The 57,671-nt window shown below is 67.9% G+C and carries 42 protein-coding genes and 1 riboswitch (1 of these 43 running past the window's edge); of the genes, 11 read left to right on the plus strand and 31 right to left on the minus strand.

Annotated features, from left to right (window positions below):
• Window positions 1-720 precede the first annotated feature (720 nt).
• Window positions 721-984 (plus strand): phosphoribosyl-ATP diphosphatase, encoded by a 264-nt coding sequence (locus tag BKH20_RS02430; RefSeq protein ID WP_010615230.1) that lies wholly within the window; start codon window positions 721-723, stop codon window positions 982-984.
• Between the two features lie 58 nt (window positions 985-1,042).
• Entirely contained in the window at window positions 1,043-1,888 is an 846-nt protein-coding gene (hisG, locus tag BKH20_RS02435; RefSeq protein WP_075389804.1) for an ATP phosphoribosyltransferase, read from the plus strand.
• Here the strand turns inward: hisG and BKH20_RS02440 are convergent.
• A complete protein-coding gene (locus tag BKH20_RS02440; protein ID WP_075389805.1) occupies window positions 1,865-3,232 on the minus strand; it encodes a DHA2 family efflux MFS transporter permease subunit in 1,368 nt (455 codons plus the stop codon). The genes hisG and BKH20_RS02440 overlap by 24 nt on opposite strands.
• A gap of 346 nt (window positions 3,233-3,578) precedes the next feature.
• Here BKH20_RS02440 and BKH20_RS02445 point away from each other — a divergent pair, with 346 nt between their 5' ends.
• Entirely contained in the window at window positions 3,579-4,232 is a 654-nt protein-coding gene (locus BKH20_RS02445; protein WP_075389806.1) for a MerR family transcriptional regulator, read from the plus strand.
• 34 nt (window positions 4,233-4,266) lie between these two features.
• Here the strand turns inward: BKH20_RS02445 and BKH20_RS02450 are convergent, their stop codons facing one another.
• From BKH20_RS02450 to BKH20_RS02505, 12 genes are all read right to left on the minus strand, one after another.
• The gene (locus tag BKH20_RS02450; protein ID WP_075389807.1) at window positions 4,267-5,313 is read right to left on the minus strand and encodes an ABC transporter substrate-binding protein; all 1,047 of its coding nucleotides are present in this window, start codon (window positions 5,311-5,313) and stop codon (window positions 4,267-4,269) included.
• 52 nt (window positions 5,314-5,365) lie between these two features.
• Window positions 5,366-5,953 carry an ABC transporter permease subunit gene (locus BKH20_RS15000; RefSeq protein WP_256692992.1) on the minus strand — a complete coding sequence of 196 codons (588 nt, stop codon included), beginning with the start codon at window positions 5,951-5,953 and terminating at the stop codon, window positions 5,366-5,368.
• Between the two features lie 543 nt (window positions 5,954-6,496).
• A riboswitch (FMN riboswitch) is annotated at window positions 6,497-6,647 on the minus strand.
• A gap of 77 nt (window positions 6,648-6,724) precedes the next feature.
• Complete coding sequence (locus tag BKH20_RS02460) at window positions 6,725-7,879, minus strand: glycerate kinase (RefSeq protein ID WP_075389808.1); 1,155 nt, start codon at window positions 7,877-7,879, stop codon at window positions 6,725-6,727.
• 31 nt (window positions 7,880-7,910) lie between these two features.
• The gene (putP, locus tag BKH20_RS02465; RefSeq protein ID WP_075389809.1) at window positions 7,911-9,404 is read right to left on the minus strand and encodes a sodium/proline symporter PutP; all 1,494 of its coding nucleotides are present in this window, start codon (window positions 9,402-9,404) and stop codon (window positions 7,911-7,913) included.
• Between the two features lie 233 nt (window positions 9,405-9,637).
• A complete protein-coding gene (acpS, locus tag BKH20_RS02470; RefSeq protein WP_075389810.1) occupies window positions 9,638-10,171 on the minus strand; it encodes a holo-ACP synthase AcpS in 534 nt (177 codons plus the stop codon).
• Window positions 10,172-10,308: 137 nt separating this feature from the next.
• Window positions 10,309-19,761 carry a type I polyketide synthase gene (locus BKH20_RS02475; RefSeq protein WP_081381565.1) on the minus strand — a complete coding sequence of 3,151 codons (9,453 nt, stop codon included), beginning with the start codon at window positions 19,759-19,761 and terminating at the stop codon, window positions 10,309-10,311.
• Window positions 19,762-19,894: 133 nt separating this feature from the next.
• Window positions 19,895-21,463 (minus strand): acyl-CoA carboxylase subunit beta, encoded by a 1,569-nt coding sequence (locus BKH20_RS02480; RefSeq protein WP_430793314.1) that lies wholly within the window; start codon window positions 21,461-21,463, stop codon window positions 19,895-19,897.
• Window positions 21,464-21,529: 66 nt separating this feature from the next.
• A complete protein-coding gene (locus BKH20_RS02485) occupies window positions 21,530-23,365 on the minus strand; it encodes an acetyl/propionyl/methylcrotonyl-CoA carboxylase subunit alpha (RefSeq protein ID WP_075389812.1) in 1,836 nt (611 codons plus the stop codon).
• A gap of 389 nt (window positions 23,366-23,754) precedes the next feature.
• Window positions 23,755-24,450, minus strand: a complete 696-nt coding sequence (rpe, locus tag BKH20_RS02490; protein ID WP_075372343.1) for a ribulose-phosphate 3-epimerase — start codon at window positions 24,448-24,450, stop codon at window positions 23,755-23,757.
• A gap of 38 nt (window positions 24,451-24,488) precedes the next feature.
• Window positions 24,489-25,880: an RsmB/NOP family class I SAM-dependent RNA methyltransferase gene (locus BKH20_RS02495; protein ID WP_081381566.1), complete on the minus strand. Its 1,392-nt coding sequence runs from the start codon at window positions 25,878-25,880 to the stop codon at window positions 24,489-24,491.
• Between the two features lie 239 nt (window positions 25,881-26,119).
• A complete protein-coding gene (fmt, locus tag BKH20_RS02500) occupies window positions 26,120-27,094 on the minus strand; it encodes a methionyl-tRNA formyltransferase (RefSeq protein ID WP_075389814.1) in 975 nt (324 codons plus the stop codon).
• Window positions 27,095-27,133: 39 nt separating this feature from the next.
• The gene (locus BKH20_RS02505; protein ID WP_075389815.1) at window positions 27,134-27,814 is read right to left on the minus strand and encodes an HAD-IA family hydrolase; all 681 of its coding nucleotides are present in this window, start codon (window positions 27,812-27,814) and stop codon (window positions 27,134-27,136) included.
• 326 nt (window positions 27,815-28,140) lie between these two features.
• Here BKH20_RS02505 and BKH20_RS02510 point away from each other — a divergent pair, with 326 nt between their 5' ends.
• The 7 genes from BKH20_RS02510 (at window position 28,141) to BKH20_RS02540 (ending at window position 36,315) form a co-directional block, all read left to right on the plus strand.
• Complete coding sequence (locus BKH20_RS02510; protein ID WP_075389816.1) at window positions 28,141-29,364, plus strand: arginine deiminase; 1,224 nt, start codon at window positions 28,141-28,143, stop codon at window positions 29,362-29,364.
• Between the two features lie 65 nt (window positions 29,365-29,429).
• Window positions 29,430-30,437 (plus strand): ornithine carbamoyltransferase, encoded by a 1,008-nt coding sequence (gene argF, locus BKH20_RS02515; protein WP_075389817.1) that lies wholly within the window; start codon window positions 29,430-29,432, stop codon window positions 30,435-30,437.
• A gap of 3 nt (window positions 30,438-30,440) precedes the next feature.
• Window positions 30,441-31,421: a carbamate kinase gene (arcC, locus tag BKH20_RS02520; protein WP_070662999.1), complete on the plus strand. Its 981-nt coding sequence runs from the start codon at window positions 30,441-30,443 to the stop codon at window positions 31,419-31,421.
• 209 nt (window positions 31,422-31,630) lie between these two features.
• Window positions 31,631-32,758: a serine/threonine protein kinase gene (locus BKH20_RS02525; RefSeq protein ID WP_075372336.1), complete on the plus strand. Its 1,128-nt coding sequence runs from the start codon at window positions 31,631-31,633 to the stop codon at window positions 32,756-32,758.
• Window positions 32,759-32,945: 187 nt separating this feature from the next.
• Window positions 32,946-33,962 carry a DMT family transporter gene (locus tag BKH20_RS02530; RefSeq protein WP_075389818.1) on the plus strand — a complete coding sequence of 339 codons (1,017 nt, stop codon included), beginning with the start codon at window positions 32,946-32,948 and terminating at the stop codon, window positions 33,960-33,962.
• A 129-nt stretch (window positions 33,963-34,091) separates the two neighbouring features.
• Window positions 34,092-35,450 carry an MFS transporter gene (locus tag BKH20_RS02535; RefSeq protein ID WP_075389819.1) on the plus strand — a complete coding sequence of 453 codons (1,359 nt, stop codon included), beginning with the start codon at window positions 34,092-34,094 and terminating at the stop codon, window positions 35,448-35,450.
• 118 nt (window positions 35,451-35,568) lie between these two features.
• Window positions 35,569-36,315: a TetR/AcrR family transcriptional regulator gene (locus BKH20_RS02540; protein WP_256692993.1), complete on the plus strand. Its 747-nt coding sequence runs from the start codon at window positions 35,569-35,571 to the stop codon at window positions 36,313-36,315.
• A 46-nt stretch (window positions 36,316-36,361) separates the two neighbouring features.
• On the opposite strand, the gene BKH20_RS02545 is transcribed toward BKH20_RS02540, so the two are convergent.
• The 12 genes from BKH20_RS02545 to pyrR all read right to left on the minus strand — a co-directional run bounded on the left by BKH20_RS02545 (window position 36,362) and on the right by pyrR (window position 51,164).
• Window positions 36,362-38,509 carry a primosomal protein gene (locus tag BKH20_RS02545; RefSeq protein WP_081381567.1) on the minus strand — a complete coding sequence of 716 codons (2,148 nt, stop codon included), beginning with the start codon at window positions 38,507-38,509 and terminating at the stop codon, window positions 36,362-36,364.
• Window positions 38,510-38,548: 39 nt separating this feature from the next.
• Window positions 38,549-39,754: a methionine adenosyltransferase gene (gene metK, locus BKH20_RS02550; protein WP_075389821.1), complete on the minus strand. Its 1,206-nt coding sequence runs from the start codon at window positions 39,752-39,754 to the stop codon at window positions 38,549-38,551.
• Window positions 39,755-39,823: 69 nt separating this feature from the next.
• Complete coding sequence (gene coaBC, locus BKH20_RS02555; protein ID WP_075389822.1) at window positions 39,824-41,161, minus strand: bifunctional phosphopantothenoylcysteine decarboxylase/phosphopantothenate--cysteine ligase CoaBC; 1,338 nt, start codon at window positions 41,159-41,161, stop codon at window positions 39,824-39,826.
• A 12-nt stretch (window positions 41,162-41,173) separates the two neighbouring features.
• Window positions 41,174-41,572 carry a DNA-directed RNA polymerase subunit omega gene (rpoZ, locus tag BKH20_RS02560; RefSeq protein WP_075372359.1) on the minus strand — a complete coding sequence of 133 codons (399 nt, stop codon included), beginning with the start codon at window positions 41,570-41,572 and terminating at the stop codon, window positions 41,174-41,176.
• A gap of 45 nt (window positions 41,573-41,617) precedes the next feature.
• Window positions 41,618-42,211, minus strand: coding sequence for a guanylate kinase (gmk, locus tag BKH20_RS02565; protein ID WP_075374361.1), 594 nt, complete (start codon window positions 42,209-42,211; stop codon window positions 41,618-41,620).
• A gap of 57 nt (window positions 42,212-42,268) precedes the next feature.
• Complete coding sequence (gene mihF / locus BKH20_RS02570) at window positions 42,269-42,580, minus strand: integration host factor, actinobacterial type (RefSeq protein WP_070663007.1); 312 nt, start codon at window positions 42,578-42,580, stop codon at window positions 42,269-42,271.
• A 152-nt stretch (window positions 42,581-42,732) separates the two neighbouring features.
• Entirely contained in the window at window positions 42,733-43,617 is an 885-nt protein-coding gene (gene pyrF / locus BKH20_RS02575) for an orotidine-5'-phosphate decarboxylase (RefSeq protein WP_075389823.1), read from the minus strand.
• The gene (gene carB / locus BKH20_RS02580) at window positions 43,614-46,973 is read right to left on the minus strand and encodes a carbamoyl-phosphate synthase large subunit (RefSeq protein ID WP_075389824.1); all 3,360 of its coding nucleotides are present in this window, start codon (window positions 46,971-46,973) and stop codon (window positions 43,614-43,616) included. The genes pyrF and carB overlap by 4 nt, the downstream gene beginning before the upstream one ends.
• A gap of 1 nt (window position 46,974) precedes the next feature.
• Complete coding sequence (carA, locus tag BKH20_RS02585; RefSeq protein WP_075389825.1) at window positions 46,975-48,198, minus strand: glutamine-hydrolyzing carbamoyl-phosphate synthase small subunit; 1,224 nt, start codon at window positions 48,196-48,198, stop codon at window positions 46,975-46,977.
• Entirely contained in the window at window positions 48,191-49,513 is a 1,323-nt protein-coding gene (locus tag BKH20_RS02590) for a dihydroorotase (protein ID WP_075389826.1), read from the minus strand. The genes carA and BKH20_RS02590 overlap by 8 nt, the downstream gene beginning before the upstream one ends.
• Window positions 49,510-50,499: an aspartate carbamoyltransferase catalytic subunit gene (locus tag BKH20_RS02595; RefSeq protein WP_075389827.1), complete on the minus strand. Its 990-nt coding sequence runs from the start codon at window positions 50,497-50,499 to the stop codon at window positions 49,510-49,512. Before BKH20_RS02595 ends, BKH20_RS02590 begins: the two co-directional genes overlap by 4 nt.
• Window positions 50,496-51,164, minus strand: coding sequence for a bifunctional pyr operon transcriptional regulator/uracil phosphoribosyltransferase PyrR (gene pyrR / locus BKH20_RS02600; RefSeq protein WP_075389828.1), 669 nt, complete (start codon window positions 51,162-51,164; stop codon window positions 50,496-50,498). The genes BKH20_RS02595 and pyrR overlap by 4 nt, the downstream gene beginning before the upstream one ends.
• Window positions 51,165-51,555: 391 nt before the next feature.
• Between pyrR and BKH20_RS02605 the strand changes: the two genes are divergently transcribed.
• The gene (locus BKH20_RS02605) at window positions 51,556-52,416 is read left to right on the plus strand and encodes a glycoside hydrolase family 16 protein (protein WP_075389829.1); all 861 of its coding nucleotides are present in this window, start codon (window positions 51,556-51,558) and stop codon (window positions 52,414-52,416) included.
• Window positions 52,417-52,528: 112 nt separating this feature from the next.
• Here BKH20_RS02605 and BKH20_RS02610 read toward each other — a convergent pair whose 3' ends face one another.
• From BKH20_RS02610 to aroB, 6 genes are all read right to left on the minus strand, one after another.
• Window positions 52,529-53,116, minus strand: a complete 588-nt coding sequence (locus BKH20_RS02610) for a hypothetical protein (RefSeq protein ID WP_075389830.1) — start codon at window positions 53,114-53,116, stop codon at window positions 52,529-52,531.
• 312 nt (window positions 53,117-53,428) lie between these two features.
• Window positions 53,429-54,283: a hypothetical protein gene (locus tag BKH20_RS02615; RefSeq protein WP_256692994.1), complete on the minus strand. Its 855-nt coding sequence runs from the start codon at window positions 54,281-54,283 to the stop codon at window positions 53,429-53,431.
• Between the two features lie 115 nt (window positions 54,284-54,398).
• Complete coding sequence (nusB, locus tag BKH20_RS02620) at window positions 54,399-54,890, minus strand: transcription antitermination factor NusB (protein WP_075389832.1); 492 nt, start codon at window positions 54,888-54,890, stop codon at window positions 54,399-54,401.
• Window positions 54,890-55,453 (minus strand): elongation factor P, encoded by a 564-nt coding sequence (gene efp / locus BKH20_RS02625; protein WP_075372319.1) that lies wholly within the window; start codon window positions 55,451-55,453, stop codon window positions 54,890-54,892. The genes nusB and efp overlap by 1 nt, the downstream gene beginning before the upstream one ends.
• Before the next feature lie 90 nt (window positions 55,454-55,543).
• Complete coding sequence (locus tag BKH20_RS02630; RefSeq protein WP_075389833.1) at window positions 55,544-56,110, minus strand: shikimate kinase; 567 nt, start codon at window positions 56,108-56,110, stop codon at window positions 55,544-55,546.
• Window positions 56,107-57,671, minus strand: partial view of a 3-dehydroquinate synthase gene (gene aroB, locus BKH20_RS02635; protein ID WP_075389834.1) — the 3' portion only. Its footprint extends 304 nt past the window's final position; 1,565 of the gene's 1,869 nt are visible here — the last part of the coding sequence; its start codon lies beyond the right edge, outside the window; it ends in the stop codon at window positions 56,107-56,109. Before aroB ends, BKH20_RS02630 begins: the two co-directional genes overlap by 4 nt.

Consider the following 57,671-nt stretch of genomic DNA (forward strand, 5'->3'; position numbering starts at 1 on the left):
CGAAACAACTCCATACCCCGCCCGGCCGGGCAGCACTGCCCGTCCAAGCGGTGTATTGACACTACCCGCACCAACGCCCCCACACCAGCCCCTCAAGACACCCTGTGGAAAACCTCTGACACAGGACTCCCCCACGCTCCTCACGAACCGGCAGAATCCCCGTAGCCTGCCGAACGCTGCTTCCCTCACCACGTGCCAAGGAGGCGCGCCTGAACCGCAGAGTTCTGACGATGAACGCCAGGCGCGCATACGGCGAAGGAGCCAGTGCCTGTCGTGCTAGCCCCGAGCCGCTGGCGTGATCGACACTGGAGTAGTACTTATGGCGGATCCGGGCGCCTTCGCTTCAGCTGCCCTTGTCCGTTCTCTACGAGCTTCTGTACAGGCTCCCTGCGGTCCGGTCCAACGCTCCCCCGAGCCGATCCCCTTGGATCGGTCTACTCCACGAAGGTGGGGATGTAGATGTATGGCCAGAGCGTGCGCACTGCACGCACCCCGACTCTCTTGGAGGTGCCTCTGAACCTTGCCCTGTAGGCTCTTGACTCTCGTGCAGTACATCCCGAACGCCATCAGAACGACTGAGGGCGTCCAGCCGCCTTCCCGCAGCACAATGGGTAACAAGCCATCACATGTCCAGGTGGCCCACCCCTACCGGAGCCTCAGACGTCACGAGATGGCACGGAGTCGGTCATCGGACCACCGGCTTTCCGATAACCTAGGCCCATGAAGACCTTTGAAGACCTTTTCGACGAGCTGCAGCACAAGGCAGCCACCCGCCCTGAGGGCTCCGGAACGGTGGAGGAGCTGGACCGCGGGGTCCACTTCATCGGCAAGAAGCTCGTGGAGGAGGCCGCCGAGGCCTGGATGGCCTGCGAGCACGAGTCCGATGAGGCCGCCTGCGAGGAGATCAGCCAGCTGCTCTACCACGCCCAGGTCATGATGGTTGCCAAGGGCTACAGCCTCCAGGACGTCTACCGCTACCTGTAGGTCCCCAGGCCTCTCAAGCCTCCTCATTCGACTCCCCCACCACAGATCAGGAACCGCCGTGCTGCGTATCGCCGTCCCGAACAAGGGCTCCCTGTCCGATCCCGCCATCACCATGCTCTCCGAGGCGGGCTACCGCACCCGCCGTGCGGGCCGTGAGCTCGTGCTCGTCGATGAGGCCAACGATGTCGAGCTGTTCTTCCTGCGTCCGCGCGACATCGCCGTCTACGTCGGACAGGGCACCGTGCACGCCGGTATCACCGGCCGGGACCTGCTGCTGGACTCGGGGGTCGACGCCGTCGAGCACCTGCCCCTGGGGTTTGCCCGTTCCACCTTCCGCTTCGCCGCCCCCAAGGGCACGATGAGCTCACTGGCCGACGTCGCCGGGCGCCGCGTGGCCACCTCCTACGACGTCCTGGTGCGCAGCTACCTGGCCTCCCGGGGCGTGGAGGCCCAGACCGTTCACCTCGACGGCGCCGTGGAGTCCTCCGTCCAGCTGGGTGTGGCCGACCTCATCGCCGACGTCGTCGAGACCGGTACGACGTTGCGGGCGGCCGGCCTGGAGACCTTCGGGGATGCGATCCTCGTCAGCGAGGCCGTGCTCATCACCACCGAGCAGTTCCGCGCAGAGCCCGGCCTGGCCACGCTCGTGCGGCGGCTGGAGGGGGTGCTGCGCGCCCGCGCCTACGTGCTCGTGGACTACGACATCCCCATGAACAAGCTGCACCTGGCGACGGCCCTCACCCCGGGCATCGAGTCCCCCACCGTCTCCCCGCTGCAGAACCCTGACTGGGTGGCGGTGCGCGCCATGGTCCCGCGAGCGGACATGAACCGGGTCATGGACGAGCTCTACGAGGTCGGGGCGCGCGCCATCCTTGTCTCCTCACTCCTGGCCTGCCGGCTGTAACCGGCCGCGAGGCATGGCAATGACAAGTGCTGTGGCCGCTACCAGCAAAACCGTGCAGGCGCCCAGCGCTGGGACGAGTCCGGCGGTGAATCTCTCGCCAGGGGCGTAAGCGCCGAAGGTGGTGAAAAGGGCAGTGCACAGCGCGATGCCTGTGGCCGTCCCCAGCTGACGAGCCGTTTGATTGACCCCCGAGACGATGGCACGGTCCTGAGACGCGATCCCCTCCAGGACTGCGGTTGCCAACGGGGAGAAGGTCAGCCCCATGCCAGTACCTGCGATGAGCATGGGCAGGACGTAGGGGCCGTAACCGCTGCTCGTGTGTGCCAGGAGCACGAAGCACCCTACTGCCGCCGTCTGCAGCACCATACCGATCAGTAGCACCGCCCGTGGCCCGTAGCGCTTGACGAGCACTCCTGCCACCGGGGCCACCACCATGGGAACCATGGTCCATGGTGCTGCGCGCAGTCCCGACTCCAGTGGGCCAAAGCCCATCCCGATCTGAAGGTACTGACTGACGAGGAACACTGATCCGAAGATCCCTGCGGAGAAGAGCATCGCTACGGTGTTGACTAGGTCGAAGCTCCGGTCGCGGAACAGGCGCGCTGGCACAAAAGCACTACGAGCGGTGCGCTCCCGCCAGATGAAGCCGGCCAGTGAGGCCAGTGTCAGAGCCAAGCATCCAAGAACCAGGGGGCTGGTCCAGCCGCGGCTGCTGCCCTCCACCAGTGCCCAGGTCAACGGGAAGACGAAGGTCGCCGCCATCGCCAGTCCCGTGAGGTCGGTTGACCGAGCCTCAGACCTGTCTACGGTGACGACGTTGCGAAGACTCCACCATCCCAGTGACAGGGACAGGGCGCCCACTGGGAGATTGATCCAGAAGATGAAGCTCCAGTGCAGATCCTCAACGACGGCGCCTCCGACGATGGGGCCGGCGGCAACACCCAAGCCATTGACGCTGCCCCACACACCGATGGCGAGTTCTCGCAGGTGCGGGGGTACGGCGTCGGCCAGGAGCGCCAGGGACAGTGAGCCGATGGCCGCCCCGCTGGCACCTTGGACCACCCGGGCGCCGATGAGTGCCAAGGGTGTGGAGGCCAGTGCTGCCAGAGCTGAGGCTGAGGTGAACAGGAACACCGCCCACAGGAAGAGCTTGCGGCGCCCGATCCGGTCCCCCAGTGCTGCGGTTGGCAGGATCAAGGTGGCATAAGTGAGCGTGTAGGCATTGACGAACCATTGCAGCTCGGTGACCGAGGCCCCCAGGTCCCGGTGAATCTGCGGAAGCGCGATCGTGACCACCAATGAGTCCAGTGACGTCATCAGGGTGGGAAGGGCGATTGCAAGCATGACCCACGCAGGAGGGATTCGATGATGGTCCCCGGTTCCGGTGGTTGGCGAGGTGGGGGAAGGCTCGCCGAGCGAACGATGTGTGGTCTGGGTGGACAAGACGACTCCTAACTGGATAGTGAAAGTATCGATCTAAGTAGATACCGTCGCTATCTACATGTCAACCCAACGCTCTCTGTCAACTAGGTCACGCGAGACATTGCCGCCGTTCTGCCGTCTCAGGTGGTGGAGCTGTTTCCCTTCGAACCTTGGTATCGGCGCGCGTGAGCCTCGGGGGCCGTGTGCGCTCGTATGCTCGGACCAGCATCGCACGACGGCCCGGCGACGCCGCTGAAGAAGGAGGACCATGCGTATCTCGGAGCTCGCCAAGGAGTCCGGGACCCCGGTGGCGACGATCAAGTACTACATCCGCGAAGGCCTCCTACCCGCCGGTACGCCCGTTAACGCGCGGCAGTCTGACTACGGGACTCAGCACCTGGAGAGGTTGCGCCTCATTCGGGGACTCATGCACGTCCTAGGCGCATCCATTGATCAGGTGCGTGATGTCATCGACGTGATCAATCAACCGGATCAGGAGCCGTGGGAGGCGATGAAGTTCGCAACTGAGGCGATCCCAGCCCCTCACCAGCACGAGGAGTCGAGGGCGGGCAAGGCGCGTGTGGTACTGGAGCAGTTCGGCCTGCCCTGCTCCCCCGAGCATCCTGCGGTCAGGCACCTCGACGTGGCCCTGGCTTTCGCTGAGGAGATCGGTATGGCCATGAGCTCGGAGCAGCTGGCCGTTTACGTCGAGGCCGCGCGGCGGACTGCGCGCGCCGATATCGAGCGTGTCCCTTGGCAGTCGCGCGAGGACTCGGTGAGGCAGGCGGTCCTGGGGACCGTGGTCTACGAGCCGGTACTCCTTGCGCTACGGCGCATCGCGCACCGCGAGCTGGGCATGGCTCACTACGAGCACCACGACGGCGAGCAGGATCCGACACCGGAATCCCCGCCGGAGGAATGACGACGCGACCGGCGCGCCCCTGACACCCGTGTACTTACTGCCCTAGGGGAACGCACACCTCGGCGGCCTTGGGCGTCTTCTTGTCGCCCAGGAGCTTGTGGGAGGTGAGGAACTCGATCATGGCGGCGACGTCGTCTACCCGCACCGAACCAATGGGGTGGCTGCCGTCGCCGCTGACCAGCTTGCCGGTGGCCACGGCGACCTCGCGGGCGCGCTTCGCCTGCGTCTGATCCACCTTGAGGTCGTCCATGTGTTCCTTGGTGGCCTCGACCGCCGCGTCGGGGTCCTTGACGAAGGCGGTCATGCCTTTGATCGAGGCCTTGACGACGGTCTCGAGGTCCTGGCGACGGGAGTCCAGCAGGGATCGGGTTGTCACCAGCGAGACGCCCACGAGGGGGATCCGGTCGGCGACCTGGATAGTACGCACGGGGGTGCCGGCCTGACGGATCTGGATCGCGTCGTTGTTGGAGAAGCCGACGACGGCGTCGACCTTGCCGCCGACGAGCGCAGCCTGCTGGGTGTAGCCGATGTCCTGGATCGTCAGGTCGGACTCGGTCAGGGAGGCCGTGGACATGGCCAGCTGGAGGGCGTACCAGGTCTCACCCTTGCGGCCTGGAGTGCCGACGGTCTTGCCCTTGAGGTCCGCGGGAGCCTTGATCGGCGAGCTCTCCGGGACGATGAGGCAGGCCGGGTAGGACTGGTAGTAGCCGCCCACGACGACGAGGTCGGAGCCGTTGGAGGTAGCCACCACCGCCTCGTCGGCGCCAGCGACGACGAGCTGCTCATGGCCGCTCTGGAGGGCGTCGAAGAGACCGTCCTGCGCCCCGTGGTGGTGCAGTGTCACGTTCGTGGCGTATGTCCCGTCATTCTTAGCCATGTAGAAGGGGGCGAACTGGATGTTCGGCGTGTAGGTCAGGCCGATTGTCAGTGCGCCTCCGGCCGCCGAGGCCGACGCCGCGCGGCTGGCGGTCCCCGAGGAGCAGGCGGCAAGTGCTCCGGCGCCGGTGAGCGCCAGGCCTCCTGCCAGCAGCCGGCGGCGCGAGAGGAGTGACTGGGAGACGACGAGGTGAGAGACAGCCATGATGAGGAGTTTCCTTGTGTCGGAGGGGTGAGAAGCGGAAGCCGCGCAGGGCTCAGGTGGCGCGTCGGCCTCGTAGGGCGTCCACGGTGCGGCTGCGTCGCTCGAGCTCATGGAGCACCCAGTGGATGGTTGTGGCCAGCACGCACAGGAGCGTGATCGTGGCGAATACGCCGGTCGTGTCGCCCCGGCTCTGCTGCGTGGAGAGCACTGTCCCCAGGCCCTCGCCGCCCATGATGAGCTCGCCGACGACCGCACCGGTGACTGACAGGGTGAAACCGGTGCGCAACCCGGTGTAGATCGCCGGCAAGGCCATCGGAAGCTCCATGTGGATGAGCATGCTCAGGCCATGAGCGCCGTCGAGCCGGGCGGCGTCCATGACGTCGGCGTCCAGGCCGCGAAGCCCCAGGAGCACCGTGATGGTGATGGGGAAGAAGACCATGAAGGCGCACAGGACCACGATGGGAAGAGTTCCGTAACCGATCCACAGCACCATGAGGGGCGCGACGGCGATGCCGGGAACCGCCTGACTTGCAGCGACATAGGGCAGGACGGTTCGGGAGAACAGCCGCCAGCGGTACAGGGCCCAGGCCAGGGGCAGAGCCGAACACGGCGGCCAGGAGACAGCCGAGGAGGGCCTCACGCAGCGTGATCCAGGCTCTCCATCCCAGCCCGGCCTGAGTGAGGTTCAGCCACAGGCGGGTGACGACCGCCCAGGGGCTGGGCAGGAAGATCTCGGGGACGGCCCCCGAGCCGGCGACGAGCTGCCAGATGATGAGCAGTGCCGCTCCCAGGACGACGGCGGGAAACGGCCCGCTCCGCTCAGCAGCGCGGATGCGACGTCGGCGACGAGCCGAAGGCCTGGACGGCGACTCTGAGAACGACTCTGACAGGGAGGTCATCGACGAGGCCGAGGATGTCGACGGCTCAGGAACGTCACTGGGCGGCTCGGCGGGGGAAGCGTGGGGGCGTGCGGCCTTGCCGATGGGGCTGGGGCTGTACACGGTGGTGTCCTTCCCGGGACGTTCCGGGAACGGGCGCTCCCGGCTGTACCGGGGTCCGCCTGTGCACCGTCGGTCGGCGCACACACGTGCTGGGCACCCGCTCGGTTCACCACCCGGTGAGCTCACGGCTGTCCGTGAGCTCGGGACACTGTCTCGAGCTGCGGGTCTCCCCGCCGAGCGCCACGCGCATCCTCCCCTCCGGACTTTCACCGTCGGTGCCGGAGTTCCACCGGCTCAGCCGTCGCATCCATAGCCGCTTCAGGCGGGTGTGGTGCGAGCGGGTCGCGGACTGTGACCGCCGGTTCGGACTTTCACCGACCCCGGAGCACGTTGCTGGCGGTAAGGATACAACGCAACCGTCCCACGACGGTACCCGGGACCTCTTCATGGCTGAGCGTGCTCGCGGGATGTCATTCAGAGCGCGGCTCGAGCTGGCCACCATCAGCGGAACAGTGACCCACGGCGTCCGCAACCGCCCGGCGCAGATGTTCCGGGCCCCGTCTAAGAGACGTCTCCAGTGCTTCGGAAGGATCGGAGATCTGGATGATGCGCTGGGCTCCCAGATCACTCAGACGCTGTTGTGCCGCGGCATCGATCCTGACCCGTCCGGCGAAGACGATGGAGGGCACCCCGTACTCGCAGGCCAGGCGGAGCACTCCGCTGACCGCCTTGCCATTCAAGGACTGCCCATCAACGGTCCCCTCCCCTGTCAGCAGCAGGTCGGCCTCTTCCAGCCGCTCACGCAGTCTGACGACGCGAGCCAGGTGATCAATGCCGGTGGCAAGCTCCGCCCCGAGAACAGCTGCCAGGGCAAAGGCGGTGCCGCCTGCCGCCCCGGTGCCCGGGCGGCAGGCCCAGTGGCTCAGGCCGAGGACTGCGGCCAGGCGCGTCACCTCGCCATCAACCCACGTGATCGCAGGCCCGAACAGTCCCTTCTGCGGTCCGAAGACGGCTGCCGCGCCGTGGGGACCCGTGAGTGGATTCGTCACGTCACCGGCCACCGTGATGCTCACGCCCTCGAGGCGACGGCGAGCCGGCCCGACCTCGATCCGCCGGATGCGGGAGAACTCGGCGGGTACCGGTTCCACCTCACCTCCCCGCTCGTCCAGGCAGCGGGCGCCCAGCGCCACGAGCATCCCCAGGCCCAGGTCGTTGGAGGCCGACCCACCCAGACCGATGAGCAGTGAGCGGGCGCCGGCGTCGACCGCGGCAGTGATGACATGGCCGAGCCCTGCGGTCGAGGAGCGCATGACGTCCCGCTCTCCCGGCGCGATGTGCTCCAGCCCCACGCTGGAGGCCAGGTCGACAACGGCCCGATCGCCGTCGAGTCCGAAGCCCGCCATCCGGGGCCGGCCCAGGGCGTCAACCGTGGTCACCTCCTGCCACGAGGCGCCCCAGGCGGCCGTGACGGCCTCGGCGAAACCCTCTCCGCCGTCGGAGACGGGGACCTGATCGACCACGCATGTGGTGGGCAGGGCGTCGCGCACCCCGACCGCCATGGCCCGAGCGGCCTGCACGGCGGTCATGGACTCCTTGAAGGAGTCGGGTGCGATGACGATCCTCATGGTTGCGGTACTGTCCAACCACCCAGGCCGGCTATGCCCGCGAGGCGGTGACAGCGGCGTCGAACTCCTCGGAGATCTCCTTCGATGACTGACTCGTGCGGGACACGGCCCAGGCCACGGCCAGGTTGCTCAGGAATCCGGGCACGATCTCATAGAGGTCGAAGATGCCGCCCGGACCGCCGGAGACGTTCCCCCAGATCATGACGACGACGGCCCCAGTGATCATTCCCGCGAAGGCACCCATGACGCTCAAGCGCTTCCAGTACAGCGACAGCAGAATGGTGGGGCCGAAGGAGGCGCCGAAGCCGGCCCAGGCGAAGGCCACGAGCGCGAGGATCGTTTTACTGTCATTCCAGGCCATGATCGCGGCGACCAGGGCGATGGCGAATACCGCCATGCGCGAGTAGAGCACCATGCGGTTGCCGCTGATCTTGTCCTCTCGGGTTCGGGCGAAGGAGCCGTACAGGTCCTCAATGAGCGCCGAGGAGGTGACGAGCAGCTGAGAGGAGATCGTCGACATGATGGCGGCAAGAATGGCTGCCAGCATGAATCCTGCGACCAACGGGTGGAAGAGCAGTTTGCCCAGGGTGATGAAGACGGTCTCCGGGTCGGCCAGCTGCTTCTTGTCGTGGTGGTAGGTGGCTACGCCCACGACGGCGGTGCCGGCAGCACCGAGCACCGCGAAGAGCATCCAGCCGATTCCGATGGTGCCGCCGGCCACGGCCTCCCTGGGGCTGCGGATGGCCATGAACCGGACGATGATGTGCGGCTGTCCGAAGTAGCCCAGGCCCCAGGCCAGTGCCGAGATGACGCCGAGCAGCGTCGTCGTCGGCCCCCAGACGACCCAGTAGTGGGCGTCAACCTCGGAGACGGCCTTCATCAGGTTGGACACTCCCCCGAGTCGAATGATCCCGGCGACGGGCACCATGACCAGGGCGGCCACCATCATGACTCCCTGGACGAAGTCGGTGTAGGACACGGCCAGGAAGCCGCCGATCAGCGTGTAGACCACGGTGATGGCGGCGACGATGACCATGCCGAGGTGGTAGTCCATGCCGAAGGAGGACTCGAAGAAACGGCCGCCGGCGACCATGCCGGAGGAGACGTAGAAGGTGAAGTAGACCAGAATGATGAGGCCGCTGGACCACCGCAGCAACCGGTGCGTGTCGTGGAGCCGGTTGTCCAGGAAGCTGGGGACCGTGATGGAGTTGTTGGCGACCTCCGTGTAAGCGCGCAGGCGAGGAGCCACCAGCAGCCAGTTCGCCAGAGCCCCGGCCGTCAGTCCGACAGCGATCCACCCCTCGACCAGACCGCTGACATACAGGGCCCCCGGCAGTCCCATCAGCAGCCACCCCGACATGTCCGAGGCTCCCGCCGACAGTGCCGCCACCCAGGGATTGAGGTCGCGGTCGGCGAGCATGTAGTCGTCGAAGTTATCCGTTCGCAGATAGGCCCAGCCCCCGATGGCGAGCATGGCCACGAAATAGACGATCATCGCGATGGCTTGGTAGGTAGTGGCAGTCATCAATATGTCCTCACGTCAGTCAGAGGGGAGACACACCGCTGCCGCCGTTGGAGAAAGGGCTCGTGGAGCCTCTCGAGGGATCCGGCTCGGCGTGCGCGGTATGTCGCGGCTCGTCGTTGATGTTCCTGATGGCGCGACCATGAGTGGCAGACAAGCACCGCAGATGATGTGGAAATCCGCACGTGACATGATAGGCAGCAGTGACCACTCACTTGATCATGGTCGAGGTTTCTTCATCGTTCCTTCTGTGTGGGCACGACTCGACGCACGTGAAGGACGATGGCCGCGGCATAATCACCGTCATGGCTCATGGAAACCGGCCAACACCCTGGGGTTGATACCTCCTCTCCGAGGCTGCGTTCAACAGCACGGGCAACGGTGCCGCTCAGGCGTAAGGAAGGGCGGCCCCACCGATCGGTGACAATCTCGATCTCACGCCAGTCGACGTCCTCGGCCAGGATAACCGGAGAACTACTCGTTCCGCGACAATTTGCGCACAGAACGTGTGCCTGGCTCCAGGCCTTGATGAAGGACTCCTTGGCCGCCCAGCGTGCGGCCAGGTGCTGGGCCGGACTCGTCCTCCTGTCCTGCGAGCGGTTGTGGGTCTCTCTGAGCTCGCGCACAGTGAAGGCTCGTTGTGCGAAGACGGTGCCGGGCTGCTCGAGCTGGGCGGAGAAACCCGGAATGTGCACCAGGTCCGTGCCCACTGCCAGAACGGTGGAACCGGGGGAAGGCTGCGGCGTGTCCGGAAGCTGCGGCTCAGTCATGACGGAGTACTCATGAAGTAAAACTTACGAATCATTAACGCAATTCCTTTGAAAACTCCATATGGATCAAACAGGGCCGGTTCTACAGACGGTGTCCGTCGTCTGTAGAACCGGCCCTGTCCGCTATCGTGATGGGCTTACTCGCCGGTGTGGTAGACGCCGTCGGAGCCCAGACGGGCGTCGGGGTCGAGCAGCATGGCGGCCTCGACCTCATGCGGGTCGCGCTGCTTGGACTCCTCCCCCAGACGCCGGCCCTGGACCTGCTCGAACAGCGGGGCCCGGCCGATCATGCCTGCGCGGCGGCGCCTGGTCCCGGCGGCCAGGCGGGCGTTGGCGGAGGCCAGCCAGGCGTCGACCGCCTCCTGGCCCTCGGCCTGACGCAGGGCGGCCTCGAAGGCGCCGGGGTGGACGATCGCGATGAGACCGGAGACATGTCCGAAGCCCAGCGAGGTCAGCAGGCCGGCTCGCACTGGGCCGGCACCGGGGACTCGCCCGTCCTGACCGCCGCGGCCGGCCAGACGGATGGGCCTGCGCGGCCACACCCAGAAGGCGTCCTTAGCCAGGGGGGCGTCGACGACGTCCAGGGAGGCGTTACCGGGAGCCACACCGGAGGCGAGGATCTCGGTCAGGCCCGCGACCTGGAAGACCGCGGCACCGCCCTTGGCGTGACCGGTGATGGTCTTCTGCGAGACCACCACCAGCGAGTTGCCCTCGGAGCGTCCCAGTGCGCGCGCCAGACGCGTGTGCAGCTCGGACTCGTTGGGGTCGTTGGCACCGGTCGAGGTGTCGTGCTTGGAGACCAGCGCGATGTCGTCAGCCTCCACACCCAGGGCCGCCAGGGCCTTGGCCAGGCGCGAGCTGCGCCCGCCGCGGCCGGCGCCCAGGGCGCCCAGGCCGGGGGCCGGGATCGAGGTGTGGGCGCCGTCGGCGTAGGAGGAGACGAAACCGACCACGCCGGCCACCGGCAGCCCCATCCGAGCCGCCACCGAGCCACGGGCCAGGATCACCGTGCCGCCGCCCTCGGCCTCCACGAATCCGCCGCGGCGGCGGTCGTTGGCGCGCGAGAAGTGGCGGTCGGAGATGCCCTTGGCGCGCATGGCCGCGGCCTCCGCGGTGGCGTTCATGTTGCCGAAGCCGACGACCGACTCGATCGAGATGTCGTCGATGGCGCCGGCCACGACGACGTCGGCCTTGCCCAGGGCGATCTTGTCCCAGCCCTCCTCGATGGAGACGGCCGCGGTGGCGCAGGCGCTCACCGGCTGGACCATGGCGCCGTAGCCGCCGATGTAGGACTGCATGACGTGGGCGGCCACGACATTGGGCAAGGCCTCCTGGAGGATGTCACTGGGACGCTCCTCCCCCAGGAACCGGCCGACGAACATCTTGCGCATCGACTCCATGCCGCCGAACCCGGTGCCCTGCGTGGAGGCCACGTCGGAAGGGTGGACGGCCTTGAGGAGCTCGGCCGGGGTGAAACCGGCCGACAGGAAGGCGTCAACGGTGGTGACCAGGTTCCAGGAGGCGATCGGGTCCATACCCTGGGTCATCGAGGCGGGGATGCCCCAGCGCTCCGGGTCGAAGTCGCGCGGGAACTGGCCGCCAACCGTGCGCGACAGCGCGGCGCGTCGCGGCACCCGGGCCAGTGAGCCGGCCAGGCGGGTGACGGTCCACTCGCCGGTCTCGGCGTCGGGGACCACGAGCGTGTGCTCGGGGTCGGAGGCCTCAATGGTGCGGGCCGTGGCCTCGTCGGGAACCGACAGGGTGATGTCGCGGTCGAGGTAGACGATGACCTCCTCATCGGCGATCGGCGCGATGACGCCGTCGTCGACGAACTGGCGGATACCGCAGCGGGCCACGACCTCGTCGCGGTAGCGCTCCAGGATGTCGGACTCCTCGACCATCTCCCCGTCGGTGTCGTACCAGCCGGCCTTGGGGCTGTCCTGCCAGGTGAGCAGCCCCATGCCCCAGGCGAGCTCGAGGACACCGGCGGCGGTCAGGTCAACGTCCTCCCCGCTGCTCATACCCAGCTCGGCCTCGCGGCGCGTACGACCCGATCCCCAGGTGGAAACCTCTCCGGTGGAGATGATGACGACCAGGTCGTCGAGGTCGGCGCTCACCTCGCCCCACTGGGGGGCGGTGGGCTGAGTCGGGACCACCGGGGTGGGCAGGGCCTTGATGACGGCCGGGGCCTCTGTCTCCTCGGTGGGCTCGGCGCCCTGAGCAGCGGCGTTCTCACGCAGGGCCACCAGGTCGATGTCGTCACCCAGTCCCCCCGTGAGGTCGGCGGTCACCGGGGCCTGGGCCGCCCGGGTACGCACCTCGGTGGTGCACAGGTCGGTGAGCTCGGAGGCGATCTCCTCCGTGGTCCAGGTGCGCACCCCGGCTGCCTCGACGGCGGCGACGAGTGGGTCGTTACCGCCCATGAGGCCGGTGCCCTTGACCCAGCCGATACGGGGGTGGGCCAGAGTGACGCGCTGGGCCCAGGCCCGCTCCGACGACCAGCGGTTGACGATCGCGTCCAGAGCGGACTTGACCTCGCCGTAGGCGCCGTCACCGCCGAAGGTGCCCCGGTTCGGGGAGCCGGGCAGGACCACGTGCAGACGGTGGTCGACGTGGGTGTCGGTGCCGATGGCGCTCAGAGCGGCAATGGTGCGCTCCACCGACCACAGCAGCAGGCGGGTCTGGGACTCGGCCGCGGGGCCGGCGTCGGCCAGCGTGCCCGAGACGCGCGGCGCGGCGAAGGGGAACAGGAGGGTGGGGACCAGGGCCTCCTTGACGACCTTGGTGGAGCCGCCGGAGGTGACCACCTGGTCGTTGCCGATCCACTCGGCCAGGGCGTCGACGTCCCGGTAGGAGGACAGGTTCGAGGGAACCATCCACAGCTTGGCGCCGGCAGCGGCGTGCTCGCGGTACAGGGTGGTGGCGAACTCGAGGCGCTCGTGGGTCAGGCGCGAGTTGGTGGCCACCACGGTGGCGCCACCGGCCAGCAGCTCTCCGACGACGGCCGCGGCGATGGAGCCGGGGGCCACACCGGTGACGACGGCGACGTCCTCGGACCAGCGCACCGTGGGATCGCCGGCCTGGGGAGCCTTCGGTGCGGCCTGGGCGATCGCGGTCAGGACGGCGGCGCGCTCGGCGCCGTCGGCCAAGTCGGAGGCCTTGACCTGCTTGGCCCACCAGGCGGCGTGGTCGGCCACCGCCTGGCCCAGGCCCACGAAGCGCTCGGGGGCCAGGAGCCGGCGGAAGGCATCCAGGTCGGTCTCGCCGGAGCCGAGTCGGGCGACGTCCTCACGGGCCGTGGCCCAGCGGTCGTCGATGAGGACGGCGCGCTCAGGGGCGAAGGCCGGTGTGACGGACTTGACCCATCCGGCGCCCAGCTCGGCGTCCAGGGCGGCCATGGCGGCCCGGGTGCGGGAGGCCTCGTCGTCGGCGTCAGCCGGGACAGTGGCCTTCTCGGCCAGGCCCAGGGCGTCCAGGAGGGTGCGGGCCGTGGTGGCCAGGACGCCCTCGGAGCCGGTGACGCTCTGGGCGAAGGCGTCCAGGGCCGCGGAGTCGACCACTGCGCCTCCGGCGCCGCCGGCACTCGGCTTGGAGACGGCCACACCGTGGTCGGCGGCGACGGCCTGGACGGCGGAGTCGATGAGGGCGTCCACGGCGCTTGCACTGGTCAGCGGGGCCGAGGAGCCCAGGGAGGCCAGGTCCTCGCCGCGCATCGAGGAGCCCTCCCGGGTGCCCAGGAACAGTGCGGCGGTCACATGGGAGACCCACCCCTGCCCCAGACCCCAGGTGCCGGTAACGCGGTCAGCGATGCGGGAGGCGCGTACACCGGAGGGGCCCAGAAGGCGGCCCAGTCCCACGCGGATGGCCTCGGTGAGAACGGGACCGAAGGCCTTGTAGCCGGGGGCCCCCTTGGCGACCGTGGCGGCCAGGGCCGTCATGTCGGCGTCAGCGGCGCCGTCGATGGAGGCGAGCTCGAGCTCGGTGCCCAGGTCCATGAGGAGCTGGTTACGGCGCGAGGAGACTCCGTTGGTGAGTGTCTCGGTGGTGTCCGTGGCGCCGATCTGCTCGGGGCGGATGCGCGAGGCGTGGGCCAGGAGCACCGTCAGGGCGTCGGTCGCACCGAAGGGCAGGTCGTCCACCGGTCCGGCTGCGGCTGGAGCCGCCGCAGCGGGTGCGGCCTCGGCGGCGGGAGCGGGAGCCTGCTCGGCCGCAGCGCTCTGCGCGGGAGCCTCGGCCTCAGTAGCCGGCTCCTGCGCGGCCGGAACGTCGAAGTCCGGCTCGGTGAGCTCGACGGCCGGGTCGGTGTCGGTGGCCAGCACCCGGGCCTCGTCGCGGCGAGCGTTGTGCACGGTCACGTGGCGCCCGGCGTGCTGGGGCAGACGCAGGGTGTTGGTGGCCAGGTTCGCCAGGGTGGGGGAACCCGCCAGGCCCACCTCGACGATGTGCTCGATCCCCAGGCCGCCCTCGCTCGGGGAGGACAGCAGGACCTCCTGGGTCTCGATCCAGCGCACCGGTGAGGCGAACTGCCAGGCCAGGAGCTCGACCAGCAGGACGCGGGCCAGCTCCGTGGGGCGCTTCACCCAGGAGTCCCAGTTGGCCAGGATCTCCTCAACGGGCTCGGAGGGAACGACCTGAAGGATCGAACGGGCGAAGTCCTGGGTCAGGGCGAAGGGTCGGGCCACAAGGTTGGGCACGTAGTGGCCCACCAGCCGCTCGACGTCCAGGTTCTCGGGGACGAGTTCGAGCAGGCGAGTGCGGAACTCCGGCACGCCGGGGCGCAGCACCTCGGAGTGGAAGGGCACGTCGATGCCGGGGACGAACATGAAGGGGTTCTTGCCTCCGCGGGCCTTGGCCTTGGCGCGGGCGTCGGCGGCCAGGGCGTCCAGGCCCTTGATCGTGCCTGCCACGGCGTACTGAACGCCGGCCAGGTTGTGGTTGACGATCTGGAGGAACTCTCCGGTGGCCTGGGAGATCGAGCGCACGTAGGCCTCGACCTCGTCGGCCTTGATGCCCGCCTGGTTGGGGCGCAGGGCCCCCATGCGGTAGTTCGAGGCGCCGTCGGCGTCGCGCGGCACCAGCGAGTGCATGGTGGAGCCGCGCTGGAAGACGATCGAGATGGTCGTCTCCACGGGCATGACGTGCCCGTAGGCGCTCAGCGCCGTGTACTCGCCCAGGGAGTGGCCGGCGAAGGCGGCGTTGTCCACGAGGGCGCCGGCCTCGGCCAGGCGTGCAGTGGTCGCCATGGCAACGGTGGCCAGGGCTACCTGGGTGAACTGGGTGAGGTTGAGCAGCCCCTCGGGGTGGCGGTAGGTGACGCCGCGGGCGGTCATCTCGGTGGGGTTGTCGCGCACCAGGTTGATGACGGAGAAGCCCAGCTCGGCGCGGGTGTGGGCGTCGGCCCGCTCCCAGATCTCCCGGGCGGCCTTGGAGGAGTTCATCTCGTCCAGGCCCATGCCGGGGGCCTGGATGCCCTGGCCGGGGTAGACGTAGGCGGTGGGCTCGGGCGTCGTCACGGCGGTGCCGCGGGAGACGACCTCGCCGTTGATGCGGCAGACGACCTCCAGGACGTAGCCGCCGCCGACCACCAGGCCGGTGCGCTCCACGGTGATCTCGACATCGTCGTTCAGCTCCACCGGACCGGTCATGAAGTAGGTCCAGCCGGCCAGGACGTGGCGCGAGCCGTCGGCCGCGGTGGAGGCCGCCACCTGCTGGGCGGTGGCCGACAGCCACATGCCGTGGACGAGCGGGGCCTCCATGCCTGCCACGCGAGCGGCGTTGTAGGAGGTGTGGATCGGGTTGAAGTCGCCGGTGACCCGGGCGAAGGCCGTCATGTCCGCGGGCGCGGTGACGGTGGTGCGGCGCAGGATGCGGCGCGCGGCCGGGGCCGTCTTGCGCCCGGTACCGCCGGCGAGCTCGGGGGCGCTGGGCACGGCGTTGCCGGAGGCACGGCCGCGGATGGCGAAGCGCTCGCGCATGAGTGCCACGACGGTGCCGTCGCAGGCGTCGGTCAGCTCCAGGCGCACGTCGACGACGCGGCCGGCACTGGACTCCTCCAGCGCGGCGACCCAGCCGGTGACGTTGATCGTGGGGCTGGTCGTGGCCGCGGCCTCCTGGAGCTGGTGGAGGGTGAGGTGCAGGTCGATGGTGTGGTCCAGGTGGACGGCGCCGAGCAGGCCCTCGATGAGCGGCATGCCGTCCTCGACGACGCTGCCCAGGGCGGCGTAGACCACCGGCCAGCAGGGGCCGAGCAGGGCGTCGGGCACGAAGGGCGCGGCGGACAGGTCCGCAGGCAAGGCGTCGGCAGTGACCGAGGCGTGGTCGTGGCCCAGGTTACTGGCCAGCGTGAAGGAGCCGTGGATGGTGCCGAAGGGCTGGGTGGCGGGACGCCCCAGGACGTCCGTGGCTCCGTCCTGCGCGGGGCGGACCTCGGGCAGGTGGTCGACGTTATCGCCCGTGATGGACACGGCCCCCACGCCTGCGGTGGCCCGCAGCAGGTCGTTCATCGTCTCGCTGATGCGCTCGGGGTCGACCAGTGGGGCGGCGCCGTCCCAGGCGCGGGCAAGGCGCAGCGGCACCACGAGGCGGCGCACGGCGTGGATCTTGTCTCCGCCGGGAGTGCCGTCCCAGTGGGTGTCGAGGCGGATGTCGAGGTCGTAGACGTCCTCGGCCACGTCCGGGCGGGCGACGACGTTGTAGGCGTCGTCGCCCAGGACGGTGGCCGGGTTGACCGTCAGGTGGCCGTTCCACAGGACGTGGGGGGCCACCTGGACGAGCTCCTTGGCGTCGGCCACGGGGGCCGCCAGGACGCCGTCGGCCACGGCGGGGGCGGCGCCCAGACGGCCGGCGGCCTCCTGCTCGCCGGTGCCGGCGTCCTGGAGGGCCTCGACGGCGGCGGTCTCGAAGCGGCCCAGCAGCTCGCCGACCGGCTCGTTAATGGTGGTGATGCCGGCCACGGCGACGGGACCGGGGATGATGCGCACCTGGTCAGCGGTGTAGCGCGGGTCCTGGGACTGCCACAGGGAGTCGGTGCCCCACCAGCGCAGGATATCGGCGTCGACCACGGGCACGAAGGGCACGGGTTTGGGGTGCTTGCGGCACAGGTCGACGAACCAGGCGGCGTCGACGGGCTCCACGAGGGTGGAGGCGGCCGACGGGTAGTGCTCGGCCAGGGAGGCCAGGGCGGCGTCGGAGTCGATGACGGCGTCGTAGTCGGCGAAGAGCGTGGGGATCTCGCCGTGGTCGGCCCGGCTCAGGCGGGCCTCGATGCGGTGCAGCAGGTCGATGAAGCGGTCGTACCAGCCCTCGTCGGCCCAGTCGGCGCGGGTGGCGCAGCGCCCCTCGTGGGGGGCGACGCACAGCTCGGCGTAGCGGGTGGCCCACTGAAGGTAGGTCATCTCCTCGACGTCGCCGAAGTAGGGCTTGGCGGTCTTGGCCAGCGCGTCGATCATCTCCTGGCGGCGTGCGGCCATGGCGGCCTCGTCACCGGCGAGCTCCTGGATGAGGCGGGAGGCCCGGGCCGAGGAGTTGTCGATCTCGTAGAGGTCGGCACGCAGGTGGGACAACCCGGAGGTCATGCCGCCGATGGACTCCCCGGAGGCGACCCAGCCGCCCTCGACCCCGGAGTCCTCGGGGATCCCGGGGGTGTCGACGAGGAGTTGCTTGACGTCGTCGTTGGTCTTGGCCTCCAGGCAGGTCATGGCGGCGGTTCCGATCATGACGCCGTCGACGGGGGCGGCGGCCGTACCGTAGGCCTCGGCCCAGCGGCCGGTGAGGTAGTCGGCGGCGCGGGTGGGCGTACCGATGCCGCCGCCGACGACGAGCACCACGTTGGTCACGGCGCGGATGGCGTCGTAGGTAGCCAGGAGCATGGTGTCCAGGTCCTCCCACGAGTGGTGGCCCCCGGCGTGTCCGTCCTCGATCTGGATGATGACGGGGCTGTCGGGCACGGCGCGGGCGATGGCCAGGACCTGACGGATCTGGTCCACGGTGCCGGGCTTGAAGGCGATGTAGGGGAAGCCCTCGGCGTGCAGGCGCTCGAGCAGGGCGGTGGCCTCCTCGAACTCGGGAATCCCCGCGGAGATGGTGATGCCGTCGATGGGGGCGCCCCCGGCGCGGGCCTTGGACAGCAGCCGCTGGGTCCCCAGGTGCAGGTTCCACAGGTAGCGGTCCATGAACATGGCGTTGAAGGCCGCAGTGCGCCCCAGCTCGAGCGCCTCCTCCAGGCCCTGAAGGTTCTCGGTCAGGACGGCGGGGGTGGTCTGGCCCCCGCCGGCGAGCTCGGCCCAATAGCCTGCGTTGGCGGCGGCCGCCACGATGGCCGGATCCACGGTGGTGGGGGTCATTCCCGCCAGGAGCACCGCGCTGCGCCCGGTCAGGCGGGTGAAGGCGGTATCGAGGGTGAGACGGCCGTCGGGCAGGCGGGTGATGCGCGGGGCGAAGCGGGAGCGGTCGACGCCGGGGCGGGGGGCCGCGCCGGCGCGGTCGAGGTCGTCGATGGCCTTGGCGGTCCCCGCGGGCACGACGGTGGTTCCCGTACCGGCCACGACGCCCTCGGTGAGACGAACCAGGACATTGCCCGGTCCCAGGTCCAGGACGGTGCGCACCGGGGCGTCCGATCCGGCTGCGAGGGCCCCGGTGACCAGGCCGGGCCAGTCGACCGGGTCAATGAGCACGGCGGTGGCCAGCTCGCGGGCGAGCTTCTCGTTCAGGCCGCAGGTGGCCGCCCAGGCGGCGACGTCGTCGACGGCACCGGCGAGCAGCGGGGTGTGGAAGGGAACCGAGGTGGTGAGGAACTCGGTGACCGGGGCCAGCACGGCGCCGCCACGGCGGCGATCCTTGCGGGCCTTGGCGCTGCGGGCGGCGGCAGCCTCCAGCGCGGTGACAACGCTCTCGAGGTCGGCTGGGCGTCCCGAGAGGATGTGCGCCTGACGGCCGTTGGTCACGCCCACGGAGATCCGCTCGGAGCCGGGGACCCGGGCCAGGACCGCGTCGAGCACACTGCGAGTGACACCGCGGACCGAGAGCATCGGAGTGGACTCCCCCACCGTGCCCAGGTCGAGGCGGCGGGTGGTACGGGTGGCCGCCGCACCGATGAGGCGGGCGATGGCGTGAACCTCGATGACGCTCTCGCGCTCGCCGGCCTGCACGGCCTGGAGGAGGCTGACACCCAGGACGCCCTGGGAGTGGCCGATGGCGCTCACCGGGGCGTGGGCGGCCGGGTCGATACCGGCGCCGGGCAGCGAGGCCAGGGCCGCGTGCTGGGCCATGAGGATGCCTGGCACGGAGACGTCTGCGCCGTCGGCGGTGGTGCGGTACTGGGGGGCGACCGGAGCGGCCTCGTCGTCCAGGAGCCGTGAGCCACGCGGGGTCACGGTGAGCAGCTCGGTGGCCACGGGGGCCAGGCGCTCGGCCACGGCCCGGTCGACCGCCACGACGTCATCGGCCAGGGCATGGTCCAGGGAGACCAGGTCGGCCAGCGTCTGGCGCCAGGGGGTGGCCTGTCCTCCGAAGGTGATGATGTAGGGCTCGCCTCCGCTCAGGCGCTCAGCGATGGTGGTCGCGGGGCTGGGGGCTTGCGAGTTCGTGTGCACGGTAGTGGTGTCCTTCGGTGTTGCGACGGCGTGGTCGGTGGTCTCGGAACGGTTACCAGAACTGAGGTCAGGTGAAGACGGGGAACGGGGTGAACGCGGTGAAAGCGGCGGCAAGTGGGACTCGGAGCCGGGGTCAGAGGGGGATGTTGTCATGCTTCTTGGGCGACTCGGGACGGGCGTCGTTCTTGGCACGCAGGGCGGCCAGTGAGTCGACGATGACGTTGCGGGTGTCCTCGGGGGCGATGACGGCGTCGATCTCTCCGATGGCCACGGCCTTGTCGGGGTTGATGACGGCATCGGTGTACTTGGCCACGAGCCGCTCGTGCTCGGCCGCGGCGGCCTCCTCCCCCTGCTCGTCACGGACCTTGGCCAGGTCGCGGCGGTGGATGATGCCCACGGCACCGGTGGCGCCCAGGACGGCGATCTCGGCCCCCGGCCAGCAGAAGTTGAGGTCGGCACCGATGGCCTTGGAGCCCATGACGATGTAGGCGCCGCCGTAGGCCTTGCGCAGGACGATCGTCACCAGTGGCACGGTGGCGGTGGCGTAGGCGTTAATGACCTTGGCGCCGCGGCGGATGATGCCGGCGTGCTCCTGCTCGGCTCCGGGACGGTAGCCGGGGACGTCGACGAAGGTGACCACCGGCAGTCCGAAGGCGTCGCAGAAGCGCACGAAGCGGGCGAGCTTTTCGGAGGCGTCGACGTCCAGGGTGCCGGCGTCCACCAGCGGCTGGTTGGCGACGATCCCCACCGGGCGGCCCTCGAAGCAGGCGAAGCCGACCACGACATTGGTGGCGAACTCCTCCTGGACCTGGACGAGCTCGCCATGGTCGACGACGGCTGAGACCACCTCGACGACGTCGTAGGCCTGCCGGGTGGAGGCCGGGACGATCTCGCCGACGCTGCGGGCAGCCTCGGCGTCGGCCTGCGCGTCGGCGTCGTCGTAGGCGTACAGGGGGGCACTGACCTCGGCCGAGGAGGGCAGGTAGGCTAGGAAGGTGCGGACCTGCCCCAGCGCGTCCTCCTCATCGTCGGCCACGTAGTGGACGACGCCGGAGACCGAGCCGTGGATCTTCGCACCGCCGAGGTCCTCGGCGCTGATCTGCTCACCGGTCACGGCGCGTACGACGTCAGGGCCGGTGACGAACATGTGGGAGGCCTGGCGGGTGGCGATGACGAAGTCGGTCAGGGCCGGGCTGTAGACGGCGCCACCGGCGCAGGGTCCCAGGATGACGCTGATCTGCGGGACCAGCCCGGAGGCGGCGCAGGTGCGGTTGAAGATGCGTCCGTACTGGCGCAGGGCGCCCACGCCCTCCTGGATCTTGGCGCCACCGGAGTCGATGAGCCCGATGACGGGGATGCGCAGGCGCAGGGCGTCGTCCAGGAGGCGGACGATCTTGTCCCCCTCGATGGTGCCCAGGGCGCCACCGGAGACGGAGAAGTCCTGGGAGTAGACGGCCACCTGCCGGCCGTCAATCTGACCGAAGCCGGTGACGACGCCTGAGGGTCGGGCCTTGTCGCCGGCGCCCGAACCGGTGTAGCGGCCGATCTCCAGGAAGGTGGAGTCGTCGAGCAGGTCGTTGATGCGCTCGCGGGCGGTGCGCTTGCCCTTGGCGTGCTGACGGGCGGCGGCGCGCTCCTCTGCCTCCCGGTCGACGCGGGCGATGCGCTGGCGGAAGGCAGTGGTGGCGACCGAGTCGGCCATGGTGCTTCCCTGGGCCGGTGTCTCGGCAGGTGCTCCGGGGCCGGAGAGGGGATCGGTGGTCACGGTTCAGGCCTCCTCGGAGCCGTTCTCGGGGGTGTGCATGCGCACCAGGACGTCGCCGGCCGAGACGGTGCGTCCGGCGCTGACGGGGATCTCTGAGATGGTGCCGTCGCTGGGTGCGTGGACGTAGTTCTCCATCTTCATGGACTCCAGGACCACGAGCAGGTCGCCCTGACAGACCCGCTGGCCCGGCTCCACACAGATACGGGTGACGATGGCCTGCATAGGGGCGGCGATGACGCCGGGCTCACTGCCGGCGGTCCCGGTATCACCGGGAGCTGCGCCTCGAGGTGAGCGGGTCCCGCCCGAACGGCCGCGCAGCGGCTGGGCCCGGTTGCTGCGGGAGCTGAAGCCTCGCGCCGGGTTGGAGGGGGCGAGGATCCCGTCGGGCAGGGTCAACTGCATGCGGCGGCCGTTGAGCTCGATGATGTAGCTGGAGCGGGTGCGCGGGTTGGCGGCCGTCTCCGCCGAGCCGTCGGCCTGCGACGTCGCCGTGGCGTCGTCGAGATCGGGCAGCACCTCCTTCTCGATCCACCGCGTGGTCACGGCCAGCCGCCCGGCGCTGTCGGGTGCGGTGAAGTCGGGGCGGGTGAGGACCTCGGCGTGCAGGGCGGTGCACACGGTGACGCCTTCGACCACCGTCTCCCGCAGGGCGCGCCGGGCTCGGGCGATGGCCTGCTCCCGGCTGGCGCCGGTGACGATGATCTTGGCGAGCATCGGGTCGAACAAGGGCGTGACAACATCGCCTTCGGTGACTCCGGACTCGATGCGGATCCCGGGGCCGGCCGGCCAGCGCAGGCGGGTGATGGCGCCGGTGGAGGGGGCCAGACCGCGCGTGGGGTCCTCACAGGTGATGCGCAGCTCGAGGCTGTGACCTCGGGGCTTGTTGACCTGCCCGAGGTGACCGCCCTCGGCGATGCGCAGCTGGACCTCGACCAGATCGGTGCCGGTGACCTCCTCAGTGACGCAGTGCTCCACCTGAAGACGGGGGTTGACCTCCAGGAACCAGACATCGCCCTCGGGAGTCAGGAGGAACTCGCAGGTGGCCACCCCGACGTAGTCGACCGTCTCCAGGAGGCGACGGGAGGCCTCAATGAGACGGTCGTGAACGCCCTCAGGCAGGAAGGGGGCCGGAGCCTCCTCGAGGAGCTTCTGGTTGCGTCGCTGCAGGGAGCAGTCGCGGGTGGAGACCACGGCGAACCCGCCATGACAGTCGCGGGCGCACTGAGTCTCGATATGGCGTGCGGCCGTGACGAACCGCTCCAGGATGAGGGTTCCGCCGCCCTGCGCCGCAGACTCGAAGGCCGGGGTGGCCCTGACCTCGTCGTCGTTGTGCAGGACGGTGATGCCACGCCCGCCACCGCCGTCAGTGCGCTTCAGGGCCACCGGGTAGCCGTGGGCGGCGGCGAAGGCGATGACGGTCTCGGCGTCGGTGACCGAGTCGGTGATGCCCGGCACCGGGGCGACCTGGGCCCGCTCGGCGGTGGCCCGGGCGCTCATCTTGTCCCCGAGGGCATCCATGGCCTCAGGCGAGGGACCGACCCAGGTGATACCGGCATTGATGACGGAGCGGGCGAAGTCAGCGTCCTCGGACAGGAACCCGTAACCGGGGTGGATGGCATCGGCACCGGTGGCATGAGCCATCTCGAGCAGCGCCGCCGCATCGGTGTAGGACGATCCCTCGGGCAACGCGTAGGCCTCGTCGGCAAGTTCTGCCGCGGGGCTCATCAGGTCCTCGGGCGTGTACGGAAGGATCGACGTCGCCCCCAGATCGCGGGCGGTTCGCACGATACGCAGTGCGATCTCGCCACGGTTGGCGATGAGGATGCGGGAGAGGGTCACCAAGAGTCTCCTTACCTGGACTTACCTGGACGGTGCCGGGCTGACGGCGGGCCCTCCTCGGGCCTGCGGGGTGGATCCGCGCCTTCCCTGCAGTCGTCGAGGGGCAGCTCCACTGGACACTGACGTTACGTGGTCAGGGCACCACATTCCATTTGTGGAAACCTCACAAAGACCAAGAGTTGCGTTGGTGTAACAGTCGAGACCCCAGTGATAGGGCGGCATAACGGGGGCCTCACAAAGGCGCTCCTCGTCCCTCGAGCACCTTTGAGGTTTCCCACAAGCCTCGTGAGACGACGTGGCTCTACGTACCGGCTGCCACATCTGCATCACGAGCCTCTCCTCTAGCGGGGTGTCGATTCCAGCCACGGTCAGTGCCCCCCTCGGCGCCGTCAACGGCCGCTGCACGTGTCATGGCGGTGCGAGGAGGCCACCTCACGCAGCTGGCAGATGGCGGCCAGGGCGTCGTCGGCTCGGTAGACCGCTGAGCCGGCGACGAAGACATCCGCCCCGGCCTCGGCCGCGCGCTCAATGGACTGGATGGTGATGCCGCCATCGACCTGCACGCGCAGGTCGAGCCCTCTGGCGCCGACCAGCTCGCGAGCCCGACGGATCTTGGGCAGCATCGACTCGATGAAGGACTGGCCTCCGAAGCCCGGCTCCACGGTCATGAGCAGGAGGAGGTCGAACTCCCCCAGCACATCGGCGACGGTCTCCAAGGGGGTGGCGGGTCTCAGGGCGATGCCCGCACCGGCGCCGAGCCGGTGGAGCTCGCGCGCCAGACGCACCGGCGCCGTCGTGGCCTCGGCATGGGGGGTGACGATCTGGCAACCGGCCTCGGCGTAGGCCGGTGCCCAGCGGTCGGCGTCGCGGATCATGAGGTGGGCGTCCACAGGCAGCGAGGAGTGGGCGAGCACCGCCTCGACCACCGGCAGCCCCCAGGACAGGTTGGGTACGAAATGGTTGTCCATGACATCGACATGGATCCCGTCGGCGCCTCGGGCGCCGTCGTCTCCCGTGACCCGGTCGAGCTCGTCGGCCAGGTGGGCGATGTCGCAGTTGAGGATCGAGGGGTGGATGGCCGTCATCGGGATGCTCCTCATGATGTGCTGGTGCGGGTGGTCGATCAGCTGGTGCGGCGCAGCAAGGCGCAGAACATGGCGTCGGTACCGTCGAGGTGGGGCCACAGCTGAAGCGTCTCCCGGTCGGCTCCGGCCGGTGGCTGCGGGGCCAGACGGGTGGCGACGTCCCCGGCGTGCAGGGACTCAGTGCGCAGGCCCTCGCGCTCCAGACGGCGCGTCACGTCACGCACCACGAGACTCGTCTCCAGGGTGTGCGGGGAGCAGGTCACGTAGGTCACCACTCCCCCTCGCCGCACGGCGCGCAGCGCGCTGGCCAGCAGCTCGCGCTGAAGCTCGGCCAGGACGGTGACGTCCCCCGGCTCTCGGCGCCAACGGGCCTCGGGGCGACGGCGCAGTGATCCGAGGCCCGTGCAGGGGGCGTCGACCAGGACCCGGTCGTAGGCGCCGGGCTCATCGCGGCCCAGGTTGCGTCCGTCGCCGCATCGCACTCTGGCCACGTCCGGTGCGATGGCGCGCAGGGCGGAGCGCACCAGGTCGGCCCGGTGGGGGCTGACCTCATTGGCCAGCAGACGGGCGCCCGTCTGCACGGCCCTCGCCGCGAGCAGGGCGGCCTTGCCGCCGGGCCCGGCGCACAGGTCCAGCCAGTGCTCGTCGCGGCCCTCGAGGGGAGCATGCGCCGCCATGAGCGCCACCAGCTGGCTGCCCTCGTCCTCAACCCCGGCCCGCGAGTCGCGGATTGCCTCGATCCGGCCCGGGTCTCCCCCGACCATGACGACGGCGAGGGGACTGATCCTGCCAGGTCGCGGCTCGACGTCGTGGGCCCGGTCGGCCTTGCGAGCGACCTTGGCCAGCGCCTCTGGGGCGATGAGGCCGGGCCTGGCGCACAGCACCACCTCGGGGTCGACGTTGTCCGCCGCCAGGAGCGCCTCGAGCTCATCGCCGCTGCGGCCGTGAGTGGCCAGGGCCTGACGCAGCGCCTTGACGATCCACTCCGGGTGCGACTGAGTGCGGGCCAGAGCGGCCGTCTCATCGGGTGCGTCCCGGCGCAGTACCGCCATCCAAGAGTCCAGGTCCCGCTCACTGAGCCGACGCATGACCGCGTTGACGAAGGTGGCTGCGCCGCGCCCGCAGGAGGTGGTGGCCAAATCCACGGTGGTGCTCACGGCGGCGTGCTGGGCAACCCTCATCCCCATGAGCTGGTGGGCCCCCAGGCGCAGGACGTCGAGCACGGCCACGTCGATGCGCTCCAGGGGACGGTCCGTACAGGCAGCGATCATGGCGTCGTAGCGCCCCCGAAGCCGCAGGGTCCCGTAGGTCAGAGCGGTGGCGAAGCCGGCGTCGCGCCGATCCAGGTCGGCGGCCTCCAACAGCTCGGGCAGGAGAAGATTGGCGAAAGCGTCATCGCGGCGAACACGGGTGAGTACCTCCAGAGCCACCTGACGCGCCGAGCCTGATCGGCCCCGCGCCGGGCGCGCCGACGCACCCGCCTGCGGGCCGTCCTGCTTGAAGGCGCGCCGGCCCTGGGCTCGCCGACCCTGGTGAGGACCGCCGCGCTCACGTCGCCTGCCACGTTGCTCCCGGCGTCTGCCGGGCTCGTCGCCCCGCCCGCGGCCTGCGCCTCGCCGGTTCTCGTTGTGGCCGCCCGATGCGCCCCGGCGTGCCGATCGCTCCCCCATCAGCTCATTGCCTCACCGTCGTTGTTCATCGCGGACGCGGCCCCCAGGACGGTCCCCGCCTCCGGCCGCGATCCCCGGGCCCAGGCATCGGCGGGCATCCACCTGCGCCCGGCGGGCGCGACCTGCCCCAGACGGACAGCGCAGTCCCCGGTTCCCACGAGAACCTCGTGCTTGGTGGCGCGCAGGTGACCGGGCAGGAGATCGGTGACCTCCGGAACCGCAGTGACCGGCCCCAGGCGGAACCGTGCCCCCTGATATGTGGTGTGGGCGCCCGGCGCCGGACTGACGCCCCGGATCCGGCGGTCGATGCTCAGTGCCGGATCCTCCCAGCGAATCCGGCCGTCGGCGGAGGAGAGCGTGGGTGCCAGTGTGGCCAGCGCGTCATCCTGCGGCTCGGGGCGCACGCTGCCGTCCTCAACGGAGCGCAGCACGTCGAGGACCAGGGGCGCCCCGGCGCGCGCCAGCCGCTCAAGCAGGTCCCCGCTGGTATCCCGACCACTGATGGCCTTGGTGATTCGGCCGTAGACGGGACCGGTGTCGAGCCCCTCCTCGAGCCGGAACACGCAGGCCCCGGTGACCTCCTCACCGGCGATAACCGCCCGCTGGACCGGCGCGGCTCCGCGCCACGCGGGCAGCAGCGAGAAGTGCAGGTTCAACCAGCCGTGCTCAGGCACGTCCAGCAGATCGGCCGGGACCAGGCGACCGTAGGCGACCACGACGGCGACGTCGGCCCTCAGGGCGCGCACCCAGTCGCGCACGTCGCCGGCCTGCTCGCCCTTGAGGGTGGCCGGGGTGCGCACGTCGAGCCCCGCGCCGCGAGCCGTGGCCGCCACCGGTGAGGGGTGCAGCGTCCGGCCGCGTCCTTTTCGGGCGTCCGCCCGGGTCAGGACCCCGACGACGTCGTGCTCGCTGGCGATGAGGGCCTCCAGGGTGGGCAGGGCGGCCTCGGGGGTTCCGGCGAAAAGCACACGCATGCGCCCGAGTCTAAGGCTCGAAGTCACCCAGTGCGGGGTTCAGCACCGGCCCGGCGTGGGGAGCAGCCCCAAGGTGATGAGCTCGGAGCGCAGCCGTCCTGAGCCGGTGAAGCGATGGGTGCGAAGCCCCAGCCGGCCGGCCGCCTCGATGTTGACCGGCGAGTCGTCGATGAACAGAGTGCTGGGGGCCTGGAGGCGGTAACGGCTCAGCAAAAGCTCGAAGGCGGCGGGGTCCGGTTTGGTCAGGTGCTCGCGCCCGGAGACGACAACACCGACGAAGCGCTCGAGCTGGGGAACCAGGAGCCTGGCCGCCTCGAAGGGCTCGGCGTCGAAGTTGGTCAGCCCGTACAGCGCCACGCCTTCCTCAAGGAGCTCGTCGAGCAGGGCCTCCATCCCGGGAACGGGGCCGGTCAGTGAGGCGGCGAAGCGCTCGCGGTACAAGGAGAGGATCTCCGCCCAGTCGGGGCGGTCGGGGTGGGCTCGGGCGTAGGCGGTGAGCACCTGGTCGAAGGGCTCCCCCCGGTCCAGGCGCTCGTTCCAGGACAGGAACCCGCCGTCGACCACGAACTCCTCCCAGGCGTCGGCCGAGACATATCCGGCGACGGCCGCGATGGGCTCCCAGGCGTACAGGACGTTGCCGTAGTCGAGGACGACGGCGCTCACGGAGTCGGAGGAGGAGGCGGTTCTGAGAGCCGGGATCAGCGCATTCACATCCGGCATCGTCCCATGCCTGCGCCGTCGGGGTCTCAGGTGACCCCGACCGGGCCGGAACTCCTCTGACGTTTGTAAGTCTTCTACTGACGCCGGGCCGCCCCGGTCGAAGGCCAGAGGCGTTCGAGAGCAGCTCCAAAAGTGGCGAAGTGCCTGATGGGAGCAACATCACGTCTCGACGATGGCCGCTTGATCAACGTGCTCTGAACTTCTTCCTACCAGGGGGTTTTCAACCGTCAACGGTTCTGGTACGGTCGTACCACTTCGTTAGCCAGAGCGCACGATGCGCGTCATGATCCAGGTCAACGACACGGTGCTGTGTCAGAGAGGGAGTCATGGAATTCTCCGTAGATTCCGAAATCGGGAAGCTTCGCCAGGTCATCCTGCACAGGCCTGGCAACGAGATGCTCCGGCTCACTCCGCAGAACAAGGACCACCTCCTGTTCGACGACGTCCTGTGGCTTGAACAGGCCCAGGAGGAGCACGACCAGTTCGCGCGAGTCCTGACCGGTCGCGACGTCGAGGTGCTCTACCTCAGTGACCTTCTGGCTCAGACCCTGGAGATTCCCGAGGCCAGGGACTACGTCCTGGACCGGGTCGTCAACGAGAACACCAACGGCCCCAGCGCCACCGAGCCGCTGCGCGCCCTGACCGACGGGCTGTCCGGAGCTGAGCTGGCCGAGGTGCTCATCGCCGGGATCACGAAGGCCGAGCTGCTCGAGCGCACCCCCTGCCCGGACTCGCTCGTGCTGGCCTCCATGGGCGACGACGACCTGCTTCTGCCGCCTCTGCCCAACCACCTCTTCACTCGCGACACGTCCTGCTGGATCTACAACGGGGTGTCCATCAACTCGATGATGATGCCGGCTCGGAAGCGCGAGACCATCAACTACGAGGCGATCTACCGCTGGCACCCCCGATTCGCGGGCTCCGAGTTCCCCGTATGGTCCGAGGGCACGCAGGCCGGCCCGGCCACCGTCGAGGGTGGAGACGTCCAGATCATCGGCAACGGCGCCGTTCTGGTCGGAGTCTCCGAGCGCACCACCTCGCAGGGCATCGAGAGGCTCGCCAGCCGGCTCTTCGCCGGAGGCAAGGTGAACCAGATCGTCGCCGTCGAGATGAATCGGACGCGCGCCCAGATGCACCTCGACACGGTGATGACCATGGTCGATGTTGGCACGTTCACCATCTACGGCGGGCTGGGGAAGCTGTCGACGCTCACGCTGCGCCCGGACGGCGACAAGCAGATCAGCGTCACGCGCAACGCCCCCGAGGACATGTACCGTATCATCGCCCAGGCCCTGGGCGTTGGTGAGCTCAACGTCCTCATCACGCCCCAGGACTCGATGGCCGCCGCCCGTGAGCAGTGGGACGACGGCTCCAACTCCCTGGCCATCGCCCCCGGTGTCGTCGTCACCTATGAACGTAACGTCAACACCAACGACTACCTTACTTCCCATGGCATCGAGGTCCTGACCATCCCCGGCTCGGAGGTCGGTCGCGGTCGCGGCGGTCCTCACTGCATGAGCTGCCCAACCCTGCGGGACCCACTTGCCTGAGTCGGCCCTGGCCGGCGCCTAAGAAGAACTGTTAGCACACCCACATACCGGACGAAGGAATCCTCATGACCCACCCCCTGCACAACCGCAGTTTCCTCAAAGAGCTCGACTTCACTGCCGAGGAGTGGAACAGCCTGCTTCAGCTGGCCGCCCAGCTCAAGGAGGACAAGAAGTCCGGCCGCGAGGTGAAGCGACTGACCGGTAAGAACATCGCCCTCATCTTCGAGAAGACGTCGACGCGCACCCGCTGCTCCTTCGAGGTGGCTGCCTACGACCAGGGCGCACAGGTCACCTACCTCGACCCTTCCGGCTCCCAGATGGGGCACAAGGAGTCCGTGGCGGACACCGCCCGGGTCCTGGGCCGCTTCTACGACGGCATCGAGTTCCGTGGCAAGAAGCAGGAGCACGTCGAGGCCCTGGCCGAGCTATCTGGCGTGCCGGTGTGGAACGGACTGACTGATGAGTGGCACCCCACCCAGATGCTCGCTGACCAGCTGACCATGCTGGAGCACACCGACAAGCCGATCGAGAAGATCTCTTTCGCCTACCTCGGGGATGCCCGCAACAACGTCGCCAACTCGCTGCTCATCTCGGCGGCGCTCATGGGGATGGACGTGCGGATGGTGGCTCCCAAGGCGCTGCAGACCTCTGCCGAGGTGGTCGCTCAGGCCGAGAAGCTGGCTCAAAAGAGCGGGGCCCGCATCCTCATCACCGACGACACCGCCGAGGGTGTCAAGGGCGTCGACTTCCTCTACACCGACGTGTGGGTCTCGATGGGTGAGCCCAAGGAGGTCTGGGACCAGCGCATCGCCCTGCTCACGCCCTACCAGGTCAACGCCAAGCTGGTGGAGGCCACCGGCAACCCGGACGTGAAGTTCCTCCACTGCCTGCCTGCCTTCCACGACCGCAACACCACGGTGGGTGAAGACATCTTCGCCAAGACCGGCATGGACGGCCTGGAGGTGACCGACGACGTCTTCGAGACCGAGCGCAACGTCGCCTTCGACCAGGCCGAGAACCGCATGCACACCATCAAGGCCGTCATGGTCGCGACCCTCGGAAAGTGGGACTGAATCGTGAGAATCGTTGTCGCACTCGGAGGAAATGCCCTGCTGCGTCGGGGGGAGAAGCCTGACGCCAGCACCCAGATCCGTAATGTCGAGATCGCGGCCCACGAGCTGGCCAAGCTGGCGGAGAAGCACGAGCTGGTCCTGACTCACGGAAACGGCCCCCAGGTGGGTGTCCTGGCTCTGCAGTCCGCCAATGACGAGCGCCTCTCCGAGCCCTACCCCTTCGACACCCTCGGCGCCCAGACCCAGGGCATGATCGGCTACTGGCTGCTGCAGGCCATGCAGAACGCTCTGCCGGGGCGTCACGTGGCCGCCATGGTCAACCAGACCCTGGTGATGGCCGGCGACCCCGCCTTCTCCAACCCCACCAAGTTCGTCGGTGAGGTGTACACCAAGGAGGAGGCCGAGAAGCTGGCTGAGGAGCGGGGCTGGGTGGTCAAGCCCGACGGCGAGCACTACCGCCGTGTCGTCGGCTCCCCCATGCCGCAGCGCGTCATTGAAACCCGCCTGGTGCGCTCGCTGCTGGACGCCGGCGCGATCGTCGTCTGCTCCGGCGGTGGCGGTGTTCCCGTCGTCCGCAGCGAGGAGGGAAAGCTCAAGGGCATTGAGGCCGTTATCGACAAGGACCTCACCGCCTCCGTCTTGGCTGAGGCGCTCGAGGCCGATGCACTTCTCATCCTCACGGACGTTGATGGAGTGTTTAAGGACTTCGGAACCGAGAACCAGAAACAGGTTCCGCGGGCCACGCCGGCAGAGCTGCGTTCCATGGGACTTCCCAGCGGGTCCATGGGGCCAAAGGTTGAGGCGGTGTGCCGATTTGTTGAGCTGACTGGCGACATGGCGGCAATCGGACGTCTTGAGGACGCTGTCGCCATCATTGAGGGTCTGGCAGGAACTATCGTGACTCCCGGAGGTAACTATGGAGGACCCGACGATATCCATCCCCCGATTCCCGAGCAGCTCGACACTCGCATTCGCAGGGCCTGACCGGCGCAACGGCATCGGTCTTTCGAGGAGGTGGTGAGCGCCGTCAACCAGTAATGACCGTGCCGCGGTTCAGCAATCATTCTTATATTCAGATACTCCTACGGCCGCTTTCTCGGTTCCTTCAGAGTAGAATGACAGTGTTGAACCATAGACACATGACCTGTCTTCATTCACGCACCACACATCGAGCACAAAGGAGTAACTTACTCATGACGAAGATCGTCAACTCTTGGAACGACTTCGACCCGCTCAAGCACGTCATCGTCGGCCGTGCCGACTTCTCGGTTATTCCTCCCGAGGAACCCGCCACCTCCGAGAAGGTGCCGATCGACTCCGAGATGCGCGGCATGTGGGGCCCCCGTCCCACCGCCACCGTCGAGGCCGCCAACGAGCAGCTCGACAACTACGTCAAGATCCTCGAGGGTCTGGGCGTCAAGGTGGACCGCCCCACGCCGCTGCAGTGGAACCAGGCCATCCAGACGCCTGACTTCCGCACAGAGTCGGGCTTCACCCAGATGCCCCCGCGCGACATCCTGCTGACGATCGGTGACGAGATCATGGCATCGGCCAACTCGTTCCGCTGCCGCTACTTCGAGTACCTCGCCTACTGGCCCCTCATGAACCAGTACTTCGAGGAGGACCCGGAGTTCAAGTGGACCCAGGCCCCCCGCCCTCGGCTGACGGACAAGTCCTACAAGCATAACTACTACGACGAGCGGATCTCCCTGGAGGAGCGTCTCGAGCGCACCGCCGCCAAGGACTTCGTGACCACCGAGGTCGAGCCGATGTGGGACGCCGCCGACGTCATGCGTGTGGGTAAGGACCTGTTCATCCAGCACGGTCTGACCACCAACCGCAAGGCGATGGAGTGGTTCAAGCGCTACTACCCGGACCTGCGGGTGCACGCGGTGAACTTCCCCGGCGACCCCTACCCGATTCACATCGACGCCACCTTCGTGCCGCTGCGGCCCGGGCTCATCATCAACAACCCGCACCGCCGCCTGCCCGAGGAGCAGCGCAAGATCTTCGAGGCCAACGACTGGCAGATCGTTGACGCGGCTCCCCCGGCCCACGAGGTTCCGCCGCCGCTGTGCTACTCCTCCGTCTGGCTGTCCATGAACTGCCTCGTCATCGACCACAAGACCGTGTGCGTCGAGGCCAGCGAGGTCCACCAGATGGAGCAGATGGACAAGCTGGGCATGAACGTCATCCCGGTTCCCTTCCGTGACGCCTACGCCTTCGGCGGTGGTCTCCACTGCGCAACGGCGGACGTCTACCGCGAGGGGGGCTGCGAGGACTACTTCCCCAACCAGGTCGCCGACCCGACTCTGGTCTGATCTCAGGGGTGCGGGGCGGTGGCTCATGGACCGGGCTACCGCCCCGCACTGTTCCCGGCTCCGCTCTTCGTAGCGCGGTCAGTGGACGCTCCATAGGACTGGGAAGGTCCACCTGACCGCGTAAGACTCGGCAAGGATGCCGATCCGTCGCGCACGCCGGGGGGAGAACTCAGGAGACTCAACTGCCATGTCACAGACTTCGTCCGCTGAATCCTCTGTCACAGAGTACGTGATGAACAAGAAGCTTGGCGCCATTGCCATGCTTCTCTCCGCCACCGGGATGGGGCTCGTCGGCACCATCAGTCGCGGCGCGACCGCCGGCCTCGCTCATGCCGACAAGTCCGTCATCGGATCGTTCCTGGCCTTCGGCCGCATGACCGTCGGGCTGTTCGGATTCACTCTTATCCTCATCTTCACCCGGAAGGTTGGCCTGTTCCACCGCACCCGTTTGAGCACCACCGTGATCCTGGGAGGAGTGAGCATCGGCCTGTCCCTGGGCTGCTACATCTCCTCGACGTTGATGACGACCATGACCAATGCCGTCTTTCTCATCTACACTGGACCCCTGTTCTGCGCGCTGCTCGCACGTATCTTCCGAAAAGAGAAGATCAGTGTGCTCTCTGGAGCCTTCCTGTCCCTTGTGTTCCTAGGCATGCTGCTGACCATCGGTATCATCAGCATCAACAACGACGGAAACCTGGCCTTCGGACTGGATCTGTCAACCGGGAATCCTAAGTTTCCACAGAAGAGCCTGGGAGACCTTTTAGGACTCTTGTCAGGTGTCTTCTATGGCCTGGCCCTGTTCTTCTACGGGTACCGCAAGGATGTCGATTCAGTTGTCCGCGGTGTCTGGAACTTCTTCTGGGCCGCCTGCGCGACGCTGGCGATGTCCATTGTCTTGCGTCCTTGGCATGGGGTCGCCTCCTTCACGGCCGCCAACTGGATGTGGGCAGTGGTCCTCTTCCTCGTCTGCGGCCTCTTCGCGCTGGGATTCCTGGTTGTTGCAGGGCGCAACCTGCCTGCAGTGGAGTACTCGACGATCTCTTACTGGGAGTGTGCAGTCGTCATTGTGTGCAGCCTTCTCATCTGGAAAGAGCAGCTCAGTCCTACGGGAATCATCGGAGGACTGCTCATTGTTGGCGGGGGCCTCGCCCCGATCGTCGTGGATGCCGTTTCTCGAAAGTCACGCCCCTCCATGGCCTGATGATCATGTGATCCTGTCTGTCTGCGTCAACTTCCTGCAGGCGGACAGGATCACATGTATAATCATCAACGTCTCTTCAGGGGCATTATCACGTCATCGTCGACATCCACCGAGCCGGAGCCATAGGTTATGAATACCGTCCACTCAGGAAGCACGAACGACCATCACCCGAATTCAGAACGAAGTCTCGCATTGAGGCGCGCAGCGAAAGCGAGCTTCATTGGCAACTTCATTGAGTGGTTCGACTATGCCTCGTACGGATACCTGGTCACCGTCATTGGTCACGCCTTCTTCCCAGAGAAGGATAAATCGGTGCAGCTTCTCTTAACATATGCAGTATTCGCGATGTCATTCATCTTGCGCCCTATCGGAGCTGTTGTATGGGGGGCCTGGGGTGACCATTGGGGACGCCGCTGGGCGCTGTCCTGGTCGATTCTCATCATGTCCGGGTCGACATTCTTCATCGGGCTTCTTCCCACATACTCGGTTATCGGAATGGCAAGTGCTGTCGGCCTGCTTGTCCTGCGAATGATTCAGGGATTCTCCGCCTCAGGCGAGTATGCAGGCGCTGGAACCTTCCTGGCAGAGTATGCCCCTCCGTCGCGCCGCGGGATATACACGTCTCTGGTTCCCGCCTCCACCGCTTGTGGTCTACTTGCCGGCTCTCTCATGGTCACAGGGATGTTCTCGGTTCTCAGCGATGACGTCATGAATGCCTGGGGGTGGCGAGTTCCCTTCCTTTTGGCAGGGCCATTGGGACTCATCGGCCGCTACATCCGGGTGCATCTGGAGGACTCCCCCGCATATCAGGAGATGCGGGCAGAGATGCCGCAGGAGCAGAAGACCGCCAGCTGGTCCGAGCCGCTGCGCCTGCTGCTGCGCGACCACCTGCGTGAGACACTCATCACCTTCGGAGTCTCCTGCCTCAATGCAGTTGCGTTCTATATGCTTCTCACGTATATGCCGACGTATGTCCATGAAGAGCTCGGGTTCTCCCAGGACACCTCCACCTTGGCGACCTCTGTGATGCTGGTCGTGTACATTGCGGCGATCTTCCTCATGGGGCACCTGTCGGACTCCTTCGGACGCCGCCGGATGCTCATCGCCGCTTGCGTCGCATTCATCGTTCTCACCATCCCGTTGTTCGTAGTCATGATGAAGGCCGCGGGCATGCTTGCAGTGGTGATCCTGTGCGAGATTGTCTTCGCTATAGCTCTGACTGCTAATGATGGAACACTGGCCACCTTCCTGGCGGAGTCCTTTCCGACCAACGTGCGCTACTCGGGCTTCGCCCTGTCCTTCAACGGGGCCAACGCGCTTCTTGGTGGGACGACGCCGTTCATTGTCACGTGGCTCATCAAGGTTACCGGCTCTTCCCTGGCGCCGGCGGTCTATCTCACGGCGATCGCGCTGATCGCCATGGTGGCAATCCTTCGTTCTCGTATGATTCATGGGTCGGAGCTGACTGAGGATCAGGCTCAGTCCTGAGCTCGAGTGGCTCACTGAGAGCATGTGGTGACAGGTCGAATATAGGTCGCTTCTTTACGAGGCCATTATCACCGTCTTGTTACGGGCCTCAACGCGTTATTGTCGTAAGATGATGAGCATGGCTAGTACCGACGCAGATGCTGCTGGAGAGGCGGCAAGTAGTGACGCCCCTGCACCCGCAGGCTCTCGAGCAGAATCGCGAGTGACACCGCGCGGTGAGGGCCGGCGTCAGGCCATCATCGAAGCCGCGGCCGCCATCATCCGTGAGTCGGGCCCTTCCGCAGTCAGCCATCGCAGTGTCGCCAAGCGAGCCGGGTGCTCCTTGTCCGCGACAACCTATTACTTCGACGGCTTGGAGGATCTCCTCCATCAAGCGGGGCTGGTCAACATTGGACTGTGGGCTTCCCGCGCGGAGGATGTCGCCGACCGGGTGGAGGCCTTCAAGGGTGTTCCAGACCTCTCCCAGCGGGTGCGGTTCATCCTGCAGGCAACCCTTCCCGCCCATGGCGCCTACTTCGGGCACTATCTTCAGCTCATCTCAGCCAGCCAGGCGTCTCCGGTCAAACACGCCTACCGCCAGGGACGGCAACGTCTCAATGCCGCCCTGCGTCGTGTGCTGCGCCAGCTCGACAGCCCGCTCGAGCCGGAGATGGTCATCGCCATTGTTGACGGTGCGGCCGTCACCGCCCTCAGCGAGGGGTGGAACGTCAAGTCGACCGCAGCAGGACTACTGACGGATCTCATCTCCCTGGCCCGCGGCATGCCGCCCTTCCAGGCGCCAGGTGCCACGGCGGGCTCCACTTCGACCCCTACTGCTCATACGACACTGCCCGCCACGGTCACGTCGAGTAGCTCCGCAGGCTAGGGCCCTGCCGGCTGGTCTCACTCCTCGTCAGTTCTTCCAGGCCTTCTCACCACAAACGGGTGGGATCGAGCTCAACACGCACCGGCTCCTCGCGCCGGGCAGAGCGGTCACGCAGCCTTACCCCGAGCATGGTGGCAAGTGCCTTGCCGCGTGACAGCGGAGCGCGCACCAGGGCTCTGGCCATGCCGGAGGGCACCTGACCGCGAACGGGCGGTGGGGTCACCGGACCCAGTACCTCAAAACCATCGGCTTCGGCCTGCGCCAGGAGGGTCTCCACACCGCCTACCGGGCCGTCCAGGCGTGCCACTCGCCATGCGGGTGGAAGGTGCAGGTCAGCCCGCTCCAGTAGATCTCTGCGGGCGAAGCCCGCCTGGTCCCATCTCACGAGGGCCTGCGCCGCGACCGGATCCGGGCCGCCCAGGAGAATGACGCGGGCCGACGGCGCCGCCAGCGCCACTGCATTCGACCACTGGCGCAGTGCTTCACCTCCTGCCCCCAGGTCGGGGCGTGAGGACAGTGCGCCGCCGTCGAGCAGCAGGACGGCCCGGTATCCGCCCTCGGCCACCGGCTCTGCTCCGGGTGTGGCCACGACGAGGCGTGGCGTGTTGTCAACCTGGTCCACGACGCCGTGGGCCTCCCTCGCTCCTGAGACCACCACGGGGACACCGGGAAAGGCCCGCCCCAACTCCTCCCCCGTGCGCGTGGAACCGACCGTCGCCATCCTCAGCCCATGGCCGCCGCACTCGGGACAGTCCCACTGCCCCACCGTACGAGCACACCAGCGGCAGGAGGTGCGACCTCGATGGTCCATCGCCAACGGGCCTCCGCAGACGGAACAGTGAGCAGCAGAGCGACACCGGGCACAGGCCACCAACGGCACGTACCCGGCGCGCGGCACCTGAACGAGCACTGGTCCGTCCTGCAGGGCGCGCCGCAGTGCTCGATGGGCGAGTGACGGGATGCGGGCCGCTCCGGAAGCGCCCTCCCGGTCCAGCTCAGCCGGGCCAGGAGCCGCTACGCGAGGCACCACGGCGCGCACAACGTGTCGGGAAGCCGCCAGGCTCTGACACCATCCCTGCTCGACGAGCGATTGCGCTTCCACGGAGCGAGTGAATCCTCCGATGAGCAGACCGGCTCTCTCCAACGTCGAGCGCAGGGCGAGGACCGTGCGCGTATGGCTGTAGGGGGCGTGAGGCTCCTCCAGCCGGTTGTCCCCGTCGTCCCAGATGGCCGCCAGCCCGAGTCGGTGCACCGGGGCGAAGGCCGCCGACCTGGTGCCAACAACCACCCGGGCTCGCCCCAGCAGCAGAGCCATGAACGCCCGATAACGGCGTGAGGGCCCATGCTCGGCCGAGAGCACCACCACCGGCTCCCCCTCCAGGTCGCGCCTGAGCCGGGCAGCGAGAGTCTCAGCCTGATGAGTTGTCGCCACCACGATGACGGCGCTGCGAGAGCTCGCCAAAGTAGCCTGGACGGCCCGGGCCAGGCACGCCTGCCACGGCTCAACCACCGGGGCGGGCCGACCGTCGTCGCGCGACGAACGTGCTTCGGGCGGCCGCAACTGCGCCGGCAGTGCGGACCAGACCGCGCGTGGAGCCTCACCGTGGGCCAACCGGTTCAGGTACTCCTCGCCGCCGTCGTAAGGGCGCCAGCTGGGCTCACTCGAGGACGGCGGCTCCCAGGTGGGAAGGTCGAGGGGAGCCTTGTCCCTCTCAACCTTCTCAGTCGTGGCGTGCCTGGCCGGAACCGCAAGACGGATGACGTCGGAGCGTGTCCCGCAGCAGCGGGAGGCGACGACCTCAATGAGACGACGTGAGCCCTCCGGAAGGACCGGGAGGTCGGAGACCACTCGGCGCAGAGCAGTCAGCCGGCCGATATGGGTTGTCGTGGTCCCCCGCTCCCAGATCCATCCGCGCATCTCCTGCTCGCCGAATCGAACCATGACCCGGGTGCCGGGAAGGGCCTGCTGCGCCAACGCCGCGGGCACCAGGTAGTCGAAGGTGCGGTCGAGGTGCGGCACTGGGGAGTCCAGGAGAACCCTGGCCACGGGGTCGTGGACTCCGGCCACGGTCACCGTGCGCGGACCGGGCTCCGGCAGCTCCAGCAGCTCGCCCTGCCCGCTCACCCCACGACCACGCCCGGGCCCCTCGGACTGCCCGGAGGCAGAAGCAGCGTCGTCGTAGCCGGTTGTCATACAAGCCCTCGGAAGTCTCCCGACCTGAGTACAGGGGACTCAGACAGCCTGGCGCAGCGCCTCGACGCGGTCGGTGGCCTCCCAGCTGAAGCCGGGGCGCCCGAAGTGGCCGTAGGAGCTGGTGGTACGGTAGATGGGACGCAGCAGATCGAGGTCGCGCACGATCGCGGCCGGACGGAGGTCGAAGACCTCGTTGACGGCCTTCATGATGCGCTCCTCAGAAACCGTTGCCGTCCCGAATGTCTCCACATAGACGCCCACGGGATGGGCGGAGCCAATGGCGTAGGCCACCTGAATCTCACACCGTCTGGCCAGTCCCGCTGCAACGACGTTCTTGGCGACCCAGCGCATGGCGTAGCTGGCGGAACGGTCCACCTTCGAGGGATCCTTGCCGGAGAAGGCGCCCCCGCCGTGACGGGCCATTCCGCCGTAGGTGTCGACGATGATCTTGCGTCCCGTCAGCCCCGCGTCACCTGCCGGACCGCCAATGATGAACTGTCCCGAAGGATTGATGAGGACCTCGGTGCCGGCGGTGTCGAGATCGGTGCCGGCCTCGGCCTCGGCGGCCAGCACCGGCTCGATGACCTCCGTGCGCAGAGCGTCGGTGAGCCAGGCACGAGTGCGGTCCGCATCGTGCTGAGTGGAGATGACCAAGTTGTCCAGACTCACCGGACGCTGACCGTCATAGCCGATCGTCACCTGGGTCTTGCCATCGGGGCGCAGTCCCGGGACGATGCCCTGCTTGCGCACGACGGCCAGACGCTCCGCCAGACGATGCGCCAGATGGATGGGCAGCGGCATGAGGGCCGCGGTGTCGTCACAGGCGTAGCCGAACATAAGCCCCTGGTCGCCTGCGCCCTGCAGGTCGAGAGGATCGATATCCGTGTCATCCCGGCGGGCCTCAAGCGACTTGTCGACTCCGGCTGCGATATCCGCGGACTGCTGCCCGATCGACACCGACACACCGCAGGAACGGGCGTCGAAGCAGACGTCTGAGGAGGTGTAGCCGATGGCGGAGATCTCCTGGCGAACGATCTCGGGGATCTCGACGTAGGCCCTCTCCGTGGTGACTTCGCCGGCCACGTGCACCAGGCCGGTCGTCACCATCGTCTCAACCGCGACGCGTGCGGTGGGGTCCTGCTCGAGGATGGCGTCGAGAATCGCATCTGAGACACGGTCGCAGATCTTGTCCGGGTGTCCTTCGGTGACCGACTCGGACGTGAACAGACGCAAGGAGGAACTCACCTGCCCATCGTAGTCACCGCAAGAACTGATCCGTCGTGGCGTTACCCACGAAAATGCGCAAGGCGGGCGTCAGTCCGCGTCTACCAGGTCAGCGGTCAGGGAGATGAGAAGACGGGCGACCTCCCTCTTACTGCCCTGCCCCCGTGCCACTTCCGTGCCGTGGGCGTCAAGGACGACAACGGCATTGGGAACGTCTCCGAAGCCGAGCTCCTCCCCCACCGCGTTGACCGCCAGAAGGTGAGCCCCTTTGTGGCGGGCCTTGGCCCTGCCGTGGAAGAGCACGTCACCGTTCTCGTCCCCGGTCTCGGCGGCGAATCCGACGACGATCTGGCCGGGCCGAGGCGGGTCGCTCACCAGCCCGGCCAGGATGTCCGGGTTGGTGGTGAGCTCAATGGACATGACCGGTTCGCTGAGGTGATCCGATCCGGCGGGCACCTGCTTCTTGAGCTTGCTGGCGGCCACGGTGACGGGCCGGTAGTCGGCGACAGCTGCTGCCATGATGACGGCATCGGCGTTGCGGGCGCTCTCGCGCACGGCTCGGAGCATGTCCGAGGCGGTACCGGCAGCAACAACGGTCACTTGCGCAGGCAGGGCGTTGAGCAGGTCGCAGGCCACGTGCGCCTGCACCAGCGTGACGCGGGCTCCCTGCTCGACGGCCGCCGCCGCCAGTGCGCAGCCCTGGCGCCCTGAGGAGCGATTTCCTAGGTACCTCACCGGATCGATGGGTTCGCGTGTCCCGCCGGCCGAAATGACGAGGTGCCGCCCTTCCAGCCGCTTGTCGCCCTCCCCCGAGGCGTCCTGCGCTGCCGCGCCCCCGGCGGCGGGCTGTGTCAGGACGTCCAGGGCCTGCGACACGATCAGCTCGGGATCGGGCATCCGTCCCACACCGGAGTCCTTGCCGGTCAGGCGCCCACTGTCCGGTTCGATAACCGTCAGACCGCGCTCGCGCAGCACGGCCACGTTCTCCCGGGTGGCGGGGTTGACCCACATCTGGGTGTGCATCGCCGGCGCCAGGACGATGGGGGCCTGGCAGGTCAGTATCGTCGCGGTGAGCATGTCGTCGGCCCGTCCTGCCCGCACCCGCGCCAGCAGGTCCGCCGAGGCCGGAGCGACCACGACGAGCTCGGCCCACTCGGCCACGGCCACGTGCTCAACTGCAGCCGGGTCGTCGAAGACCCCGGTGGATACCGTCCGGCCGCTGACCGCCGCAAGCGCCGGAGCACCGATGAACCTCAGCGCCGACTCGGTGGCCACCACCTTGACCTCGTGCCCGGCCTGACGCAGCAGTCGAACGACAAAGGGGGTCTTGTAGGCGGCGATCGACCCGGCCACGCCGACAACGACGCGCCGTGGCCGCTCGAGGGCGGTCACGGCGCGTTGACACACAGCAGTGTACGGCTCGTCCATGGCGAGCCCGGCTCAGAACTGGATGTCGTCGAGGCTGGTGGGAGTCTCGCCATCCTCAAGGGAGACCGGAGAATCCAGCGAGATATCACTGAACATGTCGGCCTCGGCGGCCCGACGAGCCTCCTCGGCCTCGGCGCGGCGGGCGCGGGCCACGTCCCCGGGAATGACCTCGAGCTTGTCCTCGGCGATCTCACGCAGAGCGATGCCCAAAGACTTCTCACCGACCTCGGAGTCGACCAGCGGACCGAAGAACTCGAACTGGTTGTCCTCGAGCTGCTGGGTGTAGGTGTTGATCTGGCGGGCGCGCTTGGCGGCCTCCACCACGAGCCCGTACTTGGAGTCGACCTTCTCCAGAAGGTCGTCGATCGGCGGGTTGGTGATGCCCTCGGGCTGGGGAGAGGTTCCGAGCATGTGCATGCCTCCGGTTCAATCTCGATAGTTCAGAGCCACGTTATTCTAACTGCTCAATCCCATGAGTCTCTCCAGTTCCGCGGTGGCGCTCGCCACGGTGTCATTGATGACGACGTGGTCGAACTCGCCGGCCGCGTCCAGCTCGGTGCGTGCCGTGGCCAGGCGCCGTTCCCGCTCCTGGGCATCTTCGGTACCGCGTCCGATGAGCCTGCGGACGAGCTCGTCCCAGCTCGGTGGCGCGAGGAAGACGAGGCGGGCCTCAGGCATCGCCCGGCGCACCTGTCGGGCGCCGGCCAGGTCGATCTCCAACAGCGCAGGACATCCGGCATTGAGCCGATCCTGAACCGGGCCGCGGGGGGTGCCGTAGCGATGCACGCCGTGGACCAGGGCCCACTCCAGCATCTGGCCGCTGGCGACGAGCGAGTCGAAGTCCTCGTCGCTGACGAAGTGGTAGTGCACGCCGTCGACCTCACCGGGACGAGGTTGACGGGTGGTGGCCGAGATCGAGACGAACAGGTTGGGATGGCGTCTGCGCAGCTCCGCGACAACAGTGCCCTTGCCCACCGCAGTGGGGCCGGCCAGAACGGTGAGGCGGGCGAGAGCAGGAACGGAGGGGTCTGTGGCAGCAACGTCGGTCATGGCCACATCATGGTCCATCGGGACCTGCCGGCACGACCCTGCGTCCGAGTGGACGGCCTAACCGAAGCGCTCCACCAGCGCCGCCCTCTGATTCGCCCCCAGTCCGCGCACCCGCCGGGACTCGGCAATATGCACATCGGCAAGGATGGCGTCAGCCGTTGTGGTCCCCACACGTGGCAGTGAGACGAGCAGTGCCCTGACCTTCATCTTGCCCAGGACATCATCTGTCTCTGAGGCGGTGAAGAACTCGGAGAGCTTGAGCTCCCCGCTCTTGAGCTCGGACTTGATACGGGCGCGCTGCGATCGCGCAGCAGCCGCCTTCTCCAGTGCCTGAGCCCTTTGCTCGGGTGTCAGCGTTGGAAGCGTCATGGTGTGTCTCCTCCCGGTCGTATACCAGTGACCCGCACCACGAGCATAAGTCGGGTCACGTGCACTCGCATTCGCAGGAGCCCATATTCCACAACCTACTTCGTGCTTCCACACACACCCCGAACCCGGGACGGGCTACAGCACCGTGAGGCTCAGCGAAGGGCTGTTGCAGCCTCGTAGGAAGACGCCGACGCGGCTTTTCGCAGTGCCTCAATGGAGGGGCCCGCCTTGAGAACCCCGCGTGAGGTGGAGGCCAGGACCTGACGGCGCGCCGCCCCGAAAACGGCTTCCAGCTCGGCGGGCCCTGCTCCCTGGGCACCGACCCCGGGCGCCAGCAACGGACCGTTGGCGCGCTGCAGGTCGATTCCCAGGTCGGAGACGGCCCCGCCGATGGTGGCTCCGATGACCAGCCCGATGCAGCCGAGCCGGCCCTCACCACTGGCCTGTGCGTTGGACGCGGTCACGCCCTCCACGATGCCGGCGGCCACGGCCTGGTCGCCGTTGACGGCGTGCTGGACCCCGGCTCCTTCCGGATTGGAGGTCAGGGCCAGGACGAAGACGCCCCGACCGCTGGCCTCGGCGAGGTTGAGCGCAGGAGTGAGGGACCCGTAGCCCAGGTAGGGCGAGACGGTGATGGAGTCTGCGGCCAGAGGAGCGCCGTCGGACAGGTAGGCCTGGGCGTAGCCGGCCATGGTGGAACCGATGTCCCCGCGCTTGACGTCGAGAACGGACAGGGTGCCGACGTCGCGTAGGGCCGCCAGGGTCTCCTCAAGGACCGCGATGCCTGCGCTGCCGTGACGCTCGAAGAAGGCGGACTGCGGCTTGACGGCGGCCACGTGTCCTCCGACCGCGTCAATGGTGCGCAGGGCGAAGTCCCGCAGTCCCGCGGCCGAGTCGGCCAGCCCCCAGGCCTCGAGCAGGTTCGGGTGAGGGTCGATACCGACGCACAGGGGGCCGTGGTCATCCATGGCGTCAGCCAGACGGGAGCCGAAGGGACGTCTGGTACGACTGGGCTGGTAAGAGGCTGCGGGACTCATCGAGTCTCCTTGTCTTCAACAGGGGCGACGGGGTGGGTCTCGGGGGCCGAGCCTCGTCGGGATCGGCGGGCGGCGATGTGCTCCTGGAGGCTGCGAACCTGGAAGGGACCGCGCAGCTGGGCCTCGAGGGCCTGGACCGCCGCCTGGAGCTGTTGGACGGTGGTGATGATGGGACGGTCGGCGCCGGTGGTGGCCGCGCGGATGGAGTACCCGTCGGCACGGGCTCCCTGGCCCTTGGGAGTGTTGACAACCATGTCGATGGCTCCGGACTCGATGAGTCCGGCGATCGTCTGCTCGCCGTGGGCACCAACCCCCTGACTGATCTTGCGTACCGCCATGGCGTCAATCCCGTTGCGGCGCAGTACCTGTGCGGTCCCGGTGGTGGCCAGGACCGTGAAGCCCAGCTCTGCGAGCCGGGCCACCGGCAGGATGATGGCTCGCTTGTCCCTGTCGGCTACCGAGACGAACAGCGTGCCCTCTCCTGGTAGGCCACCGTAGGCACCGGCCTGGGACTTGGCGAAGGCTCGGGGGAAGTCGACGTCGTAGCCCATGACCTCTCCGGTGGAACGCATCTCCGGTCCCAGGATCGTGTCGACCACGCGCCCCTCGGTGGTGCGGAATCGTTTGAAGGGTAGGACCGCCTCCTTGACGGCGATCGGGTCATCGGGATCGGTGACGGCGGCGTCGGCCTCGGGCAGGTGGCCGGAGCGCCTGAGCGAGGCGATCGTCTCCCCGGTCATGATGAGGGCCGCCGCTTTGGCGAGCTGCACGCCGGATGCCTTCGAGACGAAGGGGACTGTGCGCGATGCCCTGGGGTTGGCCTCGATGACGTAGAGAACATCGGAGACCAGGGCGAACTGGATGTTGAGCAGCCCTCGCACGCCCACCCCTCTGGCGATCGCCTCAGTGGAGCGTCGGATGCGAGCGATCTCCGTGTCGGACAGGGTCATGGGCGGCATGACGCAGGCGGAGTCACCGGAGTGGATACCGGCCTCCTCGATGTGCTCCATGACCCCGCCGAGGAACAGCTCGCTGCCGTCGTACAGGGCGTCGACATCGATCTCGATGGCGTCGTCGAGAAAACGGTCGATGAGCAGCGGCCCGGTCCCATAGACGCCTCCTGGCTCAAGACCGGCGCGCTGGAGATAGTCGTCGAGTCCCTGGGCGTCGTAGACGATCTCCATACCGCGGCCGCCGAGCACGTAGCTGGGGCGCACCAGGACCGGATAGCCAATGCCCTGGGCGACCGAGCGCGCCTGCTCGTCACTCAGAGCGGTGCCGTGCGCCGGTGCGGGCAGGTCGGCGCGCTGCAGAACGACGCCGAAGGCCTCGCGGTCCTCGGCGGCGTCGATCGCCTCAGGGCTTGTCCCCAGAATCGGCACCCCGGCCTCGGCCAGCCTGGCCGCCAGAGACAGCGGTGTCTGGCCACCGAGCTGGACAATGACACCGGCCACGGGGCCGGCCGCCAGCTCAGCCTCGTAGATCTCGATGACGTCCTCGAAGGTCAGGGGCTCGAAGTAGAGCCGGTCGGAGATGTCATAGTCGGTGGAGACGGTCTCGGGGTTGCAGTTGACCATGACGGTCTCGTAGCGATCGGACAGCGCCATCGCGGCGTGAACACAGGAGTAGTCGAACTCGATGCCCTGGCCGATCCGGTTGGGTCCCGAGCCCAGGATGATGACGGCCTCACGCTCACGGGATGCCACCTCGGTCTCCAGGTCATAGCTGGAGTAGAGGTAGGGGGTGCGTGAGGCGAACTCGGCGGCGCAGGTGTCCACGGTCTTGTAGACGGGCCGCAGGCCGAAGGCATGGCGGACCTCTCGTACCGTGTCCTCGCTGATGCCGCGCAGGGCGGCGACCTGGACGTCGGAGAAGCCGTGGCGCTTGGCCCGGGCCAGGACTTCCGGAGTGAGCGCCGATGCGCCCTTGACCTCCTGGGCCACCTCCTCAAGAAGCAGCATCTGGTCCAGGAACCAGGGGTCGATGCGGGTGGCCTCGTGAAGCTGAGCAATCGTGGCTCCGCCGCGTACGGCCTGCTGGAGGTCAACCAGCCGGTGCTCGGTGGGCACGGTGATGGACTCCAGCAGCTCGGCGGTCTGCTGCTGGTTGGGGGCCGGTCCGTCCCAGTGGAAGACGGTTCCCTTCTTGTCCAGGGAGCGCAAGGCCTTCTGGAGGGCCTCGGTGTAGGAGCGGCCGATCGCCATGGCCTCGCCCACCGACTTCATGGTGGTGGTGAGCCTGGGGTCGGCGCCCCGGAACTTCTCGAAGGCGAAGCGCGGGACCTTGACGACCACGTAGTCCAGGGTCGGCTCGAAGGAGGCCGGGGTGGAGCCGGTGATGTCGTTGGGGATCTCGTCGAGCGTGTACCCCACGGCCAGACGTGCGGCGATCTTGGCGATCGGGAAGCCGGTGGCCTTGGATGCCAGGGCTGAGGACCTCGAGACGCGCGGGTTCATCTCGATGACGATGATCCTGCCGGTGGCCGGGTCGACGGCGAACTGGATGTTGCAGCCGCCGGTATCGACCCCGACCTCCCGGATGACGGCGATGCCGATGTCCCGCAGCCGCTGAAGCTCGCGGTCGGTGAGGGTCAGGGCGGGGGCCACGGTGATGGAGTCGCCGGTGTGCACTCCCACGGGGTCAACGTTCTCGATGGAGCACACGACCACCACGTTGTCGGCGGTGTCGCGCATGAGCTCGAGCTCGTACTCCTTCCAGCCGATGATCGACTCCTCCAGGAGGACCTCGGTGGTACGGGAGGCCGCCAGACCTGCCCCGGCGATGCGATGCAGGTCCGCGTCATTGAAGGCGACGCCGCTGCCCAGGCCGCCCATTGTGAAGGAGGGGCGCACGACGACCGGGTAGCCGCCCAGGGCTTCGACCCCCGCGCGGCACTCATCCATGGTGTGGGCGATGACGCTGCGGGCGACCTCGGCGCCGCAGCGCTCGACGACGTCCTTGAACTCGTCACGGTCCTCCCCGGCGTTGATGGCCGCGGCGGAGGCGCCGATGAGCTCGACGTCGTACTCATCGAGCACGCCACGCTCGACCAGGCTCATGGCGGCGTTGAGGGCGGTCTGCCCGCCCAGGGTGGGCAGGAGGGCGTCGGGACGTTCCTTGGCGATGATGGTGGTCAGCACCTCGGGGGTGATCGGCTCGATGTAGGTGGCGTCGGCGACGTCGGGGTCGGTCATGATCGTGGCCGGGTTGGAGTTGACCAGGATGACGCGGATTCCCTCGGCGCGCAGGACGCGGCAGGCCTGGGTGCCGGAGTAATCGAACTCGCAGGCCTGCCCGATGACGATGGGTCCCGATCCGATGACCAGGACGGAGGTGATATCAGGACGAGCAGGCATGTCAGTTCTTGTCCTCGCGGTCCTGGCCCCGGCGGTGCTCCCGCATGAGGCGGATGAATTGGTCGAAGAGGTGCTCGGCATCGTGGGGGCCGGCAGCGGCCTCGGGGTGGTACTGGACGGAGAAGGCCGGCAGGTCCAGCGCCCGTAGCCCCTCGACGACGCCGTCGTTGAGTCCCAGGTGGGAGACCTCCACCCGACCGTAGCGGCCGTTGTCGAAGGGAGCTATGGAGGGCTCGTCGACGGGTGCGTCGACGGCGAAGCCATGGTTGTGGGCCGTGATCTCCACCTTGCCGGTGGCGCGGTCGACAACGGGCTGGTTGACACCACGGTGCCCGTAGGCGAGCTTGTAGGTGCCGTAGCCCAGGGCACGTCCCAGGAGCTGGTTGCCCAGGCAGATGCCGAAGAAGGGGATGCGCGCGTCGAGTACGCCGCGCAGGAGACTGATCTCGGCGTCGGCACTTCCCGGGTCTCCGGGGCCGTTGGAGAACAGGACACCATCAGGCTTGAGGGCGAGGAGCTCGGAGAGAGTCGTGGACTGAGGCAGGACGTGGACACGTACGCCGCGCTCAGCGAACTGCCACGGGGTGCGGGACTTGATGCCCAGGTCGATGGCGGCCAGCACCGCGACCGGCTTGTGCCCCTCGGCCGGTCCGGTGGGCTCGACGACGTAGCCGGAGGGAGTGGTCACCTCGGCGGCCAGGGCACGGCCGCTCATGGGCGGCTCACTGCGCACGGCCTCCAGGCAGATGTCGATGCAGGCCTGACTGGGGCCACCGGGGTCGGTAGCGCCGGACGGCAGGGCCTGACCGGAGAAGATGCCGCCGCGCATGGCGCCTGCCTCACGCAGATGCCGGGTCAGGGCCCGGGTGTCGACCTCGCAGAGGCCGACAATACCGGCGTCACGCAGGTCGTCCTCCAGCTCACGACGGGAGCGCCAGCTGGAAGCTCGTCGAGCAGGTTCGCGTACGACGTAGCCGGCCACCCAGATACGGTCCGACTCGGCATCCTCGTCGTTGACCCCGGTGTTACCGATGTGTGGCGCGGTCTGCACCACAATCTGGCGGTGGTAGGAGGGGTCGGTGAGTGTTTCCTGGTACCCCGTCATCCCGGTGGAGAAGACGATCTCTCCGATGGTGCGCCCTTGAGCCCCGTAGCTGCGGCCCCGCAGGGCCCAGCCGTCCTCCAGCACGAGGAGGGCGGCTGGGCGGTGACCCGACTCAGACATGAGCTGAACCGACCGGAGCCTCAACGGGAGCCCCGTCCAGGACGGTGGGGCGGCCGTGAAGGAAGGTGGCCATGACCTGTCCCGGGAGCTCCATGCCCGCGTAGGGGATGTTGGTGGAGCTGGTCCACTGGGCGGAGGCGTCGACAGTGCGGCGCACCTCGGGGTCCACCACCGTGATGTTGGCCGGGGCCCCGACCTCGAGCTCGCAACCCTGGTCGCTCAGACGGCCGATGCGGGCTGGGGTCGAGGACATGGCCCGGGCGATGTCGCGCCAGGTCATGCGACCGGTGCTGACCATCGTCTCGATCAGGACGCTCAGAGCCGTCTCCAGGCCCGTCATGCCGAAGGCACCGGCCTGCCACTCGCAGTCCTTGTCCTCCAGCGGGTGCGGGGCGTGGTCCGTACCGACGACGTCGATGGTGCCATCGGCCAGGGCCTCGCGAACCGCCTCGACGTCCTCGGCAGTGCGCAGCGGGGGGTTGACCTTGTACAGCGGGGAGTAGGTGCGGGCCATCTCGTCGGTCAGCAGGAGGTGGTGCGGTGTGACCTCGGCGGTGACATTGATGCCGCGGGACTTGGCCCAGCGGATGATGCCGACGCTGCCCGCGGTGGACAGGTGGCACACGTGCAGGCGCGAGCCCACGTGCTCGGCCAGCAGGACGTCGCGGGCAATGATCGACTCCTCGGCCACCGCCGGCCAGCCGCGCAGGCCCAGCTCGGCGGAGACGACGCCCTCATGCATCTGGGACCCCTCGGTGAGGCGGGGGTCCTGAGCGTGCTGGGCGATGACGCCGTCGAAGGACTTGACGTACTCCAGGGCCCGGCGCATGAGGACGGGGTCGGAGACGCACTTGCCGTCGTCGGAGAAGACGCGTACTCGGGCGGCGGAGGTCGCCATGGCGCCCATGTCGGACAGGTGCTCGCCGGCCAGTCCCGCTGAGACCGCACCCACCGGCTGGACGTCCACCCAGCCGGCCTCACGGCCCAGGCGCAGCACCTGCTCCACGACACCGGCGCTGTCCTGGACGGGCGTGGTGTTGGCCATCGCGAAGACGGCGGTGTAGCCGCCGACGGCTGCGGCACGGGTGCCGGAGTAGATGGTCTCGGCGGACTCTCCTCCGGGTTCGCGCAAGTGAGTGTGGATATCGACGAGCCCGGGCAGGGCGATGAGCCCGTCCAGGTCATGGCGCTGGACATCGGCCGGGGCCTTCGCCGCCGCGTCAGGACCGATGGCGGTGATGGTGCCGTCGGTGATGAGAATGTCAGTGGGGTCCTCGCCGTAGGGGCGGACACCGGTCAGGAGGTGGGAGGTCACAGCTGGTTCCCTTCGTCAGCGAGGAGGAGGTAGAGAGCGGCCATACGAACGGAGACTCCGTTGCCGACCTGCTCGATGATGCGCGAGCGGGGGTCGTCGGCGGCCTCGGCGGTGATCTCGAGGCCGCGGTTCATGGGGCCGGGGTGCATGACGATCGCGTGCTCCGGCATGGCCCGGCGACGGGCGGAGGTGAGGCCGTAGACGCTGGAGTACTCAGCAGGACTCGGGAAGAAGCCTCCTCCGGCGGCACTCATGCGCTCGCGCTGGATGCGCAGCATCATGACGGCGTCGGGCCGAATCTCCTCGATCGCCTCATCGAGGTTGTAGGAGACCTCGCAGGGCCAGTCGTCCATGCCCACGGGCAGCAGCGTGGGAGGCGCCACGAGCGTGACCTTGGCGCCGAGCGCCGTCATGAGGTCCACGTTGGAACGGGCCACCCGGGAGTGCAGGACGTCACCGACGATGATGAGGCGGGCGCCCTCCAGGTCGCGCCCCTGCGGGCAGGGGCTGCCGTCCGCTGTGGCGGGCGCTCCGGGGACGTACCAGCGCCGCAGCGTCATGGCGTCCAGGAGGGCCTGGGTGGGGTGCTGATGGGTGCCGTCACCTGCGTTGAGGACCGGCACGTTGATCCAGCCGGCGTGGGCCAGCAGGTGCGCAGCGCCGCAGGCGGAGTGGCGCACGACGACGGCGTCCGCCCCCATGGCCATGATCGTCTGGGCGGTGTCCTTGAGGGACTCGCCCTTGGACAGTGAGGAGCCCTTGGCCGAGAAGTTGATGACGTCGGCGCTCAGACGCTTGGCGGCAGCCTCGAAGGAGAGCCTGGTTCGGGTGGAGTCCTCGAAGAAGAGGTTCACCACGGTCTTGCCGCGCAGCGTCGGGAGCTTCTTGACCGCATGACGCTGGGTGGCGGCCATCGCCTCGGCGGTGTCCAGGACCATGACCGCCTCGTCGTGGGTCAGGTCCTTGGCGGAGAGCAGGTGCTTCATCGGGTGGCCTCCTGGTTGCTGCGCTCGCTCGAACGCTCAGTGGGGACGTCTGCGGGGACGATGGTGACGGCGTCGGTGGAGGCGCCGAGCTCGGTCAGGGAGACCACGACCTTCTCGGTGCGGGAGGTCGGCAAGTTCTTACCCACGTAGTCGGCTCGGATAGGTAGCTCCCGGTGGCCGCGGTCCACGAGCGTGGCCAGCTGCACGGCCCGGGGGCGGCCGACGGCGCCCAGGGCGTCGAGGGCGGCTCGGATGGTGCGCCCGGAGTAGAGGACGTCGTCGACGAGGATGACGACCTTGCCGTCAATGCCGCCCTGGGGGATCTCAGTGGGACGGGGAACTCGGATGGGGTGGCGTCCCAGGTCATCGCGGTACATGGTGATGTCCAAGGTGCCGACCGGGACCTTGGCGGCGGCCTGCGCCTGCCCCGCCTGCTCGGACCACTGCGTGCCTTCGCCCGAGGCGACGGCGAGTGCGTCGACGAGTCTGTGCGCGAGTGGTGCTCCCCCGCTGGGGATCCCGAGGACGACGATGTCCTGAGTCCCGTGGTTGCGCTCCAAGATCTCGTGCGCGATACGGAACAGGGAGCGGGCTATATCGGGAGGTCCGAGGATCTCCTTGCCCTGGATCGGTGCGCTCAAGGCGCCTGACAAACTTTCGGCCATTTCAGGCCTCCTTCCCCGCCTCTCTGGACGGACTTAAAGGATGTTGGTCACTACCGAGTGTACGTCACCTCCGGCGGGTTGTGCTCGCCCACACAGCACGACCTTCGGAGACGAAGGTCACGCCAACGGCTGCTAAACGGCTCAGCACCTGACGACAGTCGCAGCAGGACGTGTTTCGCGTCTACAAATCGTCCGTAACAATGTTTAGTCTTAGCCCAATGCTCAGGCGTCGTCAGACGCTGACTGCGAGATCGTCACAACATGTCGAGAGCTTGAGAAGTGAGTGCCGGATCCATCTGAGCCCGATTGAGAGCTGAACGATGTCGCAGAGCAGGCAAGATCCGGTGTTGCTGCTGCGTCAGCGACTTCTTCTCAAGCAAGGAATGCCCTCATGACACTCCCTACTCGACGTCTGATCATCACCGGCCTCAGTGCCGGGGCAGGACTGGCCGCCGCCGGTCTCGCCTCCCCCTCGCCGGCAGCGGCGGCGGAGTCCTCCTACGACTTCAGCAGCGTCATCTTCAATGAGCAGTTCTCTGACGGGACGGATTTCTCCCCGTCACGGTGGCGGGACAACCGCTCGGAGCCCGAGTCCTGCGCCAGCTACGACTGGGGGGTGTTCACGCATGACACCCACAGCGTCAGCAACGGTGTCGGGCACGTCCTGTGGCGCAAGCGCGCCACTCCCCTCAAGGGTTTCCAGAACCGCTTCGACAAGGAGCCGACCCTGCGCTACGTCAACCAAGCCTTTGTCACCACGCAGGGGCTGTTCTCCTTCGTCTATGGCTTCTTGGAGGTCAGGGCGCGTTTCCCCCAGTCGGCTGAGGGTCTCTTCGCCGGCATCTGGTTGCGGGCGGACGACGACGACAACGGCGGCGAGATCGATGTCGTGGAGACCTACGGTGGCGGCAGTGCCACCGGCATCGCCGAGTCGACTGTGCACTACGGCCAGGCGGGGGGCAAAGGAAGCAACCTGGGGGTCTCGCCGCGGCCTGATCTCACCCAGTGGCACACCTACGGGATGCAGAAGACCCCCGAGAGCATTCTCTTCCTCTTCGACGGTCAGCCCTACCACGAGGTCTCGCGTTCGGCATCGCAGAAGGACTTCGATGAGTGCTTCGGTGACGACGCCGCTTACCACATCTGCCTGACCACGCACAGCGGAAGCATCCACCGGGGGCGTCTCAAGCACGAGGGCTTCACGCAGGCCCAGGTGGATATTGACTACATCGTCGTACGGGCCCATGGATGACTAGCTGATGCGGCGCTCCTCAGCCTGCGCTCCGGCCTCTTCGCCAGGACGCGTTGGCGCGGGCTGAGGGGATTGCGCCGGCGCCCGAGTTCTCATCGACGCCAGGAACAGCTCATGCGGGCTGCGTTCCCGGGGCCTGAGACGCTCTGACCGCCGGGTCCAGCGCCTTGCTCATACGGAGAAGAAACACGAGCCCCACTGCGATCAGAACCTCCACCAGGTCGCAGACGACAAGCAGTGGTTCAAGCAGTGGTTCAAGAGTGGAGCCGGACAAGGCCGTCAAAGGCCAAACGACACAAATGATGAAGATGGGAAGTCCCGCCACGACACTCGCGGCCAGCAGAGCCGACGTTGGCATCTTGGCCTCGACCCATCCATCAGGCTGAACCTGAGGCGTCCGGGAATGTGCCCGAATACAAGCGATGAGAGCAAGGATGAACGTAGCAACCCAAACAATACCAACGATATACGGGGTGACGAGCACAACGAAAAGGGCAAAGAATCCGAACGGTAGGTCGTACTCCCCGTGGGTGATGAGCAAGGCGAGAAAGGTGGTGGTAAAGATCATCTGGATGATCATGGTGATGAGCCCGATGATGCCGCCGGCGACCGAGACCTTGCGGGTCGCGGAGCGCTTGCGCTGAACCATCGTCAGGACCGGGTCATTCCAGCCGAAGCCAGGAACAGGAGTCGGCCCCACCGTGGGGTTGTATCGGCCGTAAGGAACAGGCGTAGGGGCGTTCCGTGGGTGGCCGGCGCCCTGGATATGGGGGTCGTTGTTGGGATTCTGGGGAGGTAGGTGACTCACGGGGTACTCCAGCGTTGGCAGAGTGGGCGGCCTTAGCCTAGACCAACCGTGTCCGATGGGCGCAGCTCGCGGCATAGGGAGCCCGCCCCATGCCGCGCGCCCGCTTGCTCCCTGACCCAGCGCCCAGCATCCCGCGTTGATCGGCGTCGAAAAGCAACTCGACAGTACGTCAGCACCCGAGTTCTCATCGGCGCCAGGAACAGATCATGCGGACTGCATTCCCGGGGCCTGAGACGCTCTGACCGCCGGGTCCAGCGCCTTACTCATACGGAGCAGAAAGACGAACCCCACCGCAATCAGGAGCTGAGTCAGGCCGAAGAACATGAGCAGTGGCTCCAGGAAGCTATCGATGAACTCAGCAGTGCTGCCACGTGAGGGCCCCTCGTTGAATATCACGTACATGATGAGGGTGGGTAGTCCTGCCACGATGCTCGTGACCAGCAGAGCCAGCGTTGGCGTCTTGGCCTGGGCCCATCCATCTGGCTGAACCTGAGGCATGCGGGAACGGGCCTGAACACAGGCGACGAGAGCCAGGATAAAGGTGGTGACCCATCCAAGGCCGACGGCCATCGGGGCGAGCACCACGATGAGCAAGGACACGAACAGCAAGAACTCGCTCTGCTGCCCCACGTACCCGATGGCGAGGAATATGGTGACGATGATGATCATCTGAATCATCATGGTAATGACCCCAATGATGCTGCTTGAGAGCGAGACCGTGCGAGTCGCGGAGCGCTTGCGCTCGCATGTGCCGACCGGGTCGTTCCAGGCGAATCCGAGAACCGGGGTCAGTCCCATCGGGGGGTAGGGGCCGTAAGAAACAGGCATGGGTCCGTTCCACGGATAACCTCCGGGCGCTGCTGAGGACGGCGGGAGGCCTCCGAGGGGATAGGGCCCGGTGGGGTAGGCCATTCCCGATCCCGCCCAGGGGTAGACGGCCCCGTGGGGGCCGGCCAGTACGGCTACAGGGTTGTCGATGCCGCGTGCCCCGTCCAGCGGTGCGCCGGTGCCCTTGATGTAGGGGTAGTCGTCGGGATCCTGAGGAGGTAACTGACTCACGGGGTACTCCAACATCGGCAGAGGGGGCGGCCTCAGCCTAGGCCACCGGTGCCGGACGGGCGCAGCTCACGGCATAGGGAATCCTCCCCATGCCGTGAGCCCCTCGCCCCATGCCTCAGCGCAACGTGTCCGCGAGGTCGCCGATACGCCCCAGAAGTCCTCCGAGGTACCTGGGGGACTCGTCGGTGGACAGCATCCGACTCAGCGTCATGGCCTCATCCACGGCGACTGGCGCATCCACCTCGTCGTTGTAGACGATCTCCCAGGTGGCGACTCGCGCAATGGCGCGGTCGACGGCCGGCATGCGCCCCAGGGTCCATCCCTGGGCGTAGGTCTGGATCGTCTCGTCGACGTCGCCCAGGTGGTCGCACACGCCGTTGAGGATCTCCCGGGTGTAGGCAGGGGCCTCGGTGTGGTTGGCCGAGCTGACGGCGCGCAGCTGCGCGAAGGAGCGCAGCTCCTCAGTGCCCTCGGAGCTCAGCATCCCGCGCTGATCGGCCTCGAAGAGGATCTCGATGGCACGCCGGCGCGCCTTGGTGCGGGCAGTGACCGGGTGGCGCGACGCGGGGCTCGAGTGGGTCGAGCCCTCCTCGGGATGCTCGGTCATCAGTCGTTGACGCGGGAGATGTAGGAGCCGGAGCGGGTGTCCACCTTGACCTTGTCACCGGTGTTGAGGAACAGGGGGACCTGGATCTCAGCACCGGTCTCGACCGTGGCGGGCTTGGTGCCGGCGCTGGAGCGGTCGCCCTGGAGGCCCGGCTCGGTGTGGGAGATCGTCAGGACCACGGAGGCCGGCAGCTCGACGAACAGGACCGAGTCCTCGTGGAAGGCCACGATGACCTCCTGGTTCTCCAGCATGAAGGTGGCGGCGTCGCCGACGGTGGCCGAGGGGACGGAGGTCTGCTCGTAGGACTTGACGTCCATGAAGACGTAGTCGTCGCCGTCCTTGTAGAGGTACTGCATGTCGCGCCGGTCGACGGTGGCCGTCTCGACCTTGAGGCCGGCGTTGAAGGTCTTGTCAACGGTCTTGCCGGACAGGACGTTCTTGATCTTGGTGCGCACGAAGGCGGGGCCCTTGCCGGGCTTGACGTGCTGGAACTCCACTACCTGCCACAGCTGGCCCTCGAGGTTGAGCACCATGCCGTTCTTCAGGTCGTTCGTCGTGGCCACGAGGGTTTCCTCACTGTTGCATTGCATCTGGGACGCGCTGATCCTACCGCGAGGCACCGCGCTCACCCCGTGACGGGCGTGTCGCACCGATCACGAGTGGTGGGACAATTCGGCGGCGACGGCGCTCATCACCTTCTGACCGGCCTCGTCGGGGGTCGTTGCGGTGGTGTCGATGATGATGTCGGCCAGGTCCCGGCACTGGGCCTGACGCGCGTGGAGCATCTGGACGAACTGGTGGTGGATGGTCCCCAGGGCCACTGACCGCGGCGCGTCGAGGCCGTTGCGGGTGGCCAGGGTTCGGGTGGCGCAGGTCAGGGCCACGACGTGGTGAGTACCGCGGTTGACGAGTCTGAGACGTTCCAGGCCCTGACGTACTCCCCTGGCCTCCAGGCAGCCCGATCCCAGGGCGACGACGACGCTCTCACTCACGGCGCGCTCTAGGACCCTGGCAGCGGTGTCGGCCTCGACGCGACGGTACTCGGTCTCCGGCACCGCGACGAGCGCCAGGTCGGGGCGGGTGCCCAGCTCGTCGGCAACGAGCCGGCCCAGATCGAGCACGGGCAGGCCCCGGGCACTCCCGATGGCACGGGCCACGCTGGAGCAGCCGGCCCCCGCAGGGCCGATGAGGATGAAGGCACCCGGTGCCGTGGCGCTCAACCGCGGTGTCCTTCTGCCTGGCGGGGCCCACCTGTGACGGCCTCGTGAGCCGACAGGAGAACGCTCTCCGCGGGCGCCTGTACTCGCACGGGCCTGGCGATGTCGTCGAGCAGGACGAGTCGCAGTCGGCCGCCGCGCACCTTCTTGTCGCTCATCATGGCCTCCCTGAGCTCCTCCCAGCGCCCCTTCCCCTCGGGGAAGCGGGTCGGCAGGCCGACCGCCTCGAGGCTCTGTCGGTGCAGGGCGAGTGCGTCACTGCTCAGAGTGCCGTTGCGGTGAGCGATCTCAGCGGCGAAGACGCAGCCGACGGCCACCGCCTCTCCGTGACGCCAGGAGTACCCGGTGACCTTCTCGATCGCGTGGGCGTAGGTGTGCCCGTAGTTGAGGACCTCCCGCAGGCCGGACTCGGTGAGATCCTCCCCCACGACGGTGGCCTTGACCGCGACGGAGCGGGCGACCAGGTCGGCCAGCACCGGCGAGTCCCAGGCCAGGCAGTCGGCGGGATCGGCCAGCACCCGGTCGAGGATGACGGAGTCGGCTATCAGGCCGCACTTGATGACCTCGCCGAGTCCGGCCCGCAGCTCGGCGGCGGGAAGCGTGGAGAGCGTCTCGAGGTCGGCGATGACCGCGGCCGGCGGGTGGAAGGCACCCACCAGGTTCTTGCCTGCGGGCGTGTCGATACCCGTCTTGCCTCCGACGGCGGCGTCCACCATGGCCAGCAGCGTGGTGGGCACCTGCACCACGGGAACACCTCGCAGCCAGGTCGCGGCTGCGAAACCGGCCAGGTCCGTCGTCGCCCCGCCACCGAGACCGACGACGAGCCCGTCACGGCCCAGGCGGAAGGAGCCGAGCCGCTCCCACAGGTACTCCAGGACGCGCGCCTTCTTGGCCGCCTCGCCGTCGGGAACCTCCAGGCGCAGGACGCGCAGGCCCTCAGCGGTCAGCGCCGCCTCGGCCGCGGCGGCGCGGTCGGCCAGCGCCTTGGCGTGGATGATGGCGACGCCTCCCGCGCCCGCTCCGGGGGTGTCCTGGATGATGCGGGGCAGCTCGGCCAGGAGCCCGTGGCCGATGAGCACGTCGTAGGGGCTCTCGCCGGCGACAGTGACCCTCCGCGTGCCGCTGCTCACCTTCGTGGTTGACACGGGCCGGACACGGGCGCGCCGGCGTGAGCCGCTGGCCCCGTCCGGGGCGGTGGCGCAGTCCGCCTGTCCTTCGGCCATGGGTGCCAGGACACTGACCGCCTGTGCGGTCTGGACGCCCAGGGCCACCAGGATGAGCGCGGCGACCTGCTGGGGGCTGAGCCCGTCGGTGGGCACAGTGAGCGTGGCGACCTCGGAGTACAGCGGTGAGCGCTGAGCATGGAGGGCCTCCATGCGCGCCAGGACGCCCGCGTGCTCACCGTGCTCCTCGCAGCGCTCCTGGGCGGCACGGGCCTGGTCGGAGTCCGCGTCCGGGGCCATCACAGGGCGCCCGGTCCCGTCACCCACGTGCTTAGCGGCGGTGCTCGGGGAGGTGGACAGGTAGATGACGGTGTGACCGCGCAGCAGGTCTCGGTTCTCGG

The organism is Actinomyces oris, assembly GCF_001937445.1.
Classification (GTDB): domain Bacteria; phylum Actinomycetota; class Actinomycetes; order Actinomycetales; family Actinomycetaceae; genus Actinomyces; species Actinomyces acetigenes.

Coding starts and splice junctions, on each gene's coding strand:
- BKH20_RS02430 (WP_010615230.1), top strand. CDS start 721: ATGAAGACCTTTGAAGACCTTTTCGACGAGCTGCAGCACAAGGCAGCC.
- BKH20_RS02440 (WP_075389805.1), bottom strand. CDS start 3,232: ATGCTTGCAATCGCCCTTCCCACCCTGATGACGTCACTGGACTCATTG.
- BKH20_RS02445 (WP_075389806.1), top strand. CDS start 3,579: ATGCGTATCTCGGAGCTCGCCAAGGAGTCCGGGACCCCGGTGGCGACG.
- BKH20_RS02450 (WP_075389807.1), bottom strand. CDS start 5,313: ATGGCTGTCTCTCACCTCGTCGTCTCCCAGTCACTCCTCTCGCGCCGC.
- BKH20_RS02460 (WP_075389808.1), bottom strand. CDS start 7,879: ATGAGGATCGTCATCGCACCCGACTCCTTCAAGGAGTCCATGACCGCC.
- putP (WP_075389809.1), bottom strand. CDS start 9,404: ATGACTGCCACTACCTACCAAGCCATCGCGATGATCGTCTATTTCGTG.
- acpS (WP_075389810.1), bottom strand. CDS start 10,171: ATGACTGAGCCGCAGCTTCCGGACACGCCGCAGCCTTCCCCCGGTTCC.
- BKH20_RS02480 (WP_430793314.1), bottom strand. CDS start 21,463: ATGGCCGACTCGGTCGCCACCACTGCCTTCCGCCAGCGCATCGCCCGC.
- rpe (WP_075372343.1), bottom strand. CDS start 24,450: ATGACGGCCATCCACCCCTCGATCCTCAACTGCGACATCGCCCACCTG.
- fmt (WP_075389814.1), bottom strand. CDS start 27,094: ATGCGTGTGCTTTTCGCCGGAACCCCCGAGGCCGCCCTGCCCACCCTG.
- BKH20_RS02505 (WP_075389815.1), bottom strand. CDS start 27,814: ATGCCGGATGTGAATGCGCTGATCCCGGCTCTCAGAACCGCCTCCTCC.
- BKH20_RS02510 (WP_075389816.1), top strand. CDS start 28,141: ATGGAATTCTCCGTAGATTCCGAAATCGGGAAGCTTCGCCAGGTCATC.
- argF (WP_075389817.1), top strand. CDS start 29,430: ATGACCCACCCCCTGCACAACCGCAGTTTCCTCAAAGAGCTCGACTTC.
- BKH20_RS02525 (WP_075372336.1), top strand. CDS start 31,631: ATGACGAAGATCGTCAACTCTTGGAACGACTTCGACCCGCTCAAGCAC.
- BKH20_RS02530 (WP_075389818.1), top strand. CDS start 32,946: ATGTCACAGACTTCGTCCGCTGAATCCTCTGTCACAGAGTACGTGATG.
- BKH20_RS02535 (WP_075389819.1), top strand. CDS start 34,092: ATGAATACCGTCCACTCAGGAAGCACGAACGACCATCACCCGAATTCA.
- BKH20_RS02540 (WP_256692993.1), top strand. CDS start 35,569: ATGGCTAGTACCGACGCAGATGCTGCTGGAGAGGCGGCAAGTAGTGAC.
- BKH20_RS02545 (WP_081381567.1), bottom strand. CDS start 38,509: ATGACAACCGGCTACGACGACGCTGCTTCTGCCTCCGGGCAGTCCGAG.
- coaBC (WP_075389822.1), bottom strand. CDS start 41,161: ATGGACGAGCCGTACACTGCTGTGTGTCAACGCGCCGTGACCGCCCTC.
- rpoZ (WP_075372359.1), bottom strand. CDS start 41,572: ATGCTCGGAACCTCTCCCCAGCCCGAGGGCATCACCAACCCGCCGATC.
- gmk (WP_075374361.1), bottom strand. CDS start 42,211: ATGACCGACGTTGCTGCCACAGACCCCTCCGTTCCTGCTCTCGCCCGC.
- mihF (WP_070663007.1), bottom strand. CDS start 42,580: ATGACGCTTCCAACGCTGACACCCGAGCAAAGGGCTCAGGCACTGGAG.
- pyrF (WP_075389823.1), bottom strand. CDS start 43,617: ATGAGTCCCGCAGCCTCTTACCAGCCCAGTCGTACCAGACGTCCCTTC.
- carB (WP_075389824.1), bottom strand. CDS start 46,973: ATGCCTGCTCGTCCTGATATCACCTCCGTCCTGGTCATCGGATCGGGA.
- carA (WP_075389825.1), bottom strand. CDS start 48,198: ATGTCTGAGTCGGGTCACCGCCCAGCCGCCCTCCTCGTGCTGGAGGAC.
- BKH20_RS02595 (WP_075389827.1), bottom strand. CDS start 50,499: ATGAAGCACCTGCTCTCCGCCAAGGACCTGACCCACGACGAGGCGGTC.
- pyrR (WP_075389828.1), bottom strand. CDS start 51,164: ATGGCCGAAAGTTTGTCAGGCGCCTTGAGCGCACCGATCCAGGGCAAG.
- BKH20_RS02605 (WP_075389829.1), top strand. CDS start 51,556: ATGACACTCCCTACTCGACGTCTGATCATCACCGGCCTCAGTGCCGGG.
- nusB (WP_075389832.1), bottom strand. CDS start 54,890: ATGACCGAGCATCCCGAGGAGGGCTCGACCCACTCGAGCCCCGCGTCG.